This window comes from Streptomyces sp. NPDC087215, assembly GCF_044744885.1.
GTDB lineage: Bacteria > Actinomycetota > Actinomycetes > Streptomycetales > Streptomycetaceae > Streptomyces.
Genome location: NZ_JBIUZD010000008.1, coordinates 56,952 through 114,324 on the forward strand (window position 1 = coordinate 56,952; position 57,373 = coordinate 114,324).

The 57,373-nt window shown below is 73.4% G+C and carries 48 protein-coding genes, 1 tRNA gene and 1 pseudogene (2 of these 50 only partly in view); 36 read left to right on the top strand and 14 right to left on the bottom strand.

Translation table 11 applies throughout. The features are described from left to right. The 3 genes from ACIO92_RS21240 to ACIO92_RS21250 form a co-directional block, all read right to left on the bottom strand. Positions 1-731 carry the start of a thiamine pyrophosphate-binding protein gene (locus ACIO92_RS21240; protein ID WP_366441143.1) on the bottom strand. The gene continues 952 nt to the left of window position 1, outside the view, so only the first 731 of its 1,683 coding nucleotides appear in the window; it begins with the start codon at positions 729-731; the stop codon falls past the left edge of the window. A 141-nt stretch (positions 732-872) separates the two neighbouring features. Continuing rightward, positions 873-1,844, bottom strand: coding sequence for an agmatinase (speB, locus tag ACIO92_RS21245; RefSeq protein ID WP_366441142.1), 972 nt, complete (start codon positions 1,842-1,844; stop codon positions 873-875). Between the two features lie 69 nt (positions 1,845-1,913). Then, the gene (locus ACIO92_RS21250; protein ID WP_402282839.1) at positions 1,914-3,401 is read right to left on the bottom strand and encodes a sodium:solute symporter; all 1,488 of its coding nucleotides are present in this window, start codon (positions 3,399-3,401) and stop codon (positions 1,914-1,916) included. Between the two features lie 205 nt (positions 3,402-3,606). On the opposite strand from ACIO92_RS21250, the gene ACIO92_RS21255 reads away from it, so the two are divergent. Next, positions 3,607-5,340 (top strand): PucR family transcriptional regulator, encoded by a 1,734-nt coding sequence (locus ACIO92_RS21255; RefSeq protein ID WP_402282838.1) that lies wholly within the window; start codon positions 3,607-3,609, stop codon positions 5,338-5,340. Between the two features lie 15 nt (positions 5,341-5,355). Here the strand turns inward: ACIO92_RS21255 and ACIO92_RS21260 are convergent, their stop codons facing one another. Then, the gene (locus ACIO92_RS21260) at positions 5,356-6,021 is read right to left on the bottom strand and encodes a hypothetical protein (RefSeq protein WP_366441139.1); all 666 of its coding nucleotides are present in this window, start codon (positions 6,019-6,021) and stop codon (positions 5,356-5,358) included. Positions 6,022-6,207: 186 nt separating this feature from the next. Here ACIO92_RS21260 and ACIO92_RS21265 point away from each other — a divergent pair, with 186 nt between their 5' ends. From ACIO92_RS21265 to ACIO92_RS21280, 4 genes are all read left to right on the top strand, one after another. Next, the gene (locus tag ACIO92_RS21265; protein WP_402282836.1) at positions 6,208-7,932 is read left to right on the top strand and encodes a helix-turn-helix domain-containing protein; all 1,725 of its coding nucleotides are present in this window, start codon (positions 6,208-6,210) and stop codon (positions 7,930-7,932) included. Between the two features lie 89 nt (positions 7,933-8,021). Then, the gene (locus ACIO92_RS21270; protein WP_366441137.1) at positions 8,022-9,179 is read left to right on the top strand and encodes an acyl-CoA dehydrogenase family protein; all 1,158 of its coding nucleotides are present in this window, start codon (positions 8,022-8,024) and stop codon (positions 9,177-9,179) included. After that, positions 9,180-10,052, top strand: a complete 873-nt coding sequence (gene tesB / locus ACIO92_RS21275; protein WP_366441136.1) for an acyl-CoA thioesterase II — start codon at positions 9,180-9,182, stop codon at positions 10,050-10,052. It begins immediately after the preceding gene. Between the two features lie 20 nt (positions 10,053-10,072). Further along, the gene (locus ACIO92_RS21280; RefSeq protein WP_366441135.1) at positions 10,073-11,020 is read left to right on the top strand and encodes a cation diffusion facilitator family transporter; all 948 of its coding nucleotides are present in this window, start codon (positions 10,073-10,075) and stop codon (positions 11,018-11,020) included. Between the two features lie 30 nt (positions 11,021-11,050). Here the strand turns inward: ACIO92_RS21280 and ACIO92_RS21285 are convergent, their stop codons facing one another. Beyond that, positions 11,051-11,824, bottom strand: a complete 774-nt coding sequence (locus ACIO92_RS21285) for a phosphatase (RefSeq protein ID WP_366441134.1) — start codon at positions 11,822-11,824, stop codon at positions 11,051-11,053. A 269-nt stretch (positions 11,825-12,093) separates the two neighbouring features. Here ACIO92_RS21285 and ACIO92_RS21290 point away from each other — a divergent pair, with 269 nt between their 5' ends. Next, entirely contained in the window at positions 12,094-12,444 is a 351-nt protein-coding gene (locus tag ACIO92_RS21290; RefSeq protein WP_402282833.1) for a hypothetical protein, read from the top strand. 83 nt (positions 12,445-12,527) lie between these two features. Here the strand turns inward: ACIO92_RS21290 and ACIO92_RS21295 are convergent, their stop codons facing one another. Beyond that, complete coding sequence (locus ACIO92_RS21295) at positions 12,528-13,112, bottom strand: TetR/AcrR family transcriptional regulator (protein WP_401237319.1); 585 nt, start codon at positions 13,110-13,112, stop codon at positions 12,528-12,530. 87 nt (positions 13,113-13,199) lie between these two features. Here ACIO92_RS21295 and ACIO92_RS21300 point away from each other — a divergent pair, with 87 nt between their 5' ends. The 9 genes from ACIO92_RS21300 to ACIO92_RS21340 all read left to right on the top strand — a co-directional run bounded on the left by ACIO92_RS21300 (position 13,200) and on the right by ACIO92_RS21340 (position 25,537). After that, positions 13,200-14,807 carry a carboxyl transferase domain-containing protein gene (locus tag ACIO92_RS21300; RefSeq protein ID WP_402282831.1) on the top strand — a complete coding sequence of 536 codons (1,608 nt, stop codon included), beginning with the start codon at positions 13,200-13,202 and terminating at the stop codon, positions 14,805-14,807. A gap of 13 nt (positions 14,808-14,820) precedes the next feature. Continuing rightward, positions 14,821-16,755 (top strand): biotin carboxylase N-terminal domain-containing protein, encoded by a 1,935-nt coding sequence (locus ACIO92_RS21305; protein ID WP_402058708.1) that lies wholly within the window; start codon positions 14,821-14,823, stop codon positions 16,753-16,755. 14 nt (positions 16,756-16,769) lie between these two features. Beyond that, positions 16,770-17,687, top strand: coding sequence for a hydroxymethylglutaryl-CoA lyase (locus tag ACIO92_RS21310; RefSeq protein ID WP_402282882.1), 918 nt, complete (start codon positions 16,770-16,772; stop codon positions 17,685-17,687). An 8-nt stretch (positions 17,688-17,695) separates the two neighbouring features. Beyond that, the gene (locus tag ACIO92_RS21315; RefSeq protein WP_402282829.1) at positions 17,696-18,856 is read left to right on the top strand and encodes an acyl-CoA dehydrogenase family protein; all 1,161 of its coding nucleotides are present in this window, start codon (positions 17,696-17,698) and stop codon (positions 18,854-18,856) included. A 573-nt stretch (positions 18,857-19,429) separates the two neighbouring features. Further along, positions 19,430-20,323 (top strand): siderophore-interacting protein, encoded by an 894-nt coding sequence (locus tag ACIO92_RS21320; RefSeq protein ID WP_401237316.1) that lies wholly within the window; start codon positions 19,430-19,432, stop codon positions 20,321-20,323. 193 nt (positions 20,324-20,516) lie between these two features. After that, positions 20,517-21,956 carry an aspartate aminotransferase family protein gene (locus ACIO92_RS21325; RefSeq protein ID WP_366441127.1) on the top strand — a complete coding sequence of 480 codons (1,440 nt, stop codon included), beginning with the start codon at positions 20,517-20,519 and terminating at the stop codon, positions 21,954-21,956. Beyond that, positions 21,943-23,226 (top strand): lysine N(6)-hydroxylase/L-ornithine N(5)-oxygenase family protein, encoded by a 1,284-nt coding sequence (locus ACIO92_RS21330; RefSeq protein WP_366441126.1) that lies wholly within the window; start codon positions 21,943-21,945, stop codon positions 23,224-23,226. The genes ACIO92_RS21325 and ACIO92_RS21330 overlap by 14 nt, the downstream gene beginning before the upstream one ends. Continuing rightward, positions 23,223-23,753, top strand: a complete 531-nt coding sequence (locus ACIO92_RS21335) for a GNAT family N-acetyltransferase (RefSeq protein WP_366441125.1) — start codon at positions 23,223-23,225, stop codon at positions 23,751-23,753. The genes ACIO92_RS21330 and ACIO92_RS21335 overlap by 4 nt, the downstream gene beginning before the upstream one ends. After that, positions 23,750-25,537 carry an IucA/IucC family protein gene (locus ACIO92_RS21340; protein ID WP_401237315.1) on the top strand — a complete coding sequence of 596 codons (1,788 nt, stop codon included), beginning with the start codon at positions 23,750-23,752 and terminating at the stop codon, positions 25,535-25,537. Before ACIO92_RS21335 ends, ACIO92_RS21340 begins: the two co-directional genes overlap by 4 nt. 70 nt (positions 25,538-25,607) lie before the next feature. Here the strand turns inward: ACIO92_RS21340 and ACIO92_RS21345 are convergent, their stop codons facing one another. Next, the gene (locus ACIO92_RS21345) at positions 25,608-27,248 is read right to left on the bottom strand and encodes a beta-N-acetylhexosaminidase (RefSeq protein ID WP_366441123.1); all 1,641 of its coding nucleotides are present in this window, start codon (positions 27,246-27,248) and stop codon (positions 25,608-25,610) included. 193 nt (positions 27,249-27,441) lie between these two features. Here ACIO92_RS21345 and ACIO92_RS21350 point away from each other — a divergent pair, with 193 nt between their 5' ends. After that, positions 27,442-27,717: a hypothetical protein gene (locus tag ACIO92_RS21350; protein WP_366441122.1), complete on the top strand. Its 276-nt coding sequence runs from the start codon at positions 27,442-27,444 to the stop codon at positions 27,715-27,717. A gap of 33 nt (positions 27,718-27,750) precedes the next feature. Next, positions 27,751-29,568 carry a glutamine--fructose-6-phosphate transaminase (isomerizing) gene (gene glmS / locus ACIO92_RS21355; protein ID WP_366441121.1) on the top strand — a complete coding sequence of 606 codons (1,818 nt, stop codon included), beginning with the start codon at positions 27,751-27,753 and terminating at the stop codon, positions 29,566-29,568. A gap of 119 nt (positions 29,569-29,687) precedes the next feature. Here the strand turns inward: glmS and ACIO92_RS21360 are convergent, their stop codons facing one another. Together ACIO92_RS21360 and ACIO92_RS21365 are read right to left on the bottom strand one after the other, a co-directional pair. After that, the gene (locus ACIO92_RS21360; RefSeq protein WP_366441120.1) at positions 29,688-30,251 is read right to left on the bottom strand and encodes a GPR1/FUN34/YaaH family transporter; all 564 of its coding nucleotides are present in this window, start codon (positions 30,249-30,251) and stop codon (positions 29,688-29,690) included. A gap of 178 nt (positions 30,252-30,429) precedes the next feature. Continuing rightward, positions 30,430-30,951, bottom strand: a complete 522-nt coding sequence (locus ACIO92_RS21365; protein ID WP_351782522.1) for a universal stress protein — start codon at positions 30,949-30,951, stop codon at positions 30,430-30,432. Positions 30,952-31,291: 340 nt separating this feature from the next. Between ACIO92_RS21365 and ACIO92_RS21370 the strand changes: the two genes are divergently transcribed. From ACIO92_RS21370 to ACIO92_RS21420, 11 genes are all read left to right on the top strand, one after another. Beyond that, positions 31,292-31,720, top strand: a complete 429-nt coding sequence (locus ACIO92_RS21370) for a hypothetical protein (protein ID WP_401237313.1) — start codon at positions 31,292-31,294, stop codon at positions 31,718-31,720. 451 nt (positions 31,721-32,171) lie between these two features. Then, positions 32,172-33,341, top strand: a complete 1,170-nt coding sequence (locus ACIO92_RS21375) for a helix-turn-helix domain-containing protein (RefSeq protein WP_366441119.1) — start codon at positions 32,172-32,174, stop codon at positions 33,339-33,341. Positions 33,342-33,456: 115 nt separating this feature from the next. Next, positions 33,457-34,059 carry an oligoribonuclease gene (orn, locus tag ACIO92_RS21380; protein ID WP_351782530.1) on the top strand — a complete coding sequence of 201 codons (603 nt, stop codon included), beginning with the start codon at positions 33,457-33,459 and terminating at the stop codon, positions 34,057-34,059. A gap of 129 nt (positions 34,060-34,188) precedes the next feature. Beyond that, positions 34,189-34,261: transfer RNA gene (locus tag ACIO92_RS21385), tRNA-His, on the top strand. Between the two features lie 111 nt (positions 34,262-34,372). Further along, positions 34,373-34,813: a hypothetical protein gene (locus ACIO92_RS21390; protein WP_402282824.1), complete on the top strand. Its 441-nt coding sequence runs from the start codon at positions 34,373-34,375 to the stop codon at positions 34,811-34,813. A 102-nt stretch (positions 34,814-34,915) separates the two neighbouring features. Then, positions 34,916-36,253: an ABC transporter substrate-binding protein gene (locus ACIO92_RS21395; protein ID WP_401237311.1), complete on the top strand. Its 1,338-nt coding sequence runs from the start codon at positions 34,916-34,918 to the stop codon at positions 36,251-36,253. 383 nt (positions 36,254-36,636) lie between these two features. Then, the gene (locus ACIO92_RS21400; protein WP_366441192.1) at positions 36,637-37,626 is read left to right on the top strand and encodes a sugar ABC transporter permease; all 990 of its coding nucleotides are present in this window, start codon (positions 36,637-36,639) and stop codon (positions 37,624-37,626) included. Beyond that, positions 37,626-38,450: a carbohydrate ABC transporter permease gene (locus tag ACIO92_RS21405; RefSeq protein ID WP_366441116.1), complete on the top strand. Its 825-nt coding sequence runs from the start codon at positions 37,626-37,628 to the stop codon at positions 38,448-38,450. Before ACIO92_RS21400 ends, ACIO92_RS21405 begins: the two co-directional genes overlap by 1 nt. 269 nt (positions 38,451-38,719) lie before the next feature. Continuing rightward, a complete protein-coding gene (gene aspT, locus ACIO92_RS21410; RefSeq protein ID WP_366441115.1) occupies positions 38,720-40,402 on the top strand; it encodes an aspartate-alanine antiporter in 1,683 nt (560 codons plus the stop codon). A gap of 7 nt (positions 40,403-40,409) precedes the next feature. After that, on the top strand, positions 40,410-42,113 hold the full coding sequence (aspT, locus tag ACIO92_RS21415; protein WP_402282821.1) for an aspartate-alanine antiporter: 1,704 nt from the start codon (positions 40,410-40,412) through the stop codon (positions 42,111-42,113). 44 nt (positions 42,114-42,157) lie between these two features. Beyond that, the gene (locus ACIO92_RS21420; RefSeq protein WP_401237310.1) at positions 42,158-43,807 is read left to right on the top strand and encodes a bifunctional aspartate transaminase/aspartate 4-decarboxylase; all 1,650 of its coding nucleotides are present in this window, start codon (positions 42,158-42,160) and stop codon (positions 43,805-43,807) included. Positions 43,808-44,253: 446 nt separating this feature from the next. Here ACIO92_RS21420 and ACIO92_RS21425 read toward each other — a convergent pair whose 3' ends face one another. Then, positions 44,254-45,657, bottom strand: a complete 1,404-nt coding sequence (locus tag ACIO92_RS21425) for an ATP-binding protein (protein ID WP_366441112.1) — start codon at positions 45,655-45,657, stop codon at positions 44,254-44,256. Continuing rightward, the gene (locus ACIO92_RS21430; RefSeq protein ID WP_401237309.1) at positions 45,654-46,355 is read right to left on the bottom strand and encodes a response regulator transcription factor; all 702 of its coding nucleotides are present in this window, start codon (positions 46,353-46,355) and stop codon (positions 45,654-45,656) included. The genes ACIO92_RS21425 and ACIO92_RS21430 overlap by 4 nt, the downstream gene beginning before the upstream one ends. Positions 46,356-46,442: 87 nt before the next feature. On the opposite strand from ACIO92_RS21430, the gene ACIO92_RS21435 reads away from it, so the two are divergent. After that, entirely contained in the window at positions 46,443-47,018 is a 576-nt protein-coding gene (locus tag ACIO92_RS21435) for a hypothetical protein (RefSeq protein WP_366441110.1), read from the top strand. A gap of 20 nt (positions 47,019-47,038) precedes the next feature. Here the strand turns inward: ACIO92_RS21435 and ACIO92_RS21440 are convergent, their stop codons facing one another. Together ACIO92_RS21440 and ACIO92_RS21445 are read right to left on the bottom strand one after the other, a co-directional pair. Beyond that, on the bottom strand, positions 47,039-47,908 hold the full coding sequence (locus ACIO92_RS21440) for a fused MFS/spermidine synthase (RefSeq protein ID WP_366441109.1): 870 nt from the start codon (positions 47,906-47,908) through the stop codon (positions 47,039-47,041). Positions 47,909-48,184: 276 nt separating this feature from the next. Next, complete coding sequence (locus ACIO92_RS21445; protein WP_402282818.1) at positions 48,185-48,631, bottom strand: hypothetical protein; 447 nt, start codon at positions 48,629-48,631, stop codon at positions 48,185-48,187. A 225-nt stretch (positions 48,632-48,856) separates the two neighbouring features. Here ACIO92_RS21445 and ACIO92_RS21450 point away from each other — a divergent pair, with 225 nt between their 5' ends. Continuing rightward, positions 48,857-50,158, top strand: a complete 1,302-nt coding sequence (locus ACIO92_RS21450; RefSeq protein ID WP_366441107.1) for a tetratricopeptide repeat protein — start codon at positions 48,857-48,859, stop codon at positions 50,156-50,158. Positions 50,159-50,480: 322 nt separating this feature from the next. On the opposite strand, the gene ACIO92_RS21455 is transcribed toward ACIO92_RS21450, so the two are convergent. Continuing rightward, positions 50,481-51,077: a histidine phosphatase family protein gene (locus tag ACIO92_RS21455; protein ID WP_366441106.1), complete on the bottom strand. Its 597-nt coding sequence runs from the start codon at positions 51,075-51,077 to the stop codon at positions 50,481-50,483. Between the two features lie 226 nt (positions 51,078-51,303). Between ACIO92_RS21455 and ACIO92_RS21460 the strand changes: the two are divergent. From ACIO92_RS21460 to ACIO92_RS21485, 6 genes and pseudogenes are all read left to right on the top strand, one after another. Then, a pseudogene (locus tag ACIO92_RS21460) lies at positions 51,304-51,585 on the top strand (phosphatase PAP2 family protein); the annotation flags it as partial. Positions 51,586-51,690: 105 nt separating this feature from the next. Next, positions 51,691-52,905, top strand: coding sequence for a hypothetical protein (locus tag ACIO92_RS21465; protein WP_402058764.1), 1,215 nt, complete (start codon positions 51,691-51,693; stop codon positions 52,903-52,905). Beyond that, on the top strand, positions 52,905-54,494 hold the full coding sequence (locus ACIO92_RS21470; protein WP_366441105.1) for a hypothetical protein: 1,590 nt from the start codon (positions 52,905-52,907) through the stop codon (positions 54,492-54,494). The genes ACIO92_RS21465 and ACIO92_RS21470 overlap by 1 nt, the downstream gene beginning before the upstream one ends. Further along, positions 54,491-55,858: an AAA family ATPase gene (locus tag ACIO92_RS21475; RefSeq protein ID WP_366441104.1), complete on the top strand. Its 1,368-nt coding sequence runs from the start codon at positions 54,491-54,493 to the stop codon at positions 55,856-55,858. The genes ACIO92_RS21470 and ACIO92_RS21475 overlap by 4 nt, the downstream gene beginning before the upstream one ends. A gap of 113 nt (positions 55,859-55,971) precedes the next feature. Further along, a complete protein-coding gene (locus ACIO92_RS21480) occupies positions 55,972-56,328 on the top strand; it encodes a hypothetical protein (RefSeq protein ID WP_366441103.1) in 357 nt (118 codons plus the stop codon). A 464-nt stretch (positions 56,329-56,792) separates the two neighbouring features. Further along, on the top strand, positions 56,793-57,373 hold the 5' portion of the coding sequence (locus ACIO92_RS21485; protein WP_402282814.1) for a bifunctional DNA primase/polymerase. 37 nt of this gene lie beyond the right edge of the window; the window shows 581 of its 618 coding nt (coding positions 1-581); its start codon is at positions 56,793-56,795; the stop codon falls past the right edge of the window.

The following is a 57,373-nucleotide window of genomic DNA, read 5'->3' on the forward strand; positions in this document are numbered from 1 at the left end:
GAGGCGTCCGAGCGGACCACACCGCCGCCCGCGATGATCGCGGGTCGCTCGGCGCCCGCGAGGAGGTGCGCGGCGAGCGCCGTCAGCTCGGGGCGCGGGACGACGTCCTCGGGGGTGGCGTCCATGGCCGTGACGACCGGCAGGGCGGTCTCCGCGAGGAGCACGTCCTGCGGGATCTCGACCCAGACCGGCCCGTGCGGGGCGGTGAGCGCCGATTCCCAGGCCGCCGCGAGGGCGGAGGGGATCTGGGACTGCGTACGGACGGTGTGGACGGACTTGACGACGTCCCGGAAGGAGGCCCGCTGGTCGCGCAGTTCGTGCAGATAGCCGTGGCGTCCGCCGCCGAGCCCGGCGGCGGGGATCTGGCTGCCGATGGCGAGGACGGGCGCGGAGGCGGCGGCGGCCTCCTGGAGCGCGGCGAGCGACATCAGGGCGCCGGGGCCGGTGGAGAGCAGCAGCGGGGCGGCCTCGCCGGTGATCCGGCCGTAGGCGTCGGCGGCGAAGCCCGCGTTGTTCTCGACGCGGAGGCCGACGTACCGGAGGGCGGAGCGGCGGAGCGCGTCGAACATGCCGAGCGCGTGCTGGCCGGGGAGGCCGAAGACGGTGGTGGCGCCGAGGCCGGTGAGGGTCTCGACGACGAGGTCGCCGCCGGTGCGCCCGGCGGGCGGGTTCAGGGCCGCGGCGGTCTGCGCGGCGGTGGGGCGCAGGACGAGGTCGTGATCGTGGGTCATGGGTCCCTCGGGGCGTGGGTGGGTCTGTCGGTTGCGGCCCGGCGGCCGGGTCGCGCCCTCCACTGTCCCGCCCGGGGGACGGGTGGGCGCGGCCCGGGGGCGGCGCGGGGCCGGGCGCGGTGGGCCCGGCCCCGCCGCCGCCTACTGGGCGTCGCGCGCCGCGGCGATCTGCCGGGACATGATCGTCGTCAGCTCGTACGCGGTGTGCGAGGCGGCGACGGCGGTGATCTCGGCGTGGTCGTAGGCGGGGGCGACCTCGACGACGTCGGCGGAGACCAGGTTGCAGGAGGAGAGGCCGCGGAGGATCTCCAGGAGTTCGCGGGAGGTCATGCCGCCCGCCTCGGGGGTGCCGGTGCCGGGCGCGTGGGCCGGGTCGAGGCAGTCGATGTCGATGGAGATGTACAGCGGGCGGTCGCCGATGCGCTGGCGGAGCTGGTCGGCGACCTCGTCGGCGCCCCGGCGGTAGATGTCGGCGGAGGTGACGATGCCGAAGCCCATCTTCTCGTCGTCGGTGAGGTCCCGCTTGCCGTAGAGGGGGCCGCGGGTGCCGACGTGGGAGAGGGCCTCGGTGTCGAGGATGCCTTCCTCGACGGCCCGGCGGAACGGGGTGCCGTGGGTGTACTCGGCGCCGAAGTAGGTGTCCCAGGTGTCGAGGTGGGCGTCGAAGTGGAGCAGGGCGACGGGGCCGTGCTTCTTGGCGACGGAGCGGAGCAGCGGCAGGGCGATGGTGTGGTCGCCGCCGAGGGTCATCAGGCGGGCGCCGGTGGCGAGCAGGTCGTCGGCGGCGGCCTCGACGGTCTCGACGGCCTCGTTGATGTTGAACGGGTTGGCGGCGATGTCTCCGGCGTCCGCGACCTGGGCGAGGGCGAACGGGGAGGCGTCCTGCGCGGGGTTGTACGGGCGGAGCAGACGGGAGGCCTCGCGGATGGCGTTGCCGCCGAAGCGGGCGCCGGGGCGGTAGGAGACGCCGCTGTCGAAGGGGACGCCGACCACGGCGATGTCGGTGGTGCCGACCTCGTCGAGCCGCGGCAGCCGGGCGAACGTCGCGGGACCGGCGTACCGCGGGACGCGGGACGAGTCGATCGGGCCGCGCGGGGTGTTCTGGTCGCTCATGGCCGGGGTCCTCCTGGGTGGGGTGGGTGAGGGGTGTCCGGACGGGTCCCGTCCGGTGCTTCGGGTGGTTCAGCCGGTGGTCACCGGGGTGGTCGGGGTGACCGGGGTCTCGGCCGGGGAGTCGTCGGGCGTCTCCCGTCCCGCGAGGCGGGCGCGCCAGTGGGCGAGCACGGCGGCGTCCGTCCGAGGGGTGGCCAAGGAAACGATCACATATGCGATGAGCGATGCCAACAAACCACAGTAAACAGGCTCATTTGCCAGGATTCCGAAAGTCCACATCAGGCCGATGACGGACAGGCCGCCGACGGTGACGGCGGCGAGCGCGCCCTGCACGGTGCCGCGGCGCCAGAGCAGCCCGCCGAGGATGGGCACGAGCAGCCCGCCGACCAGCAGGTTGTAGGCGACGGTGAGGGCCTGGACGACGTCGTTGAGCGCGATGGCGATGCCGATCACGGCGACGCCCATGATCAGGATGAAGAGGCGGTTGCCCCTGACCTCGTCGTGGTCGTCACCGCCGCCCGTGCCGGTGGCGCCCCGCAGCCGCGACCAGATGTCGTTGTTGGCGACGGTGGCGCAGGCGATCAGCGCGCCCGAGGAGGTGGACATGACGGCGGCGAGGGCGGCAGCCAGGACCAGACCCCGGACGCCCATCGGCAGTTCGTCCTTGACGATGGTGGCGAAGGCGTCGTCGGCACTGGGCAGGTTCGGGTACATCACCTTGGCGGCGGTGCCGATGACGGCTCCGGCGAGGGCGTAGGCCAGGCAGTAGGTGCCCGCGACGGTGCCGCCCCACCGGGCGACCTTGTCGGTGCGGGCGGTGAAGACCCGCTGCCAGATGTCCTGGCCGATGAGCATTCCGAAGGTGTAGATCAGCACATAGGTGAAGATCGTCTCGCCGCCGATGCCGAAGGGCTCGAAGTACGCGGTGGGCAGCGCCGCCTTCATCTCGGCGAAGCCGCCGGCCTTGACCACGGCGATCGGCAGCAGCAGGAGCAGCACGCCGATGGTCTTCACCACGAACTGCACCATGTCGGTGATGGTGATCGACCACATGCCGCCGAGGGTCGAGTAGGCGACGACGATGGCGCCGCCGAGGACGATCGCGACCGTCCGGGGCAGGTCGAAGAGGACGTCGAAGATCGTGGCGTACGCGATGGTCGAGGTGACCGCGAGCATCAGGGTGTAGGCCCACATGACGATGCCGGAGATCATGCCCGCCCGGCCGCCGTAGCGCAGGTCCAGCATCTCGGAGACGGTGTAGACCTTCAGCCGGGCGATGCGGGCGGAGAAGAAGACGCTGAGGGCGAGCAGACCGAGGCCGATGGCGAAGACCATCCAGGCGCCGGAGAGGCCGTACTTGTAGCCGAGGCCCACGCCACCGATGGTGGACGCGCCGCCGAGGACGATGGCGGCCATCGTCCCGGAGTACATCCAGGGCCCGAGGCGGCGCCCGGCGACCAGGAACTCGCTCTTGGACCTGGCGCGGCGCATACCCCACCAGCCCATCGCGAGCATACCGGCCAAATACAGGACGATCACTGTGTAGTCGACGGCCATGGGGCCCTCCTTCGCGCACCTCGGTGGCGTGTCGTGCGGGGGAAGCTCCCGAAGGGCCGGGCCCGGCGGGAAGGACCCAGAGACGGATCGCGGGGACATCCGCCCGTACCCGCGGCCTCTGGATGCCATGACAGTAGGTGGCCGGAAAGCGACGCAGAAGTGTACGTTTCCTCCACTGTCCGCGCGGGTGATGTACGAAGGGTCCATGCCGATGACCTCTCCGGAGCCCCCCGCGCCGCCCGGCCCCGCGCCTTCCGCGCCGCCCGGCCCCGTGCCGCCCGCCCCGCCCGTCTCGCTCGCCGCGCTGCTCGCCCGCCGGGACCTGGGACTGCGGCTGCTCGCGGGGCCCGGGGACGTCCCCCTGCACTGGGTGCACACCTCGGAGATGGCCGACCCGTACCCGTACCTCCTCGGCGGTGAGCTGCTGATGACGGCGGGCGTGCAGCTCACCGATCCGGCCCGGTACGTGGAGCGGGTGGCGGCGGCCGGGGCGGCGGCGCTCGCCTTCGGCGTCACCCCCGTGTACGACACCGTCCCGGACGGGCTGGCCGAGGCCTGCGAGCGGCACGGGCTGCCGCTGGTCGAGGTGCCGCCGAGGACCCCGTTCACGGCGGTGGCGCGGGCGGTGTGGCGGCTGATGGCCGAGGCCCGGCTGCACGAACTGCGCCGGGTCACGGAGGCCCAGCAGTCCCTGGCGGCGGCCGCCGCCCGCCCGGCGCCGGTGCCCGCCGTGCTCTTCGCGCTGGCCTCGCGCCTCGCCGGGCGGGCGGTGCTCTTCGCGGCGGACGGCACCGAGTCGGCGGCGGCGGGCCGGGACGTTCCGGAGGCGGCGGCGCGGGCGCTGCGCGAACTGGCCGGGGTACTGGGCCCCAGGCCCGGCGGCCCCGCCTCGGCGAGCGGCGAGGGCGGCGGACTGCGGCTCGCCGCGTACGCGCTGGGCGGCGGCGACGGGCTGACCCTCGGGGTGGCGACCGAGCGGCGCGTCCCCGGGGACCGCACGGTGGCGGGCGTGGCGGTCGTCCTGCTGTCCCTGCTGACGGCCCCGCACCGGGGCGCGGACGTGACGGTACGGGACGGGGCCCTGGTCCGGCTGCTCCTCGGCGCGGCCCCGGCGGAGGTGGCCGACGCGCTGGGCCCCGGCCCGTGGACGGTGGTCCACGCCTCGGGCGGCGACGGCACCCCCTTCGCTACGGCGAGCCTGGCGGCGGCCCTGGGAACCCCCCTGGTCGACGCGGGAACCCCCGCGGGGGCGGGCGGGACCCGAAAGGCGGACCCGCGTACGGACGCGGGGCCGGGTCCTCGTACGGAGTCGGCCACGGGAGCCGACCCGCGCACGGGACCGGGACCGGGACCGGGACCGGAAGCGGAAGCGGAAGCGGAAGCGGGACCGGAACCTGAAGCAGGACCGGGACCGGATGGCGGACCGGCCCCCGTCGCCGGTCCGCCATCCGGTCCCGCATCTGGTCCGGCCCCCCGACCGGCGCCCGACCCCGCGCCCGATCCCGCCCCCGTGCGCCTCCTCCTGCCCGCCTCCTCCCCCGCGACGGCCCAGCCGGGCTGGACCCTCGGGGTGTCCGCCCCGGCCGGGGCGGGGGAGCTGGCCGCCGCCGACGCGCAGGCGTCCCGGGCGCTCCGCCGGGCGAAGGCGACCCGGGCGGCGCTCGTCCGGCACCGTCCGGGCGGCCTGGCCGCGCTCGTGGACCCCGGCGAAGCCGCCGTCCACGCCCGCGCCCTCCTCGCCCCGCTGGGCGAACCGCTCCGGGAGACCCTGCGCGTCTGGCTCTCGCTGCACGGCAGCTGGGACCGGACGGCGGTGGCCCTCGGCGTCCACCGCAACACCGTCCGGCAGCGGATCACCCGCTGCTCGGCGCTCCTCGGCCTGGACCCGGACGACCCGGACGTCCGGATGGAGCTGTGGTTCGCGCTCGGCGTCCGGTGACCCCCGCCGGGCCCGTCACCAGAGCTTGGCCACGGCCGTGCGGGTGGTGTCGCGGAAGGCGGTCAGCGGGGCGTCCGGCAGGTCGCCGAGCTGGCCCCACTGGACGTAGGTGACGGTCCGGCCGTCGCGGCCCACCGAGAAGAGGTGGATGTCGGTGCTGCCGACCTGCCGGTCGACGGTGTCCAGGCTGTAGACGTACGCGCCCTCCTCGACCGCGACCGTGCCGTGGGCGCGGCTGACCGCCTCCACGTCCGGCTCCTGCTGTTCGACGCGCTTCCCGCAGCCCGCGAGCGCGGTGCGCACGGCGCCGACGAGCCGGACGGCCTCCGCCTCGGTCGGGGCGACCGTGGTGACCTGGCGGCCGCCGGTGTCGAGTTCCGTACGGAACTCCCGGTGGCGGGTGCCCGCCGCCGGGAGGACGCCGGGCGCGCAGAGGACGCCGTACTCCGGCAGCCCCTGGACGACCGGACCCGCCGTCCAGGGCGTGAGCGAGGGCGGCATCTGGGCGGCCGACAGGAAGGCGGGCTGCGCGGCCACGGCGGTACGGGCGGGCGCCGCCGGGGCGGCGGTGGACGGGACGGCGCCCAGGGCCGTGAGGCCGAGGGCCGCGGTGGTGACGGCGAGCGCGGCCCGGAGCCGGGCGGTGGTGCGGGGCTGTGTGGTGGTGCGGAACGGAGCCATGGCTGGCTATCCCCCAGAAGTTCGTCGGTCGTGTCTTCGTTCGGACTCCCTCAGCCTCCGGGCCGCCCCGGGGCCGGGACAACGGCCCCCGGCGCCCTTCCCGTCCCGGAACCATTCCACCCCCGTTGACGTGGGAGGACGTGGGTGGGACGGGACGTCACGGGGAACGGGGAGGGGAGCTCGCTCATGGCGGAGGCGGGGGACACGGCGGCCGATGAGTTCGCGGCGCGGGTGCGGGCGGTGAAGGAGCGCGGCGGGCGCAGTTACGAGGCGCTGGGACGGCGTCTGAACGTCGCCGCGTCCACCCTGCACCGGTACTGCACCGGTACGACCGTGCCGGAGGACTTCGCGGTCGTCGACCGGCTGGCCCGGCTGTGCGGGGCCGACGAGGAGGAGCTCGGCGCCCTGGAGGAGTCCTGGCGCCGGGCGGACGCGTCCCGCCGCCACCGGACGACGGGTCCGCGCGGGCCCGCCCGGACCGCCCGCCCCTCCCGGATCGCGACGACGGACACCCGGCCCCCGGCCGCCCCCGCTCCGGCGGCGACCGCTCCGGCCCTCCCGGCGGCTCCGGCCCCCACAGCCCCGCCCGCCCCGGCGGCTCCGGCCCTCCCGGTCCCGCCCGCCCCGGCGTCGACGACGGCTGTTCCGGCACCGGCCGGTCCGAACCGTCCGACTGCGGCCTCCTCCGCACCGGCCTCCTCCGCACCGCTCTCCCCCGTACCGGCGGCTCCCGCCCGGCCCGACCGCACGACCGCCATCCCGGCCGCCCCACCGCCCATCTCCCCGTCCTCCCCGTCCATCTCCCCGCCCGTCCCTCTGCCCGCCTCCCCGGCCACGAACGGGACCCGGCCCCCGGCGGCCACCGGAGACGTTCCCCCGCCGGGCCGCCCCGCGCGGTCGGCCCCCGCGCGCCCACTCCGCCCGACTCCCGGTCCGGAAGACCGGCCCACCGCCGGACCGGTCCCGGCGGCCCCCCGCGACGGCGGGACCGGGCCCGGTCCCGGCGGACGCGTCCGTGGCGGGGCCCGGGGCACGCGGGCCCGTGCGGGCCTGGTCCTCGGAGCCGCCCTCGGGGCCGTGACGGCCACCCTCGGAGCCGTACTCCTGCTGGGGAACGCCGGGCCCGGCGGCCGGGGTGGCACGGGCGCCGCCATCGCGGCCCCCGTCACCGCCCCCGTCACTGCTTCCGCCACCGCCACCGCCCCCACTTCCGGCGAAGGGCCCGCTTCCGGCGAAGGGCCCGCCGGGCGCCCCGCCGAGGCCCCCTTGCCGTTCACCCGGGCCGTCGCCTCGCACGTCTGGCAGAACGGCTGCGGGCACACCTACCTCGTCGACCGCGCCCCCTCCGCCGTCGCCGCCCCGCCGCCGCCGGACCGGGCGCGCGCCTGGGCGGGGGCGCACCGGGCCGTGCACGGCGGCGAGACCCTGGTCCGGATCTCGCTCCAGGGGCGGTCCTCGGCCGCCGTCGTCGTCCAGGCGCTGCACGTGCGGGTCACCGGCCGGGCCGCGCCCCTCCCCTGGACGGCGTACCGGATGGACAACGGCTGCGGGGGCGCCCTCACCCCCCGCTCCTTCGCCGTGGACCTCGACCGGCCGCGCCCGCTCGCGAAGCCGGTCGCGGGATACGACGGCACGGGCGAGGGACGGGACATCCCCGCCATCGCCTTCCCCTACACCGTGACCGCCGCCGAGCCGGAGGAACTCCTCGTCTCCGCCCGTACGAAGGGCTGCGACTGCCGCTGGTACCTCCTCCTGGAGTGGAGCTCCGGCGGGCGCACGGGCACCCTGAGGATCACGGACGAGGACGGACTCCCGTTCCGCACCAGCGGAACGGTGGGACGGCCGGTGTTCGGGTACGACTCCCCCGGAGGGCGCTGGATCACAGACGGGGAGTCTGGACAGAGCGGGTGACCGCTGGGTAACTTCGGAGACGACAGGCTGAGCAAGCGCTTAGACAAGTGCTGGGGCCGGACAGGACCGGAGACGAAGGAGGACGGCTCGTGCGCCGTACCGTATTCAACGAGGACCACGAGGCGTTCCGGGAGACCATCCGGGCCTTCATCGAGGCCGAGGTCGTCCCCGTCTACGACGAGTGGTTCGCCGCGGGCCAGGCCCCGCGCGACTTCTACTACAAGCTCGGCGAGCTGGGCATCTTCGGCATCAACGTGCCCGAGGAGTTCGGCGGCGCGGGCCTCGACACCCACAAGTTCGAGGCCGTCCTGTACGAGGAGACCTCCCGCGCGGGCGTCCAGTTCGGCGGCTCCGGCGTCCACGTCCTGCTCGCCCTGCCCTACATCAAGATGCTCGCCACCGGCGACCAGAAGAAGCGCTACCTGCCGAAGTTCGTCTCCGGCGAGGAGATGTGGGCCCTCGCCATGACCGAGCCGGGCACCGGCTCCGACGTCGCGGGCATGAAGACCACCGCCAAGCTCTCCGAGGACGGCACCCACTACGTCCTCAACGGCTCCAAGACCTTCATCACCGGCGGCGTCCACGCCGACCGCGTCATCGTCTGCGCCCGCACCTCCGCCCCCAGCGCCGAGGACCGCCGCTTCGGCATCTCCCTCTTCGCCGTGGACACCACGTCCGAGGGCTACTCGATCGGCCGCAAGCTCGACAAGCTGGGCCTGCGCACCTCCGACACGGCCGAGCTGGCCTTCGTCGACGTGAAGGTGCCCGTCGAGGACCTCCTCGGCGAGGAGGGCAAGGGCTTCTCCTACCTCGGCCACAACCTGGCCTCCGAGCGCTGGGGCATCGCCTTCGGCGCCTACGCCCAGGCCAAGGCCGCCATCCGCTTCGCGCAGGGTTACGTGCAGGAGCGCACCGTCTTCGGCAAGACCGTCGCCTCCTTCCAGAACACCAAGTTCGAGCTGGCCGCCTGCCAGGCCGAGACCGACGCCGCCGAGGCCGTCGCCGACCGCGCCCTGGAGGCCCTGGACGCGGGCGAGCTGACCCCGGCCGAGGCCGCCAGCGCCAAGCTCTTCTGCACCGAGGTCGCCCACCGCGTCATCGACCGCTGCCTCCAGCTGCACGGCGGCTACGGCTACATGAACGAGTACCCGATCGCCCGCCTGTACGCCGACAACCGCGTCAACCGCATCTACGGCGGCACCAGCGAGATCATGAAGTCGATCATCGCGAAGTCGATGGGCCTGTAGGTGCCCGACGAGCGCGGTCCGCTGGACGCCCTGCTCGATCTGCTCGACCTGGAGCGGATCGAGCGGGACATCTTCCGCGGGGAGTCCCGGTCCGCGCTCGTCCCCCGCGTCTTCGGCGGCCAGGTGGCCGCCCAGGCGCTGGTGGCGGCGGGCCGGACCGTGCCCGAGGACCGGCACGCCCACTCGCTGCACGCGTACTTCCTGCGCCCCGGCGACCCCGGCGCGCCGATCGTCTACACCGTCGACCGCATCCGCGACGGCCGCTCCTTCACCACCCGCCGGGTCGTCGCCGTCCAGCACGGGCAGCCGGTCTTCCACCTGTCGGCCTCCTTCCAGACCTACGAGGAAGGGCTCGAACACCAGGCGGACATGCCCGCCGCGCCGGACCCGGAATCGCTGCCGACGGCCGCCGAGACGCTCCCCCGGCACCTGCCGGCCGAGATCGCGGACCGGCTCGTGGAGGCCCGCGCCGCGGTCGACCTGCGGTATGCCGACACCCCGCCGTGGGGCTCGGTCGGCGAGCCGCGCGAGCCGCGCTCCCAGGTGTGGTTCCGCGCCGGCGGCAAACTGGCCGACGACCCGCTGCTGCACGTCTGTCTGGCGACGTACGTCTCCGACATGACGCTCCTCGACTCCGTCCTGCTCGCCCACGGGCGCGGCGGCTGGGCCGTCGGGGACGTGGTCGGCGCCTCCCTCGACCACGCGATGTGGTTCCACCGGCCGTTCCGGGCCGACGAATGGCTCCTCTACGACCAGGAGTCGCCGTCCGCGTCGGGCGGGCGGGGCCTCGGCCAGGCCAGGATCTGGACCCGGGACGGGAGGCTGGCGATCTCGGTCGTCCAGGAGGGTGTCGTTCGCGTGCCGCGCGACTGACCGGACATAACGTCCGGTCCATGGCGGACAACGGCGAGAGCACCTTCACCGTGGTCGTGGCGGCGGCGGCCAACCTCGGCATCGCCGTCGCCAAGGCCTTCGCGGGTGTGATCAGCGGATCGAGCGCGATGCTGTCGGAGGCCGCGCACTCGGTCGCCGACACCGTCACCGAGGTCATGCTGCTCACCGCGCTGAAGCGGAGCGAGAAGCCCGCCGACGAGGACCACCCGCTCGGGTACGCGGGCGAGCGGTACGTGTGGGCGATGCTCGCGGCCGTCGCCACCTTCGTCGGCGGCGCGGTCTTCTCCGTCTACGACGGGATCCACACCCTCACCCACGGCGAGGAGCCGGGCGACCCGCTCGTCTCGTACGTGGTCCTCGGCTTCGCCTTCCTCCTGGAGGGCTTCTCCCTGCGGACCGGCGTCCGCCAGGTGAGGGCGGAGGCGGCCCGGTCCCGCACTCCCTTCGCCCGCTATCTGCGGTTCATGCCCGACACCACCGTCAAGGCGGTGGTGATGGAGGACTCCGCAGCCCTCGCCGGACTGCTGCTGGCGGCGGGCGGCCTGCTCGGCGGACAGCTCACCGGCTCCGGCGTCTGGGACGGCGTCGCCTCGGTCCTGATCGGCCTGCTGCTGGTGTACGTGGCCTGGGTGCTGGGCCGGTCCAACGCCGAACTGCTCATCGGCCGCCCGCTGCCGCGCGCGGTGCGGAGACAGATCCGCGAGGAACTGCTCTCCGTCCCGCACGTGGTGGACGTGCTCGAACTGACCACCCTGGTCCAGGGACCCGGGGAGGCCCTGGTCGCGGCGAAGGTCGACTTCCGGGACGTCTCCTCGGCGGCCCAGGTCGAATGGGCCTGCGAGGACGCGGAACAGCAGCTCAGGGAACGCTTCCCGGAGATCCGCCGGGTGTATCTGGACCCGACGCCGGGACTGGGGCAGCGGAGGGACACCGCCGGTCCGGCATGACGGCCGGACCGGTCCGAGGGGAGGGGCCCGTCAGAGGAGACCGGCCGCGTCCAGCGTGTACGCGGTCATCGGCTCGTAGAAGCGCGGGTCGAGGACGTGGTCGTCGAGCGGGATCGTGACCTGCATGGTGCCCTCGGCCTCGCCGAGGAAGAGGGCGGGGTCGTTGCAGTCCGCGTAGCCGACGGAGTCGATGCCGCGCTGGCCCGCGCGCCCGGCCCAGCCGTGGTCGGCGACCACCAGATCGGGGCGCCCCTCGTCGCCGAGCGCGTCGAGGACCGCGTTCATCGGCTCCGGGGAGTGGGTGTGCCAGAGGGTGGCGCCGCGCTCGAACACGGCGACGTCCGCGAACTGCACGACGTACCCCTCGTCGGCGACGAGCCCGCCGGGGATGCGGACGATGTCGCAGCCCCGGGCGCGCAGGGCGGCGGCGACCCGGCTGTGCACGTCGATGAGGGCGCCGGGGTGACCGGTCGCGAAGAGGACGCGTTCCCGTCCGGCGGCGGCCTTGTGGAGCCGGGCGGCCATGCGGTCGAGGCCGTCGACGGTCAGCTGCGGGTCGATGGTGTCCTGGCCGGTGCGGTGGGCCGGATCGTCGACGACCCCGCACCGCTCGGCCATGACGGCGAGCACGTCCTGCTCGTCGGTCCACCGGTCACCCAGCTCAAGACCGAGCCAGTAGTGCCGGTCGCCGTTGGCGAGCTTGCGGTAGTGGGAGAGGTTGTTGTCGCGCGGAGTGGCGACGTCTCCCGCGATCCGGGTACGGACGAGGTGCTCGACGAGGGCGTCACGGCTGAGTATCGGCATGACCCTCATTCTGCGCGAAGGACCGGCGGGACGTCGCGGGTGTTCGGAGTGCGGTCGGCCACGGCCGCCCCGACGACCGGGGGGCCGGGCACCGGGCCTTCCGGGTTCCACCACGGACCGGCCGGGCCGAGGACCTCGCCGGGCCTCCGGAGTGGGCCGCCCAGGTGTCCGAACAGCCCGGGGGCTCATCCTGCGGCTCGCCGCGCCCCGGTCCCCGGACGCGTGGACCGGGCCCTTCGGCACGGTGGTTCCGACGACGACCGGTCAGCATGAAGAAGATCTCGATCGCCACCGGCGGCGTGCTCGCCGCCAGACGCGCCATGGCGCTCGCCCTGGGCCGGGGCCCGTTCGCGCCCGGCACCGTCACCGCGGGCGAGCTCGCCGGGGCGTGGGCGGGGGCGCACGGGGAATCGCTGGAGTTCCGTGAGGACGGGGCCTTCTGCGCCGACGGGTTTCCGGTCGAAAGGTCCCCCGAGCAACGGGTCGACACCTGCGGCCGGTGGAACTTCAGCGATGACCGAGGGCGCGACCAGGGAATCGATCTGGACTTCGACGAACCGTCGCACTCGATGATCGGGACGCTGCGGGTCTCCGGACCGGAAGGGCGGGGAGGGCTCTGACGTCCGCTGGGACGTCGACGACGAGTCCGACCGGCTGGAGCCGCACCGGAAGTCCTGAAGGACACATCGGCGGGTACGCCCCCCTACCCCAGCGCCCCGAACGCCCCGTCCGCCAGCCTCCGCAGCAGGCCTTCCAGGGACGGGCGGGCGACCGTGGCCAGGTGGGGGGTCGAGTTCAGCAGGCCGAAGACGGCGTGGACCGCCGTGCGGGCCTCGCTCTCCGGGGCCGTCGGGTACAGCTCGCGGACCGCCGTCACCCAGACCTCCACGTACTGGCGCTGGAGCTGCCGGACCCGCTTGCGGTCCTCGTCCTTGAGGCGGTCCAGTTCGCGGTCGTGGAGGGTGATCAGCGGGCGGTCGTCGAGGGCGAAGTCGATGTGGCCGTCGATGAGGGAGCCCAGGAGCGCCCGGGGGTCGCCCGGGTGTTCCGCCGCGCGCAGGCGGCCCCCCGACAGGAGGCGGTCACTGATGCCCACCAGCAGCTCGGCCAGCATCGCGTCCTTGCCCGCGAAGTGGCGGTAGAGCCCGGGGCCGCTGATGCCGACCGCCGCGCCGATCTCGTCGACGCCCACCCCGTGGAAGCCGCGCTCGGCGAAGAGCCGGGCGGCCTCCTTGAGGATCTGTTCGCGGCGGGTGGGCGCGTCGACGCGGGTGGTGCCAGTGGTCATGCTTTCGATTGTAGACATCTCCGTTAGCGGTCGTTAACCTGAGCTTCATACGTTAACGCTCATTAACCGAGCAAGGGAGCTCGTGGGATGCAGCAGGCACCTGTGCTGTCGAGTGCGGCGGACCCCGCCTCGCCGGCCTGGCGGGCGAACGAGGCGGCGCACCACGAGCTGGCCGCGACGCTGCGCGCCAAGCTCGCCGCCGCCGCGCTGGGCGGCGGCGAGAAGTCGCGGGCCCGGCACACCGCGCGCGGGAAGCTGCTGCCGCGCGACCGGGTGGACACCCTCCTCGACCCGGGCTCGCCGTTCCTGGAGCTGGCCCCGCTCGCGGCGAACGGGATGTACGGCGACCAGGCACCGGCCGCCGGGGTCATCGCGGGCATCGGCCGGGTCTCCGGCCGCGAGTGCGTGATCGTCGCCAACGACGCGACCGTCAAGGGCGGCACGTACTACCCGATGACGGTGAAGAAGCACCTGAGGGCCCAGGAGGTGGCGCTGGAGAACCGTCTCCCCTGTCTCTACCTGGTCGACTCGGGCGGCGCGTTCCTGCCGATGCAGGACGAGGTGTTCCCGGACCGGGAGCACTTCGGCCGGATCTTCTACAACCAGGCCCGGATGTCCGCCGCGGGCATCCCGCAGATCGCGGCGGTCCTCGGCTCCTGCACCGCGGGTGGCGCCTACGTCCCCGCGATGAGCGACGAGGCGGTGATCGTGCGGAACCAGGGCACGATCTTCCTCGGCGGTCCGCCGCTGGTGAAGGCGGCGACCGGGGAGGTCGTCACGGCGGAGGAGCTGGGCGGCGGCGAGGTCCACTCGCGGATCTCCGGCGTCACCGACCACCTCGCCGAGGACGACGCGCACGCCCTGCGGATCGTCCGGAACATCGTCGCCACCCTCCCCGCGCGCGGCCCGCTGCCCTGGTCGGTGGAGCCCGCCGAGGAGCCGAAGGTGGACCCGGCGGGGCTGTACGGGGCGGTGCCGGTGGACTCCCGCACCCCGTACGACGTGCGCGAGGTGATCGCCCGGGTGGTGGACGCCTCCCGCTTCCAGGAGTTCAAGGCCGAGTACGGGCAGACGCTGGTGACCGGCTTCGCCCGGATCCACGGGCACCCGGTCGGGATCGTCGCCAACAACGGCATCCTGTTCGCCGAGTCCGCCCAGAAGGGCGCCCACTTCATCGAGCTGTGCGACCAGCGGGGCATCCCGCTGGTCTTCCTGCAGAACATCACCGGCTTCATGGTCGGCAAGGCGTACGAGCACGGCGGCATCGCCAAGCACGGCGCCAAGATGGTGACGGCCGTGGCCACCACCCGGGTGCCGAAGCTGACGGTCGTCGTCGGCGGTTCGTACGGCGCGGGCAACTACTCGATGTGCGGCCGGGCGTACTCCCCCCGCTTCCTGTGGATGTGGCCCAACGCCAAGATCTCGGTGATGGGCGGCGAGCAGGCCGCGTCCGTGCTCGCCACCGTCAAGCGCGACCAGCTCGGCGACGCGTGGAGCGCCGAGGAGGAAGCGGCCTTCAAGGCCCCGATCCGCGAGCAGTACGAGACCCAGGGCAGCGCCTACTACGCGACCGCCCGGCTCTGGGACGACGGGGTCATCGACCCGGCGGAGACCCGGCAGGTCCTCGGGCTCGCCCTGACCGCCTGCGCCAACGCGCCCCTGGGAGACCCCCAGTTCGGCGTCTTCCGGATGTGAGGGGCCCCAGGAGATGAACAGCATGTTCGACACCGTCCTCGTGGCCAACCGGGGCGAGATCGCCGTCCGGGTCATCCGCACCCTGCGGGCCCTGGGCGTGCGTTCGGTGGCCGTCTTCAGCGACGCCGACGCCGACGCCCGGCACGTACGGGAGGCGGACACGGCGGTACGGATCGGCCCGCCGCCCGCGGCCGAGTCCTATCTGTCCGTGCCCGCGCTGCTCGACGCCGCCGCCCGCACCGGGGCGCGGGCCGTCCACCCCGGCTACGGCTTCCTCGCCGAGAACGCGGGCTTCGCGCGGGCCTGCGCGGACGCGGGCCTGGTCTTCATCGGCCCGCCCGCCGAGGCCATCGCCCTGATGGGCGACAAGATCCGGGCGAAGGAGACCGTGAAGGCGGCGGGCGTGCCCGTCGTGCCCGGCGCCGCCGATCCCGAACTGGCCGAGGCGGCCCGCGCGCTGGGCGCGCCGGTGCTGCTGAAGCCGAGCGCGGGCGGCGGCGGCAAGGGAATGCGGCTGGTCCGTGACCTGTCGGTCCTGGAGGAGGAGATCGCGGCGGCGCGCCGGGAGGCCCGTGCCTCCTTCGGCGACGACACGCTGCTCGTGGAGCGGTGGATCGACCGGCCCCGGCACATCGAGATCCAGGTCCTCGCGGACACCCACGGGAACGTGCTGCACCTCGGGGAGCGCGAGTGCTCGCTCCAGCGGCGCCACCAGAAGGTGATCGAGGAGGCGCCGAGCGTCCTGCTCACCCCGGAGCTGCGGGCGGCGATGGGCGCGGCGGCGGTCGAGGCGGCGCGGTCCTGCGGCTATGTGGGCGCGGGCACGGTCGAGTTCATCGTGCCGGGCGGTGACCCGTCCGCGTACTGCTTCATGGAGATGAACACCCGGCTCCAGGTCGAGCATCCGGTGACGGAGCTGGTCACCGGCCTGGACCTGGTGGAGTGGCAGCTGCGGGTGGCGGCGGGCGAGCCGTTGCCGCTGACGCAGGACGAGGTCCGGCTCGACGGCTGGGCGATCGAGGCCCGGATCTGCGCGGAGGACCCGGCGCGCGGTTTCCTCCCCTCGGGCGGCACGGTCCTGGCGCTGCGGGAGCCGGAGGGCGACGGGGTGCGGACGGACTCGGGCCTGTCGGCGGGCACGGAGGTGTCGTCGCTGTACGACCCGATGCTGTCGAAGGTGATCGTGCACGCCCCGGACCGTCCGACGGCGCTGCGGCGGCTGCGGGCGGCCCTGGCGGACACGGTGACGCTGGGCGTCCCGACGAACGCGGGCTTCCTGCGCAGGCTGCTGGCCCACGAGGACGTGGTGGCGGGCGCGCTGGACACGGGTCTGGTGGAGCGGGACGCGGCGGAGCTGGTGCCGGAGTCCGTTCCGGCGGAGGTGTACGCGGCGGCGGCGGCCGTCCGGCTGGCGGGGCTGGCCCCGGTGGCGCGGGACGGCTGGACGGACCCGTTCGGCGTGCCGTCGGGCTGGCGGCTCGGCGGGACCCCGGCGCCGCTGTCCTTCCCGGTACGGGTCGCGGGCCGGGAGCCGGTGACGGTGGTGGCACCGCCGGACGGCCGGGTGACGGACGCGTCCGTGACGGTGACCGTGGACGGGGTGGCGCACCGCTTCCACCGGGCGGGGAACTGGCTGGGCCGGGACGGTGACTCCTGGCACGTCCTGGACCACGATCCGGTGGCGGCGGCCCTGTCGGGCGCCCGGCAGGGCGGCGCGGACACGCTGGCCGCGCCGATGCCCGGCACGGTGACCGTGGTGAAGGTGTCGGTCGGCGACGAGGTGGAGGCCGGGCAGAGCCTGCTGGTGGTGGAGGCGATGAAGATGGAGCACGTCATCTCCGCCCCGCACGCCGGAACGGTCACCGAGCTGGACGTCACCCCGGGCACGACCGTCGCCATGGACCAGGTCCTGGCCGTGGTGGCGCCCCGCGAGGAGGAGGAAGCGTGAGCGCCGGACTGCCCATGACCGTGCGGGACCCGGGGCTTCCGGCGCGGGTCCGCATCCACGAGGTCGGCGCCCGGGACGGGCTGCAGAACGAGAAGACGGCCGTCCCGACGGAGGTGAAGGCGGAGTTCGTGCGGCGGCTCGCCGCCGCCGGTCTGGACACCGTCGAGGCGACCAGTTTCGTGCACCCGAAGTGGGTGCCCCAACTGGCCGACGCGGAGGAGCTGTTCCCGCTCGTCCGCGATCTGCCCGTACGGCTCCCGGTGCTCGTGCCGAACGAGCGGGGGCTGGACCGGGCGCTGGCCCTCGGCGCCCGGGAGGTCGCCGTCTTCGCCTCCGCCACGGAGTCCTTCGCGAAGGCCAATCTGAACCGGACCGTCGACGAGTCGCTCGCGCTCTTCGCGCCGACGGTCACCCGGGCCGTAGAGGCGGGGCTGCGGGTCAGGGGCTATCTGTCGATGTGCTTCGGCGACCCCTGGGAGGGCGCCGTGCCGATCGGGCGGGTCGTCCGGGTGGCCCGCGCCCTGGCGGAGATGGGCTGCGACGAGCTGAGCCTCGGGGACACCATCGGGGTCGGCACCCCGGGCCATGTCACGGCCCTGCTCACGGCGTTGAACGAGGCCGGGGTGCCCACCGCGCGGCTCGCCGTGCACTTCCACGACACCTACGGGCAGGCACTGTCCAACACCCTGGCCGCCCTGCGTCACGGGGTGACCACGGTCGACGCCAGTGCGGGCGGCCTCGGCGGCTGCCCGTACGCGAAGAGCGCGACCGGCAATCTCGCCACCGAGGATCTCGTGTGGATGCTCGACGGCCTCGGCATCGAGACCGGGGTCGATCTGGCCGCCCTCACCGTCACGAGCGGGTGGATGGCCGGACACCTGGGCCGACCCAGCCCTTCCCGTACCGTCCGCGCCCTCTCCCACCAGGAGTGACCTCAGCCATGTCCCTCGACCACCGGCTCTCCGCCGAGCACCAGGAACTCCGCCGCACCGTGGAGGCGTTCGCGCACGACGTGGTGGCGCCGAAGATCGGCGACTACTACGAGCGGCACGAGTTCCCGTACGAGATCGTCCGCGAGATGGGCCGCATGGGCCTGTTCGGGCTGCCGTTCCCCGAGGAGTACGGCGGCATGGGCGGCGACTACCTGGCCCTGGGCATCGCCCTGGAGGAGCTGGCCCGGGTGGACTCGTCCGTGGCGATCACCCTGGAGGCGGGCGTCTCGCTCGGCGCGATGCCTCTGCACCTGTTCGGCACGGAGGAGCAGAAGCGGGAGTGGCTGCCGAGGCTCTGCTCGGGCGAGCTGCTCGGCGCCTTCGGCCTGACCGAGCCCGGTGCGGGCAGCGACGCGGGCGGCACCCGCACCACCGCCGTCCGGGACGGCGACGAGTGGGTGATCAGCGGCTCGAAGTGCTTCATCACCAACTCCGGTACGGACATCACGGGCCTGGTGACGGTCACGGCGGTCACCGGCCGCAAGCCGGACGGACGGCCGCTGATCTCCTCGATCATCGTCCCCTCGGGCACGCCGGGCTTCACCGTGGCGGCGCCGTACTCCAAGGTCGGCTGGAACGCCTCGGACACCCGGGAGCTGTCCTTCTCCGACGTCCGGGTGCCCGCCGCGAACCTGCTGGGCGAGGAGGGCCGGGGGTACGCGCAGTTCCTGCGGATCCTGGACGAGGGCCGGGTGGCCATCGCGGCGCTCGCGACGGGGCTGGCGCAGGGCTGTGTGGACGAGTCGGTGAAGTACGCGAAGGAACGTCACGCCTTCGGCCGTCCGATCGGCGACAACCAGGCCATCCAGTTCAAGATCGCGGACATGGAGACCCGGGCGCACATGGCCCGGATCGGCTGGCGGGACGCGGCCTCCCGGCTGGTGCTCGGCGAGCCGTTCAAGAAGGAGGCAGCCATCGCGAAGCTGTACTCCTCGACGGTGGCGGTGGACAACGCGCGGGAGGCGACGCAGATCCACGGCGGCTACGGCTTCATGAACGAGTACCCGGTGGCCCGGATGTGGCGCGACTCGAAGATCCTGGAGATCGGCGAGGGCACCAGCGAGGTCCAGCGGATGCTGATCGCACGGGAGTTGGGGCTCCAGGCCTGACCCCCCGGACGCGTCGGACCCGCCACCCCTCGGGGGCGGCGGGTCCGGTCGTTTCGGGGGTGCGGTCCGGTCGCCTTCCGGGGTGCCGGGTGCGGCGCCTACCGAGGTGCCGGGTGCGGTCGCCTTCCGGGGTGCCGGGTGCGGCGCATTCCGGCGCGGGGCCCGTCGCCCTGGGAGGCGGCGGGTTCCTCCGCTCCCGGGAGCCGCCCCGGTGTGCCCCTGTACGAGTCTCACCGCTCAGGCGCTCCCCCCTGCGGGTCCCGTCGCCTTCGGGGGCGCCGGGTCGGACGCCCCCGGTCCGGGACCCGGCATCCGCCGGTGCGGGCCCTTCGCGGTCCGGCCCGCTCCGGTGCCGGACAGGTGCCGGACAGGTGGCTTCCGGGCATCGGGGCCACCGTCCCTCGGAGCGGCAAGTCCCGGGGTCCTCCGAGGGGTCAGCGCTCCCCCGGCACCCCGGCCCCGGGTCGGCCCCGCTCCTCCATCCCGTCCTCACGGTCAGTCATGAGGTTAGGCTAACCTATCTTCACCTCCCTTCGGAGGGCCCCCGCCCGTACCGCAAAGGTGTCCCGCCCCATGACGCACGCCGCGACCGCGCCCTTCCAGTTCTTCCGCCTCCAGGTGGACCGGACCCGGCGGCTCGGCCCTTCACTGGTCCGGGTCACCTTCACCGGGGAGGAGCTGAAGGGCTTCGCCGCCGGTGGCCGCGACCAGTCGCTCTCGCTCTTCCTGCCGCACCCCGGCCAGGACGCCCCCGTCATGCCCCCGCTGGACGACCCGGACATGTACGCGGTGCTCGGCGCCTGGCGCGCGATGCCCGCCGACGAGCGGGCCGTGATGCGCTCGTACACCGTCCGCGAGCAGCGCGTGGCGCCGGACGGCACCAGCGAGGTGGACATCGACTTCGCGCTCCACGAGGACGGCGGTCCCGCCTGCCGCTGGGCCGGACGGGCGGCGCCCGGCGACCGGGTGGTGGTGCTCGGGCCCGCCGTGGCCGACAACACCGCCGTCCGCTTCCGGCTGCCGGAGGGCGCCGACTCCGTACTGATCTGGGCGGACGAGACGGCCCTGCCCGCCGCCTCGGCGATCCTGGAGTGGCTGCCCGCCGACACCCGCGCCCAGGTGTTCCTGGAGGTGCCCCACTCGGGCGACCGCACGGACCTGGCGACCCGGGCGGACGCCACCGTCACCTGGCTGGTCCGGGAGGAGGGCGCGCCGTCCGGAGTGGAGGCGGTGCCCGGGGCGGAACTGCCCGGGGCGGCGCCGTACGTCTGGCTCGCGGGCGAGTCGGGCTCGGTGAAGGCGCTGCGCCGCCACTTCGTACGGGACCGGGGCCTCGACCGGCGCCGGGTGACGTTCGTGGGCTACTGGCGCAAGGGGCTGTCCGAGGACGCGCTGCGCGAGGTCCCGGACGAGACCCAGGAGGACGCCCTGCGCGAGGTCCCGGACGAGGCGGGGGAAGGCGCGTAACCCCTCGGGCGGGACGGGGGCACCTTCAGGTGCATTTCGGACACCTTGCACGTCAAGTGGGGTGCCTCATGGGGCGCGAGGAACAGATGCGGCCAAAAGTTAGGTTAGGCTAACCTTGTTTTCACCGTGTCGCCCCTCGCCCCCCTTTCCTGTCCGGAGGGCGCGACCGAGCCCCGTACCGGGAGGCCCCCACATGCGCTCTCACCTGCTCAACGACGCCACGGCGGAGAGCTACCGACGCTCCGTCACCGAAGGGGTCGAGCGGGTGGCGGACAAAATCGCCACGACGCGCGGTCCGTTCACCGGCGTGACCCCCGCCGAGCTGGCGCCCGTCATCGACGCCGTCGACCTCGACCGGCCGCTCGGCGACACCACCGCCGCCCTCGACGAGCTGGAGAGCGTCTACCTCCGCGACGCCGTCTACTTCCACCACCCGCGCTACCTGGGCCACCTCAACTGCCCGGTCGTGATCCCCGCCGTCCTCGGCGAGGCCGTCCTCTCGGCGGTCAACTCCTCCCTGGACACCTGGGACCAGAGCGCGGGCGGCACCCTCATCGAGCGCAAGCTCGTCGACTGGACCACCGGCCGCATCGGCCTCGGCCCGGCCGCCGACGGCGTGTTCACCAGCGGCGGCACCCAGTCCAACCTCCAGGCCCTGCTGCTGGCCCGCGAGGAGGCCAAGACCTCCGACCCGGCGAAACTGCGGATCTTCTCCTCGGAGTGCAGCCACTTCAGCGTCCAGAAGTCGGCGACCCTGCTCGGCCTGGGCGCGGACGCCGTCATCTCGATCCCGGTCGACGGGAACAAGCGGATGCAGTCCGTCGTGCTCGCCGCCGAGCTGGCCGCCTGCCGCGCCGAGGGCCTGGTGCCGATGGCGATCGTCGCCACCGCGGGCACCACCGACTTCGGCTCCATCGACCCGCTGACCGAGGTCGCGGCCCTCGCCGACGAGTACGGCGCCTGGATGCACGTGGACGCCGCCTACGGCTGCGGACTGCTCGCCTCCCCGACCCGCCGCCACCTCCTGGACGGCATCGAGCGGGCCGACTCGGTCACGGTCGACTTCCACAAGTCCTTCTTCCAGCCGGTGAGTTCCTCCGCCCTGCTGGTCCGCGACGGGGCCACCCTGCGGCACGCGACCTACCACGCGGACTACCTCAACCCGGCCCGCACGGTCGCCGAGCGGATACCCAACCAGGTCGACAAGTCCCTCCAGACGACCCGCCGCTTCGACGCGCTCAAGCTCTGGATGACCCTGCGCGTGATGGGCGCCGACGGTGTCGGCGGGCTCTTCGACGAGGTCTGCGACCTGGCCGCCGAGGGCCACGCGATGCTCGCCGCCGACCCGCGCTACGACGTCGTGGTCGCCCCGCAGCTCTCCACCCTCGTCTACCGGTACGTCCCGGAGGGCGACGCCTCCCCCGAGGACGTCGACCGGGCCAACCTGCACGCCCGCAAGGCCCTGTTCGCCTCGGGCGAGGCCGTCGTCGCCGGGACCAAGGTAGACGGCCGCCAGTACCTCAAGTTCACCCTGCTCAACCCCGAGACCACCACGGCCGACATCGCGGCCGTCCTCGATCTGATCGCCGGCCACGCCGAGCAGTACCTGGGAGAGAACCTTGTCCACGCCTGAGACGGCTCAGACCCATGACTTCATCGGCATCGGGCTCGGTCCGTTCAACCTCGGGCTCGCCTGCCTGACCGAGCCGATCGACGAGCTGAACGGCGTCTTCCTGGAGTCGAAGCCCGACTTCGAGTGGCACTCGGGGATGTTCCTCGAAGGCGCCCACCTCCAGACCCCGTTCATGTCGGACCTGGTCACGATGGCCGACCCGACCTCTCCCTACTCCTTCCTGAACTACCTGAAGGACAAGGGGCGGCTGTACTCCTTCTACATCCGCGAGAACTTCTACCCGCTGCGGACCGAGTACAACGACTACTGCCGCTGGGCCGCCGCCCGGGTCTCCTCGATCCGCTTCTCGACCACCGTCGCCTCGGTGACCTTCGACGAGACGACCGAGCTGTACGAGGTGACCACCGAGGCCGGGGAGACGTTCCGCTCCGCCCGTCTGGTGCTGGGCACCGGCACCCCCGCGTACGTCCCCGAGAGCTGCCGCGAGCTCGGCGGCGACCTCATCCACAACTCGCGCTACCTGCAGAACAAGGCGGCGCTCCAGAAGAAGAGGTCGATCACGCTGATCGGCAGCGGCCAGAGCGCCGCCGAGATCTACTACGACCTGCTCTCCGAGATCGACGTCCACGGCTACCGGCTGAACTGGGTCACCCGCTCCCCGCGCTTCTTCCCGCTGGAGTACACCAAGCTCACCCTGGAGATGACCTCCCCGGAGTACGTGGACTACTTCCACGCGCTCCCCGAGGACACCCGCTACCGCCTGGAGACCGGCCAGAAGGGCCTCTTCAAGGGCATCGACGGCGAACTGATCGACGCCATCTTCGACCTGCTCTACCAGAAGAACCTCGGCGGCCCCGCCCCCACCCGCCTCCTCACCAACTCCGCCCTGCGCGGCGCGGAGTACCACGAGGCCTCGGGCACGTACAGCCTGGACTTCCGCCAGGAGGAGCAGGGCAAGGACTTCACCCTGGACACCGACGGCCTGATCCTGGCCACCGGCTACAAGTACGAGGTCCCCGCCTTCCTGGAGCCGGTCCGCGACCGCCTCAGGTGGGACTCCCGGGGCCGCTTCGACGTGGCCCGCAACTACGCCGTCGACACCACGGGACACGGTGTGTTCCTGCAGAACGCCGGGGTGCACACGCACTCGATCACCTCGCCGGACCTCGGCATGGGCCCGTACCGCAACGCCTACATCATCGGGGCGATGCTGGGACGCGAGTACTACCCCGTCGAGAAGACCATCGCCTTCCAGGAGTTCGCGGTATGACCGTATCCATACGTCCCTTCGACCCGTCGAAGGACTCCGAGCTGATCCACCCGTGGGTCACCCACCCCAAAGCGGCCTACTGGATGATGCAGGGCGCGAGCCTCCGGGACGTCGAGCGCGAGTACACCGCGATCACCGCCCACCCGCACCACGAGGCCTTCATCGGCCTGGTCGACGGCGTGCCCTCCTTCCTGATGGAGCGCTACGACCCGACCGAGCTGGAACTGGTCGGACTGTACGACCCGCTCCCCGGTGACGTCGGTATGCACTTCCTCGTCGCGCCCACCGACACCCCCGTGCACGGCTTCACCCGGACCGTGATCACCGCCGTCATGGCGGAGCTGTTCGCCGACCCGGCGACCGCCCGGGTGGTCGTCGAGCCCGACGTGGCCAACAAGGCCGTCCACGCGCTCAACGAGGCCGTCGGCTTCGTGGCCGAGCGCGAGATCCAGAAGCCCGAGAAGAAGGCCCTGCTCAGCTTCTGCACCCGTGCGGACTTCGAGGCCGCCGTGGCGGTGGCCGCATGAGCACCGCGCACGGCGCCGAGGCCGTCGCCCACCTCACCCCCGAGCGCTGGGCCGACGCCGACCGCGCCCTGATCCGCAAGGGCCTCGCCGAGTTCGCCCACGAGCGGCTGCTGCACCCCAGGGAACTGGGCGAGAGCCGCTACGAGGTCCTCAGCGACGACGGCACCACCGGCTACCGCTTCACCGCCGACCGCTTCGCCCTCGACCACTGGCAGGTCTACCCCGAGTCGATCAGCCGCCACCGGGGCGAGGAGCGGCTGCCGCTGGACGCGCTCCAGTTCATCACCGAGCTGCGCGGCTCCCTCGGCCTGAGCGACGAGGTCCTCCCGGTCTACCTGGAGGAGATCTCCTCCACCCTCGCCGGTACGGCCTTCAAGTCGACCAAGCCGCCCGTCACCTCCGCCGAGCTGGCCCGCGCGGGCTTCCAGGCGATCGAGACCGGGATGACCGAGGGCCACCCCTGCTTCGTCGCCAACAACGGGCGCCTCGGCTTCGGCGTCGACGAGTTCCGCGCCTACGCCCCCGAGGCCGCCGGCGAGATCCACCTGGTCTGGCTGGCCGCCCGCCGCGACCGCGCCACCTTCACGGCCGGCGCGGACATCGAGTACGAGGCCTTCGTCCGCGCCGAGCTGGGCGACACCGCCGTGGACGGCTTCGCGGCGGTCCTCACCGCGAAGGGCCTCGACCCGGCCGACTACCTGCTGCTGCCCGCCCACCCCTGGCAGTGGTGGAACAAGCTGTCCGTCACCTTCGCCGCCGAGATCGCCCGGCAGCGCCTGGTGTACCTGGGCGAGGGCGACGACGCCTATCTGGCGCAGCAGTCCATCCGGACCTTCTTCAACACCTCGGACCCGTCGAAGCACTATGTGAAGACGGCCATGTCCGTCCTCAACATGGGCTTCATGCGGGGCCTCTCGGCCGCGTACATGGAGGCCACCCCGGCCATCAACGACTGGCTGCACCAGCTGATCGAGTCGGACTCCGTCTTCGCGGCGGCGCGCTTCTCGATCATCCGCGAGCGGGCCGCGATCGGCTACCGGCACCTGGAGTACGAGGCCGCCACCGACCGCTACTCGCCCTACCGGAAGATGCTGGCCGCGCTCTGGCGCGAGTCGCCGGTGCCGGGCATCGCCGAGGGCGAGCGGCTGGCCACGATGGCCTCGCTGCTGCACGTCGACCACACGGGCGCGTCCTTCACCGGCGCGCTGATCGCGGAGTCGGGCCTCGCGCCGACGGTGTGGCTGCGCCGCTACCTGGACGCCTATCTGCTGCCGGTGCTGCACAGCTTCTACGCGTACGACCTGGCGTTCATGCCGCACGGCGAGAACGTGATCCTGGTCCTCGACGAGCGGGGCGCGGTCGTACGGGCGGTGTTCAAGGACATCGCCGAGGAGATCGTCGTCATGGACCCGGCGGCGGTCCTGCCGCCCGCGGTGGAGCGGGTCCGGGCGGACGTCCCGGAGGACATGAAGCTGCTGTCCGTGTTCACGGACGTCTTCGACTGCTTCTTCCGCTTCCTGGCGGCGACCCTCGCGGCGGAGGGCGTCCTCGACGAGGACGCGTTCTGGCGGACGGTCGCGGAGTGCGTGCGCGGCTACGAGGAGTCGAAGCCGGAGCTGGCGGACCGGTTCGCGCGGTACGACATGTTCGCGGAGACCTTCGCGCTGTCGGCCCTCAACCGCCTCCAGCTCCGCGACAACCGGCAGATGGTCGACCTGTCGGACCCGTCGGCGGCCCTCCAGCTGGTCGGCGACCTGGTGAACCCGATCGCGCGGTTCGCCTGACGGACCCGGCGCGGGCCCCGGCGGAGTACGGTCCTCCGCCGGGGCCCGCGCCGTCGTGCGCGCGGTCCGGCTACGGCGCGGGCCAGGGGACCTCGGGCGAGCGGTACCAGTCGATGCCGAGGGCCTCGAAGCGCGGGGCCTGTTCCGCGAGCCTGACCTTGTACGTCTCCCAGTCGTGGGCGGCGGCCGGGGACCAGCCCAGTTCCGCCACGCCCGGCAGGCGCGGGAAGGCCATCACGTCGAGATCGTCGGTGGTGGCCAGGGTCTCCGTCCACAGCGGCGCCTCGACGCCCCGGACGGCGGACGCGGGCGCGCCCGGCAGATAGGTGTCGGGGTTCCAGTCGTAGGAGCGCTTGACCTCGACGTATCCGGCCCAGGAGAGGCCGAGCGGGGTGTCCTTGGTGTACTTCATGTCGAGGTAGCTGCGGTCGGCGGGCGAGAGGATCAGTCCGCTGCCGGCGCGGGCGGCGGCGGCGACCCGCTCCTTCTCGGCGGCGGGGGTGCGGTCGAGGCCCCAGTACTGGACGAGGGCTCCCTCGGCGGGGGTGGTGGCGGTGAGCTGGTGCCAGCCGACGACCTTCTTGCCGTACTTCGCGACGACCGGCTGCACCTTGTCCATGAAGGTCTTGTAGTCGGCCTGGCTGGTGGAGTGCGCCTCGTCGCCGCCGATGTGGACGTACCGGCCGGGGGTGAGGGCGGCGATCTCCCGGATCACGTCGTCGACGAAGTCGTACGTGACGGGCTTGGGGACGCACAGGGAGCTGAAGCCGACCTTGATGCCGGTGTAGAGCGGCGGGGCGACGCCGTCGCAGTTGAGGTCGGCGTAGGAGGCGAGGGCCGCGTTGGTGTGGCCCGGCAGGTCGATCTCGGGGATGACCTCCTGGTAGCGGGAGGCGGCGTACGCGACGATCTCCCGGTACTCGTCCTTGGTGTAGAAGCCGCCGGGGCCGCCGCCGACCTCGGTGGAGCCGCCGTAGGTGGTGAGGCGGGGCCAGGAGTCGACCGCGATGCGCCAGCCCTGGTCGTCGGAGAGGTGCAGGTGGAGGGTGTTCACCTTGTAGAGGGCGAGCTGGTCGATGTACCGCTTGACCTCGTCGACGGTGAAGAAGTGCCGGGCGACGTCGAGCATGGCGCCCCGGTAGCCGTAGCGGGGGGTGTCGGTGACGGTGCCGCCCGCGACCTTCCAGGGGCCGGGCTGGACGCTGTCGCGTTCGACGGCGGCGGGCAGCTGCTGGCGGAGGGTCTGCAGGCCGCGGAAGAGTCCGGCGGGGGCGCGGGCGGTGAGGACGAGGCCGCCGGGCGCGGAGCGCAGCCGGTAGCCCTCGTCGCCGAGGGCGGTGTCGTCGGGGCGCAGGCGCAGGCGGATGCCGCCGGAGGCGGCCCGGTCGTCGACGACGGGCAGCGGGAAGCCGGTGGCGGGGCGCAGGAGTCCGGCGAGGTACTGGCCGAGGGCCTTGGACTCGGCGGAGCCGGTGTCGACGCCGATGCGGGTGGTGCGGGTCAGGGTGTACGGCTCGCCCTTGGGGGAGACGGAGGCGGGTACGGGCACGATCCGGCCGAGCGGGCGGACCTCGGGCTCGACGGCGGACCGGCCGCCGCGCTTGCCGTCGGTGGTGCGGCCGTCTGCGGCGGCCTCGCCGCAGCCGACTCCGGCTGCGGCGACCAGGAGGAGGGATCCGATCAGGCGTGGAATCCTTCGGCGCTGTTTCACGGGCTGGGTCCCCTTCAGGCGTTGGACACGTCTGTGGAGTTCTATATCCGAACCTTCACCATGCGTACCGCTGGAGGTCCGAACGGTCAAGGTCTGGACCAAGCCACGTTTCCCCTGCCTGGATCATGAGCCTCCTGCCCGATATCGGGCAGGATTCTTGCAAAGGGTCTCGTGCACCCCTCAGTATTCACGGGTGCTCGAACGCCGCCCGTCACACGACGACCTCATCGACCACCTGGTGCGCAGCACCGCGCTCCAGCGCGGCGAAGCGGCCCGGGTGATCCTCGACGTGCTGGCGTACTTCGACGAGACGACCGAGGAGTTCGTCCGCCGCCGCCACCGCGAGCTGCAGTCCCGCGGCTCCGTGAACGCCGAGATCTTCGAACGGATCGCGGCGGAACTCCCGCACCGGGCCGTGGCGCCCCAGGAGCTCTCGCTCCGGCAGCTGCGCCGCATCGTCTACGGCTGAGCACACTCGTCAACCTGGAGGGGTTTCACCTTTATGTGCGGAATTGTCGGTTACATCGGTAAGCGTGACGTCGCCCCGCTGCTCCTGGAGGGCCTGCAGCGCCTGGAGTACCGGGGATACGACTCGGCGGGCATCGTCATCACCAGCCCGAAGGCCTCCGGCCTGAAGATGGTGAAGGCCAAGGGCCGGGTCCGCGACCTGGAGGCGAAGGTCCCCAAGCGCTTCACCGGCACCACCGGCATCGCCCACACCCGCTGGGCCACCCACGGCGCGCCGAGCGACGCCAACTCGCACCCGCACCTGGACCCGGAGAACAAGGTCGCCGTCGTCCACAACGGCATCGTCGACAACGCCCAGGAGCTCCGCGCCAAGCTGGAGGCCGAGGGCGTCGTCTTCGCCTCCGAGACGGACACCGAGGTCATCACCCACCTCATCGCCCGCTCGCGGGCCGACTCCCTGGAGGAGAAGGTCCGCGAGGCGCTCAAGGTCATCGAGGGCACCTACGGCATCGCCGTGATGCACGCCGACTTCAACGACCGCATCGTCGTCGCCCGCAACGGCTCCCCGGTCATCCTGGGCATCGGCGAGAAGGAGATGCTCGTCGCCTCCGACGTCGCCGCGCTGATCGCCCACACCCGCCAGGTCGTCACCCTCGACGACGGCGAGATGGCCACCCTCAAGGCCGACGACTTCCGCACCTACACGGTCTCCGGCACCACCACCACCGCCACCCCCGAGACCGTCGAGTGGGAGGCCGCCTCGTACGACATGGGCGGCCACGACACGTACATGCACAAGGAGATCTCCGAGCAGCCCGACGCGGTCGACCGCGTGCTGCGCGGCCGGATCGACGACCGCTTCTCCACCGTGCACCTCGGCGGTCTGAACCTGGACGCCCGCGAGGCCCGCACCATCCGCCGGATCAAGATCCTCGGCTGCGGCACCTCGTACCACGCCGGCCTCATCGGCGCCGGGCTCATCGAGTCCATGGCCCGCATCCCCGCGGACGCCGAGCCCGCCTCGGAGTTCCGGTACCGCAACCCGGTCGTTGACCCCGACACCCTCTACATCGCCGTCTCCCAGTCCGGCGAGACCTACGACGTGCTCGCCGCCGTCCAGGAGCTGAAGCGCAAGGGCGCCCGCGTCCTCGGCGTGGTCAACGTGGTCGGCTCCGCCATCGCCCGGGAGGCCGACGGCGGCGTGTACGTCCACGCCGGCCCCGAGGTCTGCGTCGTCTCCACCAAGTGCTTCACCAACACGGTCACCGCCTTCGCGCTGCTCGCCCTGCACCTGGGCCGCATCCGGGACCTGTCCGTCACCGACGGCAAGCGGATCATCGAGGGGCTGCGCAGGCTCCCCGCGCAGATCAGCGAGATCCTGGAGACCGAGGACGAGATCAAGAAGATCGCCGCGGAGTACGCGGGCGCCCAGTCGATGATGTTCATCGGCCGAGTCCGGGGCTACCCGGTCGCCCTGGAGGCCTCCCTCAAGCTGAAGGAGATCTCCTACATCCACGCCGAGGCCTACCCCGCCTCCGAGCTGAAGCACGGCCCGCTCGCCCTCATCGAGCCCGCCCTGCCGACGGTCGCGATCGTCCCCGACGACGACCTCCTGGAGAAGAACCGCGCCGCCCTGGAGGAGATCAAGGCCCGCAGCGGCCGCATCCTCGCGGTGGCGCACCAGCCGCAGGCGAAGGCCGACCACACCATCGTCGTACCGAAGAACGAGGACGAGCTGGACCCCATCCTGATGGGCATCCCGCTCCAGCTCCTCGCCTACCACACGGCGCTCGCCATGGGCCGCGACATCGACAAGCCGCGCAACCTGGCCAAGTCCGTCACGGTCGAGTAGCGGCCGTCCGGGCCTGTCCCCCGGACCCGCGCCCGCCGGACCTGTCCCCCGGCGGCTCGCCTGACACCAGAGCGGCCCCCGGTGCCTTCGCACCGGGGGCCGCTCTCCTTCTCGTCCGCTCAGGCCGCCGGGACCGCGCTCCGGTTCGCCCGGCCGAGGGCCGTCGGCCAGCCCGCGACGGCCGCCGTGGCGCCGTACCAGGCGGCGAGACCGGCGACGGCGGCGACCCAGCCGCCCGCCTTGCCCAGCGCGCCGTTGTCCGCGAGCGCGCCCGTGCCCAGCAGCACCAGCGCGACGAACAGCAGCCCGTACACGCCCTGCCCGAACAGTCCGCCGCCCGAGGCGGCCAGCGTCAGGGTGAGCACCAGGAGCGCCCACAGGAGCAGGAAGACCCCGGCGGCGTCGGCCGAGGCGTCGCCGCCCGCCCCGATCCCCCAGGTGAACCAGAAGGCGCCGAGCGCCGTGTGTGCCGTGCCCCCGGCCTTGTCGCCCGCGCGCAGCGCGAGCAGCCCGACGAGGAAGAGCGTCACCCCGCCGACCCAGGTGGCGAGGCCCGCGGCATCGGCTGCGGTGACGTGGTCGATGACGCCCGTGCCCCCCAGGCCGAAGGCCAGCAGGGTGAGTCCGAGGGCGAGGTGTCCGAGAGTCGAGGTGGTGTTTCCCGCGGCGATTTCGTTGCTCACGGCGGGCTCCCTTCAGGTGCGCAGTCGTGCTGCGTGAGCTGCTGTGATCCGGTGACCCTTATGTACCCTTCACAAGCGCGCAATTCACCTGAGGAAGGCCGAAATTATGGCCGGAGAACAGCAGTTGACCGAGTGACCTGACGGGTCGTGAGTGACGACGGCAAGTGCCGCGCGGGGCTTACGGGATGACGATCACGGGCCGCTGCGCGCGGCGCGCGAGACGCCCGGCGACGGAGCCGAAGATCCGGCCGACGATGCCGTGCGTGGAGCCGACCACGATGGCGTCGGCCGAGTACTCCCGCCCGACCTCCTCCAGTTCGTGGCAGATGTCCCCACCGCGCTCGACCAGGATCCACGGCACTTCCGAGAGGTGCTCGGCGCACGCCAGCTCAAGGCCGAGGACCTCGGTGCGGTGGTCGGGCACGTCGACGAAGACGGGCGGCTCGCACCCGGCCCAGACCGTGGTGGGGAGCCGGTTGGCCACGTGCACGATGATCAGGCCCGAGCCGGAACGCCTGGCCATGCCGATGGCGTACGCGAGGGCGCGCTCGCTGGAGGTGGAGCCGTCGAAGCCGACGACGACCCCGTGCCGGAAGGCCGGATCGCAGGCGTGACGTGGCTGTTCCACCGCGAGGGGGTCGACCGTGGAGTCGGCGACGCGCTCGCGGTCCGCGGGTTCGGAGAATTCGTGACCGGCCATCGGTGTCTCGGCGAAGAAGGTCCTCGTGGGAAGGGACGGGGAACGGAGGGGACGAACGACGGGTGACGGCGGAGCTGTGTCCGGGAATCATCTTCCCAAGCCCATACCCCCAAGGGTACGGCGACACTCCTCTCCTGCCCAGAGCCCGCCGCGCCACACCCGGTGTGCCGCCGCTCGCTCACGGCGTTCCAGGGAGCATGCACGAGCGGTTCGGGATCTGGCAATGCCGGATGTGTCCTACAGGTGTCCGTACGGGGGCCAAACGGACGTCGCCGAGAGTGACCGGACCGTTCCGTTCCTCGTTGCCACAGGTCCAGCCACCGTCGCAGGGAGAACGCCCGTGCCCGCACCATCGACCGCCACCGGCCAGACCCCCACCGCACCCGCCCCCCTCCTCTCCTCGCCGCGCCGCCGCCGCCGGACCCCCGCACCCCCGCCCGTCCGGGAGCCGGGCACCGCGCCGGGCGCGGGTACGGACCCGGGGGCGCGCACGGATGCGGACACGGGCGCGGGGACTCCGGACGCCGGGGCGGGTCCAGGGGCGGGCGCGGGAACGGGTCCGGCGGACCAGGCGGGGGACGTCGTCCGGTGGGCGGTCTTCTGCTGCGCGCTCGTGCCGGTGGTCCTCCTCGTCTACGGCTCCTCCCTCGCGGGGGCGGCCGGAACCGCGTGCGGACTGGTCTCGGTGACGGCCGCCTGCCGCCTGCTGCTGCGCCGTGCGGAGCGCGGACTGCGCGGCGAGGGCGTCCACGGCTCCCGGCGGGGCTGAACCGGCCGGGGGCGAACCGGGACGGAACGGGACGGAAATCGGGCCCCTTTTCCGCCCGCTCCCCTTCGAGTTGACAGGTTCGTACAACCGAACCCATATGTTTTCAGCCAACTTCCAGCCGTCGGCGAGTCCTTGGCGAAACGGTTGGCCAACCCCGTTGCCGACACCCCGGAATGCCCCGCCCCAGGGGCCCGCACCCCCCGCGTACGGGGCTGTTCCCCACACCGGCCCTCCCCGGGCGCCCTCGCCCGGGAAGTCTCCGCGATCGATCGCTTCACGCCAAGTGGCCTTGTCGACAATCCATCGGATGGAGAACTTGTCACGCCGGTGCCACCGGACGCAGTAGATTCGATCATGGGTACCGAAGACTGGGGTCTCGTGCAGAACCGAGGGGAAACGTGCAGGTGCGACACGACCAGGGAGACGCGAACACCGAGGGGGGCTTAGCGTCATGAGCCAGGACTCCGCCGTACCGGAGGCCGCACGGAAACTGACCGGACGCCGTCGTCGCGAAGTCGTCGCGGTGCTGCTGTTCAGTGGCGGCCCCATCTTCGAGAGCTCCATTCCGCTCTCGGTGTTCGGGATCGACCGGCAGGACGCCGGAGTGCCTCGTTACCGGCTGCTCGTCTGCGCGGGCGAGGACGGCCCGCTGAGGACCACCGGTGGACTCGAACTGACCGCGCCCTACGGCCTGGAGGCCATCAGCCGCGCGGGCACCGTAGTCGTCCCGGCCTGGCGGTCGATCACCTCGCCGCCGCCGCCGGAGGCGCTCGAAGCGCTGCGCAGGGCGCACGAGGAGGGCGCCAGGATCGTCGGTCTGTGCACGGGGGCGTTCGTCCTCGCCGCGGCCGGACTCCTGGACGGCCGCCCGGCGACCACGCATTGGATGTACGCGCCGACGCTCGCCAAGCGCTACCCGTCGGTCCATGTGGACCCCCGGGAGCTCTTCGTCGACGACGGGGACGTCCTGACGTCCGCCGGAACGGCGGCCGGAATCGATCTGTGTCTGCACATCGTGCGGACCGACCACGGCACGGAGGCCGCGGGCGCCCTGGCGCGCCGGCTGGTCGTCCCGCCACGGCGCAGCGGCGGTCAGGAGCGCTACCTCGACAGGTCTTTACCTGAGGAGATCGGCGCCGACCCGCTGGCCGAGGTCGTCGCCTGGGCGCTGGAGCACCTCCACGAGCAGTTCGACGTGGAGACCCTCGCCGCCCGTGCCTACATGTCACGGCGGACCTTCGACCGCCGGTTCCGCTCGCTGACCGGATCCGCCCCGCTCCAGTGGCTGATCACCCAGCGGGTGCTCCAGGCACAGCGGCTGCTCGAAACCTCCGACTACTCGGTCGACGAGGTGGCGGGCAGGTGCGGCTTCCGCTCCCCGGTGGCGCTGCGCGGCCACTTCCGGCGGCAGCTCGGCTCCTCGCCGGCCGCCTACCGCGCGGCGTACCGCGCCAGGCGGCCGCAGAGCGACACCAGCACGGCGGTGCTCGACCCGATGGTGCCCGCCCAGGTCGCGGCCGGTGCCCGACGGCCCGGGTCCGGGCTCGAACCGGGCAAGCCGCACTCCGACGCCTACGCACCCGGGCGCCCCGCGCTCCCGGGCCAGCGCAGCGCGCCGTAACGAAGGACCGGCGCGGCCACCGGCCGCGTCCGCTGGCCCCACGGGCGTCCGGGAGACCTCTCCCGGGCGCCCGTCGGCCTGCCCGGAGACCCTGAAGCCCCCTAAGGTAGGACGCATGAACGATCGCATGGTGTGGATCGACTGCGAGATGACCGGGCTCTCGCTGACGGACGACGCACTCATCGAGGTGGCCGCACTGGTCACCGACTCGGAACTGAACGTACTCGGCGACGGGGTGGACATCGTGATCCGCCCGCCGGACGCGGCCCTGGAGACCATGCCGGAGATCGTGCGCCGGATGCACACGTCCTCGGGCCTGCTCGACGCGCTCGCCGACGGCACCACGCTCGCCGACGCGGAGGCCCAGGTCCTCGCTTACATCCGCGAGCACGTCAAGGAGCCGGGCAAGGCTCCCCTGTGCGGGAACTCGGTCTCCACGGACCGGGGCTTCCTCGCCCGGGACATGCCCGCCCTGGAGGGCCACCTGCACTACCGGATCGTCGATGTCTCCTCGGTCAAGGAACTGGCCCGGCGCTGGTACCCGAGGGCGTACTTCAACAGCCCGGAGAAGAACGGCAACCACCGCGCGCTCGCCGACATCCGCGATTCCATCGCGGAACTGCGCTACTACCGCGAGGCGGTCTTCGTCCCGCAGCCCGGCCCCGACTCGGAGACCGCGAAGCGGATCGCCGCGCGGCACGTCGTCCCGTCCGAATGACCCCCTTCCCGCAGGGCCGCTCGCGCCCCCGGAACCCGCCTCGGAAAAGGCGGGCGCGAGCACCCTCCGGGACCCTGTAGACTTCTTCTCGGCCGGTCAGGGAAGCCTTCGGGAAGACCACTGGTCATGGTGGGTATAGCTCAGCTGGCAGAGCACCTGGTTGTGGTCCAGGATGTCGCGGGTTCAAGTCCCGTTACTCACCCTGAAGACCGAGGCCCCGGTTCATCGAACCGGGGCCTCGGTCGTTCCACGGCGTGGGGGCGGCCCACGGCCCGGCGCGGCCGTCCCACCCCTTCTCCGTCGAGGAGCGTCTGTGACCTCCCTCTCCTTCCGGCGTGCCGGGGCGTCCGTCCTCGTCCTGGAGGCCGCCTACGCGCTGCTCATGCTCGTGGCCTTCGCCGTCGCGGCCCCGGACGACCCCGAGCCCGCCCCGGCGGGCTCGGGCTCCTTCCCCGTGACGGAGGCGGCGGCCGTCGTCCTGGTGCTCTGCGCCGCCGCCCTCCTCCGACCGCCCGCCCTCACGAAGAGGGTCCCCGGCTGGATCCGGGCCGTGGTGCTCCTCTGCACGGCCGCCCTCCAGTTGTTCGTCGTCCGGGCCGCGTCGGCCAACGCCCTGGACCAGGGACTCGAACCCGATGCGGTGCTCAACGCGCTCATGGTGCTGGGCGCCCTGGTCGCCACCGCCGCCTGCGTCCGGGGACTGCGCGCCCCGGCCGGCCGGACACCGGCCGGAAGCCCGGCCGCCGGGGGCTGACGGACCGGGAAGGCGGCCGGTGCGGGCCGTGCGGGTGAGTTCCGGGGCGCCCCGCGAGCTGCCGCCGGGCCGCCGGACGGGGCCGCACTACGGTCGGGGCCCATGGGGAGCGGGCGGAGGAGCACAGGCGCGTACGGCACCGCCCTGGCCCTGCTCCTCCTGTCCGCCCTCCTCTCCTCGGGCTGCGCCACCGACCCCGGGGGCCCCTCCCCGGCACGGGCGTACCGCGCCGGAGACGGCGGGTCCCGGCCCGTCACCCTCACCGTCGGGGTGTTCGGCACCTTCGGCCTCCAGGAGGCCGGGCTCTACGACACGTACATGCGGCTCCGGCCCGACGTGGCCGTCCGGCAGACCTCCCTCACCCGCAACGACGTCTACTACCCGCAGCTGCTGACCCATCTCACCGCCGGGTCCGGGCTCGCCGACGTGCAGGCCGTCGAGGTCGGCAACATCGCCGAGGTGATCACCACCCAGGCCGACCGGCTCGTCGAGCTCGGCACCGCCCCCGGGGTGGACCGGCGGGCCTTCCTGCCGTGGAAGTGGGCGCAGGGCACGGGGCCCGACGGGCGCGTCCTCGCCCTCGGCACCGACATCGGCCCGCAGGCCGTCTGCTACCGCAAGGACCTCTTCGCGAAGGCCGGACTGCCCACCGGGCGGGACGCCGTCGGGCGTCTGTGGGCCGGGGACTGGCGCCGGTACCTGGCCGTGGGGCTCCGCTACCGCGAACGCGCGCCCCGGGGCACCGCGTTCACGGACTCCGCGTCCGGGGTGCTGTCGGCGGTCCTGGCGAGCGCGCCCGTGCGCCACTACGACGGGCGGGGCGCCCTCGTGGTGGCCGGCAACCCGGCCGTACGGGAGGCCTGGGACCTCGCCGCCTCGTTCGCCCGGCGGGGGCTGACCGCCCGGCTCCAGCAGTTCACCCCCGGCTGGGACCAGGCCTTCGCCAACGGCGCCTTCGCCACCGTCGCCTGCCCCGCCTGGATGCTCGGCTACATCCAGGACAAGACGGGCCCCTCGGGCCGTGGGCGCTGGGACGTGGCGGCGGCTCCCCGGCCCGGCAACTGGGGCGGCTCCTTCCTCGTCGTGCCCGCCGCCGGGCGGCACCGCGCCGAAGCGGCCCGGCTGGCGGCCTGGCTGACCGCCCCGGCCCAGCAGGCACGGCTCTTCGCCCGGCGCGGAAGCTTCCCGAGCGCCTCGGCCGCGTATCCGCTCCCGGCGGTTTCGGAGGCCCGCGCCGCGTACTTCGGCGGCGCGCCGGTCGGCGCCCTCTTCGCCGAGGCGGCCCGGGGCGTCCCCCGCGCCCCGGTGGGCCCCAAGGACGGGCTGATCGCCCAGACCCTGGCCGACACCGGGATGCTCCAGATCGACCAGACGGGCCGGGACCCGGACGACGCCTGGCGGGCCACGATGAAGGCCCTCGACAACGCGCTGGACCGGTGACGCCCGTGCCGGACCTGACGGACCCCCGGGAGCCGGGCGGCGGGGACCCGCCGGGAACCACGGGCGCCGGAGCGTCGGCACCCGCGCCGCCCCCGCCCTCCCCGCCGGACCTCACGCCCGGCGCGGTACCGTCCTCCGCACCGGGCGCCATGCCGGGCCCGGTACCCGGCCTCGCTCCCGGGCCCGTACCGGACCCCGCTCCCGAGCGGGTACCGGCGCCCCCACCGGCACCCGGGCCCGCACCGGCCTCCGGTCCGGCACCCGCGTCCTCTCCCCCACCGGACCTCGCCCCCGGGCCCCTGACGGCTGCCGTTCCGGCGTCCCCTCCCCCACCGGGCCTCCCGCCCGCCCCCGTACTCCCCGCCACGACCGCGTCCGGTCTCCTGCCGGGGCTCGCGTCCGCTTCCGTTCCGGCGACGGCGTCCGGTCCCTCTCCCCTTACGGGGAGCGGGCTCGCGCGCGGCCGGTGGGGGCCGTGGCGGTCCTGGGCTCCGTACGTCCTCCTCTCCCCCTTCTTCCTGTTCTTCGGGGCCTTCGGCGTGTTTCCCCTGGTCGCCACCGCCTGGGCCTCCCTGCACCGGGTCGAGCTGACCGCACCCGAGCGGGCCGAGTGGGTGGGGCTGCGGAACTACACCCGGCTCGCCGGGGACGAGTTCTTCTGGAACGCCCTCGGCAACACCGTCACCATCGGCGTCCTCGCCACCGTCCCCCAACTGCTGCTCGCGCTCGGCGTGGCCCATCTGCTGGACGTGCGGCTGCGCGGCCGGGGCTTCTTCCGGGTCGTCGCCCTCGCCCCGTACGCCACCTCCGTGGCCGCCGCGACCCTGGTCTTCGCCCTGTTCTTCGGGCGGGACCACGGGATGGCCAACTGGGTCCTGACGGGCCTCGGAGCGGGCCCGGTGGACTGGCAGAACGGGCCCTGGGCCGCGAAGGCCGCCGTGGCGTCGATCGTGATCTGGCGCTGGACCGGCTACAACGCGCTCATCTACCTCGCGGCCATGCAGACCGTCCCCCGCGAGCTGTACGAGGCGGCGGCGCTCGACGGGGCCTCCCGGTGGCGCCAGTTCCTGCACGTCACGCTGCCGGGGCTGCGGCCCGCGCTCGCCTTCACCGGGCTCGTGTCGACGATCGGCGCGACCCAGCTGTTCGGGGAGCCGCTGCTGTTCGGCAGCGGGGCGGGCGCCTCGGGCGGGGCGGACCGCCAGTTCCAGACGCTGGGCCTCTATCTGTACGAGCAGGGCTGGGTGAACCTGCACCTGGGGCGGGCCGCCGCCCTCGCCTGGACCATGCTGCTGATCCTGGTGGCGGTCTGCGGGGCGGCCCGGCTGCTCCCCGCCGTCCTTCGGGGGCGCACGGCACGGAGGGCGGGCTGATGCGGACCGGGCGGACCGGGGCGGGCACGTACGCGCTGCTCGCGCTGTTCACCCTCGTCTCCCTCTTCCCCCTCCTCTGGACGGCGGTCGCCGCCTCCCGGACCGGTACGCGGCTCGCGGCCACCCCGCCCCCGTTCCGCTTCGGCCGGAACCTGGCGCGGAACCTGGAGATCGCCTGGACCGACGCCCGGCTCGGCGAGGCGCTCCTCAACACCTCCCTGGTGGCCGGGACGGTCGCCACGGGGACGGTGGTGTGCGCGACCCTGGCCGGTTTCGCCTTCGCCAAGCTGCGGTTCCGGTTCCGGGGCGTCCTGCTCCTGCTGGTGGCCGGGACGATGCTGATCCCGCCGCAGCTGGGAGTGGTCCCGCTCTATCTGCTGATCGCCCGGCTGCGCTGGACGGACGAACTCCAGGCGGTGGTGCTGCCCTCGCTGGTGTCGGCCTTCGGGGTGTTCTTCATGCGCCAGCACCTCGTGCGGGCGCTGCCCTCCGAGCTGCTCGAAGCGGCCCGGACGGACGGGGCGGGGACGGTACGGACGCTGTGGCACGTGGTGCTCCCGGCGGCGCGGCCCGCGATGGCGGTGCTCGCGATGCTGTCCTTCGTGGCCGCGTGGAACGACTTCTTCTGGCCGGTCCTGGCGCTGACGCAGACGGGGAACCCGACGGTCCAGGTGGCGCTCACCGGTCTGGGACGGGGGTACGTGCCGGACCCGTCGGTGGTGATGGCGGGGGCACTGCTCGGGACGCTGCCGCTGCTGGTGGTGCTCGCGCTGTTCGGGCGGCACATCGTGGGCGGGGTGATGCGGGGCGCGGTGAAGGGCTGATCGGGCGCGGGCCGGGGGGGGGGGGGGACCAGAGGTCCGGCCGGGCACGGGCCGGGGGGGGACCAGACGTCCGGCCGGGCACGGGCCGAGGTGCGCCGGTGCGTCCCGCCCCGGGCCCCGCCCCGAGGCGGCCCGCCCCGGGAAATCGTCCTTCCGGATTCCGCCACTCGTTCGGCCGCGACCGGTGATCCCCTTCGGCTTCCCCCTGTTAGCTTCCCCATATGTCCAACATGCTCGTATTTCAGCGCTTTCGGGCGAGGTGAGGCTGAATGGGAGTCCTGCGTGACCATCCCGAACTCGCTCTCTTCCTCTGTCTCGCGGCCGGATACCTGGTCGGCAAGCTCCGGGTCGGGCCCATCACCCTCGGCGGCATCTGCGGCACCCTGATCGTCTCGCTGCTGCTCGGTGCCTGGGCCAAGGTCACCATCTCGGACGACGTGAAGACGATCTTCTTCGCGCTCTTCATCTTCTCGCTCGGCTACATGGCGGGACCGCAGTTCTTCGCCAACCTCAACCGCAAGAGCCTGCGCTTCTTCGCGCTCTGCCTCATCGAGGTCGTCTGCGTCGTCGGCATCGCCTTCGGGCTCGCCAAGGGCTTCGACCTGGACGTCGGCACCGCCGCCGGCATCCTCGCGGGCGCCGCCACCGAATCGGCGGTCGTCGGCACGGCCACCGAGGCCATCGCCAAGCTCTCCGACCTGACCCAGGCGCAGATCACCGAGTACCAGGGGCACGTGGCCACCGCGTACACGGTCTGCTACCTCTTCGGGCTCGTCACCATCGTCATCTACACCAGCCAGATCATGCCGATGATGCTGCGCATCAACCTCCGCGACGCCTCGCGCGCGCTCTGGGAGAAGATGCGCGGCAGCGGTGGCGGCCTGGAGTCCGACGAGCGCGAGGCGCTCCCCGGCATGGTCGGCCGGACCTTCCTCGTCACCCACGCCGACGGCAGCAAGGTCGTCGACCTGGAACGGTCACTGGACCGCCGGGTCACCATCGAGGCGGTGAAGCGGGGCAGCAAGGTCCTCACCCCTCCCCCGCCCGACTTCGAGCTGACCCTCTCCGACCTGGTCCTCACGGTCGGACGGCGGGCCAACATCATCGAGGCGGGCCGGGTCATCGGCCCCGAGACCCCGGCGATCCCCGGTCTCGACACCCCGCTGGCCACCACCCAGGTCTCGCTGACCGCCCAGAACACGGTGGGCAAGTCCCTGGACACCCTGGCGAAGGAGCACCCGGAGTTCACCTCCGGCGGGGTGTACGTGACGGACGTGCTGCGCAACGACCAGCACCTGCCCGCGACCCCGGAGACCGTCGTCGCCCGGGGTGACGTGCTCACCCTGGTCGGCGCCCGCTCGGGGCTCGGCAAGCTGGCGTCGAAGATCGGCTCGGTCGTGAAGAACGACGCCACCGACTTCATCTACCTGGGCCTCGGCATCGTCTGCGGTTCGCTGCTCGGCCAGATCGTGGTCCGCTTCGGCGACGTCCCGATGTCGCTGGGCACCGGTGGCGGCTGTCTGATCTCCGGTCTGCTCTTCGGCTGGTTCCGCTCCCGGACGCAGACCTTCGGCGCCTTCCCGCCCCAGGCGGCCTCCACCCTCAAGGACATGGGCCTGGCGATCTTCATCGCCTGCACCGGTCTGGTGTCGGGCCCGCAGGCGTGGCCGCTGCTCAAGGAGTACGGCCTGCTGCTGCCGTTCGCCGGGATCGCGATGGTCCTGGTGCCCGCGACGCTCTCGCTGATCATCGGGCGGAAGCTGCTGAACATCGAGAAACCGCTGCTCATCGGTGCCATCGCGGGCCAGCAGTGCTCGACCCCGGCGATCACCTCGATCACCCAGGTGGCGCAGAGTTCGGTGCCGATGCTCGGCTACACGATCACGTACACGCTCTCGAACTTCCTGCTGCCGCTGACGGGCCCACTGCTCGTCGGCGTCCTCGGGGCATGAGGGCGCCATGATCGATTTCCTGAACCGGAACATCTTCCAGCCCCACCCCGAGCTGCTGGTCTTCATCACCGTCGCGCTCGGCTTCCTCTTCGGCAAGCTCCGCTACAAGGCCATCGCACTGGGCGCGGTGACGGGGTGTCTGGTGGCCGGACTGCTGCTCGGCGCGCAGTTCAAGGTGACGATCGACGGCACGGTGAAGAACCTCTTCTTCACCATGTTCCTCTTCGCCCTCGGCTACAAGGTCGGCCCGCAGTTCTTCCGGGGGCTGCGGAAGGACGGCCTCCCCCAGGTCTTCAACGCGGTCCTGGTCTGTGTGACCGGTCTGCTCGTCTCCTGGGGCTTCGCCGTGATGCTGGGGTACGGCCCCGGGCTCTCCGCCGGTCTGCTCGGCGGGGCGCTCACCCAGTCGGCGGTCATCGGTGTCGCCCAGGACGCCATCGGCAACCTGCCGGGGCTCTCCGCCGACCAGATGAAGACCGAGGAGAACCTGGTCGCGATCGGCTACGCCGTCACGTACCCGCTCGGCACGATCCTGTGCGCGATGCTCCTCGCCAACGTCCTGCCCAGGCTCTACAAGCGGGACCTGGCCGCCGAGTCCGCGCAGCTCACCAAGGAGCTGGACGCCCCGGGCGACAACCCGGACCTCGCGGAGGGCTACTACGAGATCGTGCTCCGCGCGTACCGGATCGACCACTCGCCGCTGGTCGGCCGGACCGTCGACGACTTCGAGAACCAGCAGAAGGAGCTGGGGCACCGCATCTACCTCACCCGGGTCAGGCGCGACGGAAAGATCCTCCCGCACGACCAGGACACGGTGCTCCGCTACCGGGACGTGGTCGCCGTCAGCGCGCTGCGCGGCTCGCTCGTCGAGTTCGACGCCCGGACCAACATCGGTCCCGAGACCGACGACGTGGAACTGCTCGGCTACGAGACCGAGACCCTGCACGTGGTCGCCTCGAACAAGGAGCAGCTGGGCAGGACCATCGCGGAGCTGCGCCGCGAGCCCTTCATGGTCGGCGTGTACATCGACAAGGTCTACCGGTCGGGCGCGGAGTACCCGTACCGCCTCTCCACCAAGGTCGAGCGCGGCGACACGGTGATCCTGACCGGGCCGAAGCGGCTGGTGGGCCCGGCGGGCAAGGCGATCGGCAAGCCCGTGCCGACCTCCTTCGCCACCGACATGCTCTGGGTCGGCCTGGGGATCTTCCTCGGCGGCTGCGTCGGCATCCCCGCGCTGACCGTGTCGGGCGTGCCGATCTCGCTCTCCACCTCCGGCGGCGCGCTGATCATGGGTCTGGTCTTCGGCTGGATCCGGGGCAAGTACCCGACGTACGGCAACGTGCCGCCCGGCGCCCAGTGGTTCATGGACACCCTCGGGCTCTGCCTCTTCGTCGCGGTCGTCGGCATCAACGCCGGGCCGAGCTTCACCAGCGGCCTGTCCACGGCCGGCTGGGGGCTGCTGCTCTGGGGCGCGGTGGCGACGCTGATCCCCCTGATCGTGGGCTTCCTGGTCGGCCACTACGTACAGAAGATCCGCTTCCCGATCCTGATGGGCGTGCTGGCCGGCGGCCAGACGACGACCGCGGCGATCGGCGCGATCAACGAACAGTCCAAGTCCCAGATCCCCACCCTCGGCTACACGATCCCCTACGCGGTGGGCAACGTCCTGCTGACCATCTGGGGCGCCGTGATCGTCATCCTCAACCACTGACCCGGAACCACCGCCCCGACCGCTGACGGAAGTGAGTGCCCGCCGTGCCCAAGACCACCTTCACCCGTGCGGAGATCCAGTCCTTCGCGCAGCTCTCGCCGTTCGAACTGAAGGACAAGTTCATCCGGATCGCGCAGGAGGCGCAGGCCGACAAGCCCGGCCAGAAGGAGAAGTCGCAGACGCAGATGCTCAACGCGGGCCGCGGCAACCCGAACTGGGTCGCCACCGGCCCCCGCGAGGCGTACTTCGCGCTCGGCTACTTCTCGCTCTCCGAGTCGCGCCGCGTCTGGACCGCCGACGACCTCGGCGGGATGCCCGAGGTCGCGGGCTCCGGAGCCCGCTTCGACACCTTCGTCAGGCAGCACCCCGACCTGCCCGGCATCGAACTGCTCCAGAGCTGTGTGGAGTACGCCGTCGAACGCTTCGGCTTCGACAAGGACGCCTTCGTGCACGAGCTGACCGACAGCACGATCGGCGACAACTACCCGGTGCCGGGCCGCATCCTGCCGCACACCGAGCAGATCGTGCGGGGCTATCTGAACGACGAGATGTTCGACGGGAAGCCGCCCGCAGGGAACATGTCGCTGTTCACGACCGAGGGCGGCACGGCCGCCATGTGCTACATCTTCGACTCCCTGATGAAGAACGGGATCCTGAAGAAGGGCGACCGGATCGCCCTGATGGTGCCGGTCTTCACCCCGTACATCGAGATCCCCGAACTCGACACGTACGGCTTCGACGTCGTCAACGTCAACGCGAGCCTCTTCACGGAGACCGGGGTGCGCCAGTGGCGCTACCCGACCGAGGAGGTCGCCAAGCTGGCCGACCCGTCGGTGAAGATGGTCTGTGTCGTCAACCCGTCGAACCCGCCGTCACTGGCGCTGAGCGAGCGGGTCACAAACCAGATCAAGGACATCGTCGCCACGGCCAACCCGAACCTGCTGATCGTCACGGACGACGTGTACGGCACGTTCGTCGAGGACTTCCGCTCGCTCGCGGCGGACCTGCCCCGCAACACCCTCCTCGTGTACTCGTACTCCAAGCACTACGGCTGCACGGGCCACCGGCTCGGCGTGATCGGTCTCTACGACGACAACGTCATCGACGAGATGATCGCGAAGCTGCCCCGGGAGGAGACGGACCGCCTGAACAAGCGGTACGGCACGCTCACCCTGCACCCGGAGAGGATCCGGTTCATCGACCGGCTGGTCGCCGACTCCCGTCAGGTCGCGCTCAACCACACGGCCGGGCTGTCGCTGCCCCAGCAGGTCATGATGTCGCTGTTCTCGCTCTTCGACCTGCTGCCCGAAGGACAGGCGTACAAGGAGAGGATCCGGGGCATCGTGCGCCAGCGTCTGGAACTGCTCCTCGAAGGCGCCCAGATGAAGATCGCCGAGGACCCGAAGCGGGCCGGGTACTACATCGAGCTGGACCTGCTCGCGGAGGCCGAGCGGGTGCACGGGAAGGACTTCGCGGACTTCCTGGAGAAGAACTACGAGCCGGTGGACCCGCTGTTCCGGCTCGCCGAGCAGACCAGCGTCGTCCTCCTCAACGGCGGCGGCTTCGACGGTCCCGAGTGGTCGGTCCGGGTATCCCTGGCCAACCTCGACGACCTGGACTACCTGAAGATCGGCCACCATCTGCGGGCGATCTTCAACGACTACGCCGAGGAGTGGAGGGCCTCCACGGCCTGAGGGGGGGTGCGCGCCCCGGCCGGGGTAGGGGGTCTGCGGGCCGGGGCGCGCCTTGTGGGGGGAGGGGGTAGCACGACAGACGCTAGCGTCCGGGAAACGGACAAAGGGGAGCACCGGGACATCGTCGGCCTTCCTTAAGGCGTGCTTAAGGAAGGCATCGGAATCAGCAAAGGTTGCCGAACGGACCCGGCCGAAGGGGGCTTGAACCGGCCGGGGAGAAGGGGCGGTTCGATCCCGTGGTGAGCCTGAGCGGCCGGGCCGGGGCGGGGGCGGAGCTTGCTGGGCGGGTCCGGAGCCTGGGCGGGGCCGAGGCGAGGTGGGGACGAGCTGGAGCGGGGCCGAGCCGGAACGGCGGTTCCGAGCGCCGGGGCCCCGTCGGCCCGCCGGGAGGCCGTCCGGCCCAGGGCTGGGCCTCCGCGGGTCCGGCCGACGCGAGGCCCTCGCGGTCAGCCGACGCCCGCCCTGCGGGTGCCCGTGCCGCCCCGGCGGCGGCGGGGCGGGCGGGGGCCGGGGGCCGTGGAGCGGGCGCCGCGTCCGTCGAGCCCGATCCACACCCGGACCTCCGTGCCGCCGAGGACCGACCGCCCGATGCGCACATCACCGCCGGTGGCCTCCGCCATCCGCCGCGCGATGTCGAGGCCGAGGCCGGTGGAGCCGTCCCGGGCCCCGCTGTTGCCCCGGGCGAGCGCGGCGGCGGGGTCCTCGATGCCGGGGCCCGCGTCGGAGACCAGGACGATGACGGCGTCGTCGCCGTTGTGGACGTCGATCGAGAAGGCCGTGCCCTCGGGGGTGTGCCGGAACACGTTGCCGAGCAACGCGTCCAGCGCGGCCACGAGTTCGGGCCTGGCCACCGGGATGCGGACCGGCCGCTCGACGCCCGCGACCCGGACCGGGCGGCCCTCGTCCTCGGCGAGCGCGGACCAGAAGTCCATCCGCTGGCGCACCACTTCGGCCGCGTCGCAGCCCGCGCCGGGCCCGGCGGCCTGGGTCTGCGGCTTCGCCTCCCGGGCCGTACGGATGATGATGTCGACCTCGCGCTCCAGTTGCTCGACGGCCGCCCTGGTCTGCTCGGCGACCGGCCCCGAGCCGAGCGAGGCCGCGTTGAGCCGCAGCACGGTGAGCGGGGTGCGGAGCCGGTGGGAGAGGTCGGCGGCCAGCTCCCGCTCGTTGGCGAGGAGCTGCACGACCTGGTCGGCCATCGAGTTGAACGCGACGGCGGCCGACTTGAGTTCGGCCGGACCCTCCTCGGGGACCCGGACGCCGAGTCTGCCCTCGCCGAGTTCCTGGGCGGCGCCCGCGAGCCGCTGGGCGGGCTGGACCATCCGCACCCCGAGCCGGTCCGCGACGGCGACCGAGCCGACGACCAGGGCGAGGCCGACCCCGGCGAGCACCAGCCAGGCGGTGGTGACGCCGATGGACACGTCCCCCTCGGGGACGAAGATCTCGACGTAGGCGACCTGGGCGCTGCTGATGGCGGTGGGCTGGAGCAGGACGAAGCCGCCGGGGACGTCGGCGATGGACACCCGGCCGACCCTTCGGGTGACCGCGAGGTCCTTCTCGCTGACCCGGCGCGTACCGATCTCCAGCGGTTCGCCGTCGGGCCCGTCGGCGGGGACGTGGATGGCGAGCCGCCCGGCGGCCCCCTCCTCGGTGCTGGCGAGTGCCTTGTCGAGTTCGTCGCGCTCGGTGGTGATGGCGAGGACGGGGGCGAGCCCGGCGGCCCGCCTCTCGGCGTTGGAGAACGCCCGGTCGCGGGCCATCTCCTTGACGACGAGCGCGAGGGGCACCGCGAAGGCGAAGACGACCATGGCGGTGACCGCGAGGGACACCTTGACGAGCGCCCATCTCACGGCGTCGGCTCCCGGGGCGGCTCCAGCTTCACACCGACCCCGCGCAGGGTGTGCAGATAGCGGGGCCGGGCGGCCGTCTCCCCCAGCTTCCGCCGCAGCCATGACAAATGGACGTCGATGGTCTGGTCGTCCCCGTACGACTGCTGCCAGACCTCGGCGAGCAGCTCCTTGCGGGGGACGACGACCCCGGGCCGCCCGGCGAGGAAGGCGAGCAGGTCGAACTCGCGCCGGGTGAGGTCCAGCGGCGCCCCGTCCAGCTCCGCCTGACGGCGCAACGGATCGACCGTGAGCCCGCCGACCCGGATCACCCGGGACGGCGGCGCCTCCCCCGCCGCCGACCGCGCCCGGCGCAGGACCGCGGCCATCCGGGCCGACAGGTGGTCGACCGAGAAGGGTTTCACGAGGTAGTCGTCGGCGCCCGCGTGGAGCAGCCGGACGATCTCCGCCTCGTCGTCCCGGGCGGTCGCGATGATCACCGGTACGTCGGTGATCCCGCGCAGCATCTTGAGCGCCTCGGACCCGTCGAGATCGGGCAGACCGAGGTCCAGGATCACGACGTCGAAGCGGTAATGGGCGACCTCGCGCAGCGCCTCCAGAGCCGTGCCGACGCTCCGCACCGTGTGGGAGGCCTCGGACAGCCGGCGGATGAGGGCGGAGCGCACGAACTGGTCGTCCTCGACCACGAGCACACTTGCCATGGGCCGCACCGTACGCCATCCGAGAGGATCATCTGACAATCTCCACCCTCTGGTCCGGTCCCGTGGGTGGTGGTGCACTATGGCCCGGTGCGAAGAGGACTCGTTCACGCCCTGGCCTGGTCGCTCGCCACCGGCGCGGCGGGCACCCTGTCCTGGTGGGGGGTGCACACGGTGCTGTCCGGCACGGTGTACGACCCGCCGCGCGCCCTGCCCCTGCCCGCCGGTCCCGTCGAGGAGCCCCCGGCGTCCGGGGACCCGCTGTCCTCCTCGACACAACGGCCCGACACCGCACCGCCGTCCACGCCCGCTCCCTCCCGGCGCACCCCGGACGGCGGCGCCACGACCGCTCCGGCCGCCCCCGCGACGACCCCGGCGCGGACGACCGCGCCCATGGCCCCGCCGCCCGCCGCCGCCATCACCGGGACGGACTCCGGCTCGAACGTGAAGAGCTACACCGTGGACGGCGGCCGGGTCGCCTTCGACCTCGGGAAGACCTCGGCCGAACTCGTCTCGGCGACCCCCGCGTCCGGCTGGCAGATGCAGGTGTGGAAGGACGCCACCTGGATCCGGGTCACCTTCACCTCCGGCGGGCGCGAGCTGTCCGTCTTCTGCCTCTGGCACGACAGCGCGCCCCGGGTGCAGATCGAGGAACGGGCCGTCTGAGCCGGGGCGGGACGCCGTCGTCAGTGGAACGCGGACGGCGGCGGTACGGGCGAGGGCTTGGCGACCGCGTCGGTGACCGGCACCGCTCCCCCGGCGAAGTCGGCGAGCGCCCGGCCGTGTTCGACCCGGCCGGGGTGCGGATCGGTGGCGACCCGGCGGGTCAGCTCGGCCACCGGCAGTTCCCGGTCCGAGGCCAGCAGCACCGCGTTGCCGAACCGGCGTCCGCGCAGCACGGTCGGATCGGCGGTGAGCGCGAGTTCGGGGAAGACGGCGGCGGCGGTGGCGATCTGGCCGCGCAGATGGCTCAGGGGCGGGCCGTCGGCCAGGTTGGCCGCGTAACAGCCGTCCGGCCGCAGCACCCGCCGCACCTCGGTGAGGAACTCGGTGCTGGTCAGATGGGCCGGGGTACGGGCCCCGCCGAACACATCGGCGACCACGAGGTCGGCCCAGCCGTCCTGGATCTTGCCGAGCCCGGCGCGGGCGTCGGTGGAGCGGACCCGGACGCGGGCCCCGGCGTCGAGCGGGAGTTCCCGCCGGACGAACTGCACGAGACGCGCGTCGAGCTCCACGATCTGCTGGGTGGAGCGGGGCCGGGTCGCGGCGACGTACCGGGCGAGGGTGAAGGCGCCGCCGCCGAGGTGGACGACCTGGAGCGGCCGGTTCGGCGGGGCGACGAGGTCGATGACGTGACCGAGCCGCCGCTGGTACTCGAAGGTGAGGCGGGACGGGTCGTCGAGGTCCACATGGGACTGCGGGGCGCCGTCGATCAGCAGTGTCCAGGCACGGGGCCGGTCCCGGTCGGGCACGAGTTCGGCGACTCCGCCGTCGACGGTCTCGACGACGGGGGCGGCGGCGGCCGCCCGGTCACGCTGCTTGTTGTTCCTGGCCACGGACCCATTATCGGCTGCCGCCCGGAGCAAGGGCCCGGCGGCCGGACGGAGACGGCGGCCGGACGGCCGGTGGGGGGAAACGGATCACGGGTGGTGGCGGCCAGGGGCTGCCGAACGGCGGGCGGGAAGCGACCGGGGACAGCGGACGGTCGGGAGACGGCGGACAGCGGACCGTCTGCGGGCGGCGGTCAGCGGACGGTCTGCGGGCGGAGGACAGCGGGCGGCGGTCGGGCGGCAGCGGCGATCAGCCGACGGCCATCGGGTCGGCGGCAGCCGTCAGTGGCAGCCGTCGGCCGCCTCGATGAGCCGGGCCGCCTCGCCGAGGGCCGCGCGGAGCACCGCGGGGTCGGTGACCTGATCGGCCTCCCCCGGGGGCAGCAGCCAGCCCGCGGGGCGGGGCGCGTCCCCGGCCGGTTCGGGCAGTTCGGGCAGCTCCGGAAGGCGCAGCCCGCGCCCGGAGGTCCTCGTACAGGCGCTGCCGGGCAGGTCCCAGGCGGCGGCGGTGCCGGGCGGGACCAGGAAGCCCAGGGTGGCGCAGGTCCCGTCGTGGACGACGGGGCCGACGGCGGGGGTGGCGCCGCGCCGGAGGATGTCCACGGCCTCCAGCCCCTGCCGGACCGGGACGGTCACCAGGTCCCAGCACTCGGCGGCGGCGGACGCCGCCCCGGTGGCCTCCGGGGCGGGCGCGTGCCACGTGGCCGACTGCGAACCGATCTCCGTCATGGGACCCCTCCTCGCTCATGAGGAGACACGTGCCGTCTCTCCTCTACCGGTTCAACGCCCGCGCGCGTCAACGGCTACGGCGGTTTCCCGCCGCAAAGGATGGCAGTTCATGGCAGATGGAAGGTGAGATATCCGATTTGTAGCCAAACTCGGCATGAGGGATCGGTGGCAGCGGGTACGTTCTTGCCGCCGGACCACCCGGCAGCACCAGGAGAGGGCTCGGCCATGACGATGTCACGGGCAGTTCCCAATCTCGCCTTCCGGCGCCTCCGTGGTCGGCACTCACCGGCGGAGTTCGCGGCGGCGGTCCGCCGCGCGGCGCGGGAGATCGGCGAACAGGTCGCCTGCGACGCGCGCTACATCGGGCGCGTCGAGGCGGGCGAGATCCGCTGTCCCAACTACGCGTACGAGCGGGTCTTCCTGCACATGTTCCCGGGTCTCGGCCTCACCGACCTGGGTTTCTCCGCGCGGGAGACGGTGCGCGGCAGGCGGCGGGCCGACCTCGAGGGGGACGTGCCCGACACTGCCATCACGACCCGGAACGATGAGGAGAGCGACGTGCTGCGTCGCGCATTCATGACGAGCGGCTCCGCCGCGCTGGCGACCGTGTCGCTGGGAATCGGCGGCCCCGCCGTCGCGATCCCGGCCCCCCGTGGGCCCCACCGCGTCGGCGAGACGGAGGTACGGGCCGTCGAGGACGCCGTACGGGAGATCCGGCTGCTGGACGACCGGTACGGCGCCGACGGGCTCTACCGGGCCGCCGCCCAGCCGCTGCGCGCCGCGTACGCGCTGCTGGACGCGGGGACCGCCGCCCGCCGCTCCACCGAGGACCGGCTGCACGCGGGCACGGGGGAACTCTCGCTGTCCGTCGGCTGGCTGGCGCACGACTCCGGCCGCCACGAGGACGCCCGCTCGCACTACGCCGAGGCCCTCGCCACCGCGCGCGTGGCGGGGAACGCGGCCCTGGAGGCGCACGCCTTCTGCAACACCTCGTTCCTGGCCCGGGACGGCGGCCGGTTCCGGGAGGCGCTGCGCGCGGCGCAGGCCGGACTGCGGGCGGCCCGGTCGGTGGACTCGGCCCGGCTGCCCGCGCTGCTCTCGCTGCGGGAGGCGGGCGCCTGGGCGGGTCTCGGTGACCGTTCGGCGTGCGAGCAGGCCCTCGGCCGGGCGCACGGCTTCTTCGACCGTGGCCCCTCGGGCGGCGACCCCGAGTGGATGTCGTTCTTCGGGGAGCCGGAGCGGGAGGCCCTGGAGTCCCAGTGCTGGTCGGCGCTCGGCGAATGGGGGCGGGCCGCCCGGCACGCCCACCGGGCCGTGGTCCTGCAGAACCCGCACTTCGCCCGGAACCTGGCGCTCTACCGGGCCCATCTGGCGAAGGACCTGGCGTACGCGGGGCGCCTGGAGGAGGCGGCGACGGAGGTGCGGCGGGTGACGGAGTCCCTCGCCGGGGTCGCGTCCGCCCGCATCCGGATGATGCTCGCGGAGACCCGCCGGGTCCTCACCGCGCGCCGCCGGACCCGGCGCTGAGAACCGCGCGCGGCCGAGCGCCGGGCGCTGACAGGGGCGGGCACGCGGGTCCGTGCGCTGACGGACCCGGTGCTGACGGGGCCGGTGCTGACGGGGCCGGTGCTGACGGGGCCGGTGCTGATGGACCCGGTGCTGATGGACCCGGTGCTGATGGACCCGGTGCTGATGGCGGTCGACGCCGGGTCCGGTCGGGGCACGGACCCGGTCGGCGCCGGAGTCCGCGACGGCGGATCTCCCCGCCGACCGGCCCGCGACGGCGGGTCTCCGCCGACCGGTCCATGACGGCGGCACCCGCCGACCGGCCCGTGTCGGCCGGGCCCGGCTACCGCTCCAGGTGCCCGGTGTCGTTCCAGCGCTCGACCGCCGGGGCGCCGTACGCCCAGCCGAGGACCGACAGGCTCGTCGGGTCGAGCCGGACGCGGGCCGCGAAGGAGACGTCCTCGCCGAGCCAGCGGGCGCCGATCGACCGCAGGATGTGCCCGTGCGCGAAGACGAGGACGTCCCGGTCGGCGGACCGGGCCCAGTGCACGATCTCGTCGGCGCGGTCCGAGAGCTGCGCCAGGGACTCGCCGTCCGGGACGCCGTCGCGCCAGATGAACCAGCCGGGCCGGATGTCCTGGATCTGCGGCGGGGTCAGCCCCTCGTACGCCCCGTAGTCCCACTCCATCAGCGCGTCCCAGGGCTCGGCCCGGTCGCCGAAGCCCGCGAGTTCACAGGTCTCGCTCGCGCGGACCAGCGGGCTGGTGCGGATCTCCACCCCGGGCAGGCCCTCCCAGGGGCCCCGGTGCAGGCGCTCGCCGAGCAGCTTCGCGCCGCGCCGCCCCTCGTCGAGCAGCGGGATGTCGGTCCTGCCGGTGTGCCGGCCGAGGAGCGACCACTCGGTCTGGCCGTGCCGGGCGAGCAGGATGCGCGGTGCCATGGGAAGGACTCTCCAGGTTTCACGGTGCGGACGTGCCTCTCCCATCATCGCCCAGACGGATTCGGGGTGACGTCCCGGCAACCGCGGGGCACCGTCCCGCGTCCCCCTCCCGGGGCCGGACACGTCGGGGGAAGCGTTCGCACGGGCGAGCCGCGCCGGTGGGCCGGGACGGCCCTGGCCGGGCTCGGGTACGCGGCCTGCTCCGGCGGGCGGCTGCCCGCCCCTGCTGCCCGCCCCGGTGTACGGCTTCACCGACACCACGGCCCGGTACGGCGCGTACGGCTGGTGGGGCGGCGAGGCCAGCGCGCCGCGCGGTCTCGGCGGTCCGAGGAACCGGTTCGCGGCGATGCCGAGCCTGCGCGCCGACTGGTCGCCGTGGTGCGGGGCGATGCCGTGGCGGTACGGGCACGGCCCCGTCGCGGAGGCCGCCGGGCTGGCGTATCCGCTGGTCACGACGGTGGTGGTACGGGGCACCGCCAACCACCGTCCGCCCGACGCGGTCGCCGGGGCGGCCGTCCTGGGCCCGGGGCCGCTGCTCACCCCGTACGTGCTGCGGGGAGCCGGGCGGCGGAAGCGCCCCCCGTTGTCAGTGGCGGATGCGAGACTTCCGCGGGTGAGCGCATCCCTGGACAGCGGTCCGCCCGGACCCCCGCAGACACCTCGGCCCGGAGCCGCCCCGACCCGAGCGAGGCCAAGAGCCCGGGAGATGCTCGCCGAGCTGCGCGGACCGGCCACCGCCCCGCGCCCGCTGGACGCACGGGCCCTCGCCGCGCTGGCCGCCAACCCCGGCTGCCGACGGCGGGCCCTGCTCGACGGCGCGGGCGTCGACAAGTCCGCGCTCGCCGCGAAGCTCGGCTCCCCCGCGCCCTTCGGACAGTCGCAGTTCGCGATCGTGCGGGGCAACTCGTTCGAGGCGAAGGTCAAGGCGGACGGCGGCCGGGAGCTGCTGCGGCTGATCGGGGTCGAGGAGCCCGGCGCGGTGGCGGTGCCCGAGCTGGCGGCGGCGGGACCCGAGGGACGGGTGGCGCGCACGGCGCTCGCGCTGCGGGAGGCGACCGGCGCGGACGGCTGGACGCTGCTCGACCATCCGCTGCTCGCCCTGGAGGTGGCGGGCTCGCCGGTCTATCTGGAGCCGGACGCGGTGGTGGTCCGGCCCGGCGGCGGCTGGACGGTCGTGGAGATCAAGTCGTTCCCGATGGTCGACGGCGCGGCCGACGCCTCGAAGGTGGGGGCGGCGGCCCGGCAGGCGGCGGTGTACGTACTGGCCCTGGAGCGGGTCGCGGAGCGGACGCCGGGCGCGCGGGTCTCGCCCTCGGTGCTCCTGGTCTGCCCGAAGGACTTCTCGAACGTGCCGACGGCCTCGCTCGTCGACGTACGGAAACAGCGGGCGGTCACCCGGCGGCAGCTGGACCGGCTGACCCGGATCGACGAGATCGCGGAGGCCCTGCCCGAGGGCGTCAGCTTCGATGTGGCGGAGCGCTCTCCGGCGGAGCTCGCCGCCTCCGTGGAGGCCGTCCCCCACCAGTACGCGCCGGAGTGCCTGGCCGCCTGCGAGCTGGCCTTCCACTGCCGCTCGCGGGCCCGGGAGGCGGGCGCGGTGGAGACCCTGGGCCGTGCGGTCCGGGGCGAGCTGGGCGGTCTGACGACGGTCGGCGCGGTCCTCGCGGCGGCGCGCGGCGAGGACGGGGCGCCCTGCCCCGGGACGGACGGTCCGCCGGACCCCGCGGTGGTGGCGCTGCGCCGGGCGCGGGCGCTGCGCGAGGAGGCACTGGCCACGGCCCGCGGGACCGCGGGGACGGCCGCCGCGGAGACGGAAGGGGTCCTCTGATGTCGCTGATCTCCACGCTGGCCCGGATGGAGGCCGTCGAGTCGGGCCGGGCCCAGCCGCTGGCGACCGTCCGGCACCGGCGGCTGTCCGAGCGGCCGCTGGTGCTCGTACCGCTGACGACGGCCGGTGAGGCGGGCGCCCCGCTGGGCGCCCTCGTCGGCACCGACTCCGGGGAGCCCCGGCTCCTGGTGGTGCCGCAGCCCCGGGACCGGGACCTGCGGTTCGCGTTCCTCGCCGACCTGGCGGAAGTGGTCCTGCCGTACGTCGACTCGTTCACCGACGCCGTGGAGGCCGTGGAGCGCAACGAGACGGACCCCGCGACCGGCAGGAAGGTGAAGGTCGAGGCGGAGCTGTGCGCGGACGCGCCGCAGCTGATCGTGCCGAGCCGGGCCGGTGTGGAGTACGTACGGCTGCTCGGGCGGTCCACGCGGTTCCGGCGGACGGCCGAGCAGGACCCGGAGACCCCGTTCCCCGCGCCGCCCCGGGTTCCGCTGCTCGGGCGCTGGCTGACGCACTTCGGCGACCGGGCCCTGGTGCCGGGCTCCTCGCTGCTGCTCGCCGCGACCGACCTCCTCAACCGGCACTGGGCGACCGGCCAGTCCGCCCTGGAGGACCAGCACCTGGGGGCGCTGCTCGCCTGGATCGACCCGTACGACGGGGAGCCGGGCGCGGAGGCGGCGCTGCGGGCCGAGGTGGGCCGGGACTCCCAGGGGCAGTTGTTCTGCCCGCCCGCCGGGCCCGCCACCGATCCGGCGTTCGACAACCGGCTCCTCGCGCCCGCGATCGAACGGTACGACCGGGCCCGGCAGGCGATCGGCGCGGCCGAGGACGGCGGGGCCGCCGACACCGGCCTCGGGGAGCTGCACGCGGCCGAGCGGGAGGTGCGGCGGCTCGTCGTCTCCCGGCTGAAGCCGACCTGGGACGCGGTCTGGCAGGCGATCGGCCTGCTCAGGGAGCTGCCCGAGGGTGCCAGGGTGCCGGACCGGTGGACCCGGGACCGCTGGTCGTTCACCGCCCACCGGGACCGGGTCGCGGCCGGTGAGCCGCCGCAGCCGCGCCGGGACGACGCCGTCACGGCGGCCCGGAAGCTCGGGGCCCGCGAGCAGGCGCAGGGGCAGCTGGAGGCGCAGGAGGCCCTGGACGATCCGCTGGTGCTGGCCGGGCGGCGGCTCGCGGGCGAGGCGTTCGCGGCGGAGGTGGTGGAGGTGACGATGGTGTGGACGGAGTCGAAGCGGCCCGCGCCGCGCCCGCTGCTCACGGTCCGCACGGAGGACCGGCCGCACCTGGGCGAGCGGCTGCGGGTGTACCGCTCGCTCGACGGGAAGCCGCAGACGGCCGAGTTCGTGCGGTACGAGGAGGACGGGGCGCTGCTGCTGCGGCTGCTCGACCGGATGGGCCGGGGCAAGGACCCCGCCGAGGGCTCGGTGCCGGAGAAGGGCGAGCGGATCGCCTGGACGCTGTTCGAGCACGAGCAGCGGGTCGGGCCGCAGCTCCCGGAGGCGGAGGACACCCCCTGGACGCACGGCGGTCCGCCGGGGACGGACGCCGTGGAACTGCCGGACGCCGTGACCGAGGAGGACGTGCTGTGACCCCTGAGACCCTCGACGCGCCGGTCCTCGATCCGTCGGTCCTCGATCCGTCGGTGGCGGCGGGCCGGGCGACGGACGGCATCCTGGCGGACACCCTGCACGGCTCCGCGCGCGGTGTCGTGGTGGACTCCCCGCCGGGTGCGGGGAAGTCGACGCTCGTGGTGCGGGCCGCGCTCGAACTGGCCGCCGCCGGGCGCCCCCTGATGGTGGTGGCGCAGACGAACGCGCAGGTGGACGATCTGGTGCTGCGGCTCGCCGAGAAGGAGCCCGGTCTGGAGGTGGGGCGGCTGCACTCCAACGACAGCGACCCGTACGACCGGGCGCTGGACGCCCTGGAGAACGTACGGAAGTCGGCGAAGGCGGGGGACCTGGCCGGGCTGCCGGTGGTGCTGTCCACGGCCGCCAAGTGGGGGCACGTGAAGAACGTCGGGCCCTGGTCGCACGCGATCGTGGACGAGGCGTACCAGATGCGTTCGGACGCGCTGCTCGCCGTGGCGGGGCTGTTCGAGCGGGCGCTGTTCGTGGGCGACCCGGGGCAGTTGGACCCGTTCTCGGTGGTGGGCGCGGAGCAGTGGGCGGGGCTGTCGTACGACCCGTCGGCGAGCGCGGTCGCCACCCTGCTCGCGCACAATCCCGAACTGCCGCAGCACCGGCTGCCGGTGTCGTGGCGGCTGCCCGCGTCGGCGGCGCCGCTGGTCTCGGACGCCTTCTACCCGTACACGCCGTTCCGCAGCGGGACCGGGCACGGGGACCGGAGGCTGTCGTTCGGGGTGGTGTCGGACGGCTCGGGGCCCGACCGGGTCCTGGACGAGGCGGCGGAGTCGGGCTGGGGCCTGCTCGAACTGCCCGCCGGGCACACTCCGCGCACCGATCCCGAGGCGGTCGGCGCGGTCGCGCTCGTGGTGCGGCGGCTCCTGGACCGGGAGGGCGCGGCGGTCTCGGAGCGTTCGGAGACCCCCGTCCCGCTGACCCCGGACCGGATCGCGGTCGGCACCGCGCACCGGGACCAGGCGGCGGCGGTCCGGGCGGCGCTCGCGGACCTCGGTGTGACGGGGGTGACGGTGGACACCGCGAACCGGCTCCAGGGCCGGGAGTACGACGTGACGGTCGTCCTGCACCCGTTGTCGGGCCGTCCGGACGCCACGGCCTTCCATCTGGAGACGGGCCGGCTGTGCGTGCTCGCCTCCCGGCACCGGCACGCCTGTGTGGTGGTCTGCCGCGAGGGCGTGGCGGACCTCCTGGACGCGCACCCGTCGACGGACCCGGTGCGGCTGGGGGCGGCGGTGTCGTTCCCGGACGGCTGGGAGGCGAACCACACGGTCCTCTCGCACCTGGAGGGGCACCGGGTGCGCTGGACGCCGTGAGCGGTGGTGGCCGGGGGCGCGCGCGGGGAAGGGTTCGCGCTCTTGCGGGGCGCGGGAGAATGGAAGGCGGCCCGGGAGTCCGGGCCGTGTCTGTGCAGAGGAGGAGCAGGACGATGGCGGAATCCGCGGAACGGGACGTGCGGCGGCGGCTCAGGCCTGCCCCGCTGGTGTTCGAGCCTGCCGAGGCGACCGCCGACCCGGAGCACTTCTTCGACCTGGAGTCCTTGGAGGACCCCCGGGAGCTGCTGGCCCGCGCGACGGAGCTGACGCTGGCGTTCCGCGCCGCGGCGGACCGGGCGACGGAGTTCCAGGCGATGGCGGCGGCGCAGTTGGCGGACCCGCGCCGCTTCGACCGGCTGACGGTGGCGGACGTCGCCGACCGGGCTCAGTGGACCGAGGACTACGCCCGGAAGATGATCGAGTTCGGCCACGACCTGATCCGCGCGAACGACCGGCCCCCGGAGGACTGAGAACCCCGCCGGGGCGGGGCGCGGCCGGACGGGCGGCTCCCGCCGGGGCGGTACGAGGCCGGGTCGTCACGGGCGGACGTGCCCTGCCGGGGGCCTGCCGGAGGGGGCTGAGGGACGGACGGGGCTCCGACCGGCGGTGGAACGGGCCGTGGTGATCGCCCGGATCCCGGTGGTCGGCCCGGCGGCCGGGGTCCGGCCGTGAAGCGGGCCGGGACGGGCGACGGGTCCGGCCCGTGACGGCTTCGGGACGGCGGGGCGGACCGCGAGCGGTCGAAGCGGGCGGTCGAAGCGGTCCAGAGACGGGTCGCGGGCCACGGGCGGGCGTGGCCGGGGCCGGGCGGGCGTGGCCGGGAATCGCCTCCTGGCATATGCCGAGGAGGGCACGATACCCCTCGGGTGCCGGTCCTGTCCGGGATTCGCGGACACTGAGCGACCGGTCCGTGACGCCGGGTAGATCTGGAGTCATGACGACCTGGCTGCGCGACGAGACCCCGTACGACGTCTTCCGGTTCCTCCGGGAGAGCGACGAGGGACGGCACCAGACGGCCCGGGTGACCGCCGACGGGGCCGCCTGGCTGACCACGGCCACCGGTGACCGCGAGGCCGCGCTGACCCGCTGGGAGTCCCGGCCGGACGCCCCGGCCGCGCTGCCCTGCGGCACGGTCTTCGACGTCGTCGGCGTCGACCAGGTCTTCGGCCGCCGGATGCTGGACCGGATGTGGGCGGAGGGCCCCGGGTCGGGACCGGTCGCCGTGCACCGGGGCCGGATGATGCTCTTCGCCGCGCCGGGCACGGCCCAGCGGCTGCCCGCCCTCCTCGACTGGGAGGAGGGCGTCCCCCGGCCGCTCTGCCACGGCGTCGGGGACGCGGTGACCGTGCCGCCGCTCGTGCCGTCCGGGGCGCCGGGTCCCCGCTGGCTGGTGGCGCCCGACACCCGCAGCCCCTGGCTGCCGGGGCCCGAGGTGATGCTCTGGGCGTGCGTACGGGCCGCCAGGTCGCTCTCCGCCGCCGACGTGCGGGTATCGATTTTCCCTCCCGCCCGGAC

Bases quoted from the DNA above. Each gene is read 5' to 3' on its own strand.
- speB (WP_366441142.1), bottom strand. From the start codon at position 1,844: ATGAGCGACCAGAACACCCCGCGCGGCCCGATCGACTCGTCCCGCGTC.
- ACIO92_RS21250 (WP_402282839.1), bottom strand. From the start codon at position 3,401: ATGGCCGTCGACTACACAGTGATCGTCCTGTATTTGGCCGGTATGCTC.
- ACIO92_RS21255 (WP_402282838.1), top strand. From the start codon at position 3,607: ATGCCGATGACCTCTCCGGAGCCCCCCGCGCCGCCCGGCCCCGCGCCT.
- ACIO92_RS21260 (WP_366441139.1), bottom strand. From the start codon at position 6,021: ATGGCTCCGTTCCGCACCACCACACAGCCCCGCACCACCGCCCGGCTC.
- ACIO92_RS21265 (WP_402282836.1), top strand. From the start codon at position 6,208: ATGGCGGAGGCGGGGGACACGGCGGCCGATGAGTTCGCGGCGCGGGTG.
- ACIO92_RS21280 (WP_366441135.1), top strand. From the start codon at position 10,073: ATGGCGGACAACGGCGAGAGCACCTTCACCGTGGTCGTGGCGGCGGCG.
- ACIO92_RS21285 (WP_366441134.1), bottom strand. From the start codon at position 11,824: ATGCCGATACTCAGCCGTGACGCCCTCGTCGAGCACCTCGTCCGTACC.
- ACIO92_RS21290 (WP_402282833.1), top strand. From the start codon at position 12,094: ATGAAGAAGATCTCGATCGCCACCGGCGGCGTGCTCGCCGCCAGACGC.
- ACIO92_RS21295 (WP_401237319.1), bottom strand. From the start codon at position 13,112: ATGACCACTGGCACCACCCGCGTCGACGCGCCCACCCGCCGCGAACAG.
- ACIO92_RS21300 (WP_402282831.1), top strand. From the start codon at position 13,200: ATGCAGCAGGCACCTGTGCTGTCGAGTGCGGCGGACCCCGCCTCGCCG.
- ACIO92_RS21305 (WP_402058708.1), top strand. From the start codon at position 14,821: ATGAACAGCATGTTCGACACCGTCCTCGTGGCCAACCGGGGCGAGATC.
- ACIO92_RS21310 (WP_402282882.1), top strand. From the start codon at position 16,770: ATGACCGTGCGGGACCCGGGGCTTCCGGCGCGGGTCCGCATCCACGAG.
- ACIO92_RS21315 (WP_402282829.1), top strand. From the start codon at position 17,696: ATGTCCCTCGACCACCGGCTCTCCGCCGAGCACCAGGAACTCCGCCGC.
- ACIO92_RS21320 (WP_401237316.1), top strand. From the start codon at position 19,430: ATGACGCACGCCGCGACCGCGCCCTTCCAGTTCTTCCGCCTCCAGGTG.
- ACIO92_RS21325 (WP_366441127.1), top strand. From the start codon at position 20,517: ATGCGCTCTCACCTGCTCAACGACGCCACGGCGGAGAGCTACCGACGC.
- ACIO92_RS21335 (WP_366441125.1), top strand. From the start codon at position 23,223: ATGACCGTATCCATACGTCCCTTCGACCCGTCGAAGGACTCCGAGCTG.
- ACIO92_RS21340 (WP_401237315.1), top strand. From the start codon at position 23,750: ATGAGCACCGCGCACGGCGCCGAGGCCGTCGCCCACCTCACCCCCGAG.
- glmS (WP_366441121.1), top strand. From the start codon at position 27,751: ATGTGCGGAATTGTCGGTTACATCGGTAAGCGTGACGTCGCCCCGCTG.
- ACIO92_RS21365 (WP_351782522.1), bottom strand. From the start codon at position 30,951: ATGGCCGGTCACGAATTCTCCGAACCCGCGGACCGCGAGCGCGTCGCC.
- ACIO92_RS21375 (WP_366441119.1), top strand. From the start codon at position 32,172: ATGAGCCAGGACTCCGCCGTACCGGAGGCCGCACGGAAACTGACCGGA.
- orn (WP_351782530.1), top strand. From the start codon at position 33,457: ATGAACGATCGCATGGTGTGGATCGACTGCGAGATGACCGGGCTCTCG.
- ACIO92_RS21395 (WP_401237311.1), top strand. From the start codon at position 34,916: ATGGGGAGCGGGCGGAGGAGCACAGGCGCGTACGGCACCGCCCTGGCC.
- ACIO92_RS21405 (WP_366441116.1), top strand. From the start codon at position 37,626: ATGCGGACCGGGCGGACCGGGGCGGGCACGTACGCGCTGCTCGCGCTG.
- aspT (WP_366441115.1), top strand. From the start codon at position 38,720: ATGGGAGTCCTGCGTGACCATCCCGAACTCGCTCTCTTCCTCTGTCTC.
- aspT (WP_402282821.1), top strand. From the start codon at position 40,410: ATGATCGATTTCCTGAACCGGAACATCTTCCAGCCCCACCCCGAGCTG.
- ACIO92_RS21430 (WP_401237309.1), bottom strand. From the start codon at position 46,355: ATGGCAAGTGTGCTCGTGGTCGAGGACGACCAGTTCGTGCGCTCCGCC.
- ACIO92_RS21445 (WP_402282818.1), bottom strand. From the start codon at position 48,631: ATGACGGAGATCGGTTCGCAGTCGGCCACGTGGCACGCGCCCGCCCCG.
- ACIO92_RS21450 (WP_366441107.1), top strand. From the start codon at position 48,857: ATGACGATGTCACGGGCAGTTCCCAATCTCGCCTTCCGGCGCCTCCGT.
- ACIO92_RS21455 (WP_366441106.1), bottom strand. From the start codon at position 51,077: ATGGCACCGCGCATCCTGCTCGCCCGGCACGGCCAGACCGAGTGGTCG.
- ACIO92_RS21470 (WP_366441105.1), top strand. From the start codon at position 52,905: ATGTCGCTGATCTCCACGCTGGCCCGGATGGAGGCCGTCGAGTCGGGC.
- ACIO92_RS21480 (WP_366441103.1), top strand. From the start codon at position 55,972: ATGGCGGAATCCGCGGAACGGGACGTGCGGCGGCGGCTCAGGCCTGCC.